Source organism: Halovibrio salipaludis, from assembly GCF_002286965.1.
Classification (GTDB): Bacteria; Pseudomonadota; Gammaproteobacteria; order Pseudomonadales; family Oleiphilaceae; genus Halospina; species Halospina salipaludis.
On the sequence record NZ_NSKD01000003.1, the window covers coordinates 456,955 to 513,190 of the forward strand.

Annotated in this window: 54 protein-coding genes (1 of these 54 cut by a window edge); 20 read left to right on the forward strand and 34 right to left on the reverse strand. The window is 63.2% G+C overall.

The features are described from left to right. Positions 1-1,202, reverse strand: the 5' portion of a protein-coding gene (locus CK501_RS09870) for a CTP synthase (RefSeq protein WP_095617540.1). Its footprint begins 427 nt before the window's first position; 1,202 of the gene's 1,629 nt are visible here — the first part of the coding sequence; the start codon lies at positions 1,200-1,202; its stop codon lies beyond the left edge, outside the window. A gap of 244 nt (positions 1,203-1,446) precedes the next feature. Here CK501_RS09870 and CK501_RS09875 point away from each other — a divergent pair, with 244 nt between their 5' ends. Further along, positions 1,447-2,406 (forward strand): SO_0444 family Cu/Zn efflux transporter, encoded by a 960-nt coding sequence (locus tag CK501_RS09875; protein WP_233128882.1) that lies wholly within the window; start codon positions 1,447-1,449, stop codon positions 2,404-2,406. Then, positions 2,399-2,596: a hypothetical protein gene (locus tag CK501_RS09880; RefSeq protein ID WP_095617541.1), complete on the forward strand. Its 198-nt coding sequence runs from the start codon at positions 2,399-2,401 to the stop codon at positions 2,594-2,596. Before CK501_RS09875 ends, CK501_RS09880 begins: the two co-directional genes overlap by 8 nt. Here the strand turns inward: CK501_RS09880 and CK501_RS09885 are convergent. Both CK501_RS09885 and CK501_RS09890 read right to left on the reverse strand, forming a co-directional pair. Then, positions 2,589-4,247 (reverse strand): FAD-binding dehydrogenase, encoded by a 1,659-nt coding sequence (locus tag CK501_RS09885; protein ID WP_095617542.1) that lies wholly within the window; start codon positions 4,245-4,247, stop codon positions 2,589-2,591. The two genes, CK501_RS09880 and CK501_RS09885, sit on opposite strands and share 8 nt — an antisense overlap. Before the next feature lie 80 nt (positions 4,248-4,327). Then, positions 4,328-6,151 (reverse strand): monovalent cation:proton antiporter-2 (CPA2) family protein, encoded by a 1,824-nt coding sequence (locus CK501_RS09890; protein WP_158223092.1) that lies wholly within the window; start codon positions 6,149-6,151, stop codon positions 4,328-4,330. 168 nt (positions 6,152-6,319) lie between these two features. Here CK501_RS09890 and CK501_RS09895 point away from each other — a divergent pair, with 168 nt between their 5' ends. From CK501_RS09895 to CK501_RS09915, 5 genes are all read left to right on the forward strand, one after another. Next, entirely contained in the window at positions 6,320-7,315 is a 996-nt protein-coding gene (locus CK501_RS09895; protein ID WP_095617544.1) for an LLM class flavin-dependent oxidoreductase, read from the forward strand. Positions 7,316-7,480: 165 nt separating this feature from the next. Continuing rightward, positions 7,481-8,143 carry an AbiTii domain-containing protein gene (locus CK501_RS09900; RefSeq protein ID WP_095617545.1) on the forward strand — a complete coding sequence of 221 codons (663 nt, stop codon included), beginning with the start codon at positions 7,481-7,483 and terminating at the stop codon, positions 8,141-8,143. A 188-nt stretch (positions 8,144-8,331) separates the two neighbouring features. Then, positions 8,332-9,336 (forward strand): hypothetical protein, encoded by a 1,005-nt coding sequence (locus CK501_RS09905; RefSeq protein WP_095617546.1) that lies wholly within the window; start codon positions 8,332-8,334, stop codon positions 9,334-9,336. A gap of 3 nt (positions 9,337-9,339) precedes the next feature. After that, positions 9,340-9,693 (forward strand): hypothetical protein, encoded by a 354-nt coding sequence (locus CK501_RS09910; RefSeq protein WP_095617547.1) that lies wholly within the window; start codon positions 9,340-9,342, stop codon positions 9,691-9,693. Next, positions 9,690-10,043, forward strand: a complete 354-nt coding sequence (locus CK501_RS09915; RefSeq protein WP_095617548.1) for a hypothetical protein — start codon at positions 9,690-9,692, stop codon at positions 10,041-10,043. Before CK501_RS09910 ends, CK501_RS09915 begins: the two co-directional genes overlap by 4 nt. An 80-nt stretch (positions 10,044-10,123) precedes the next feature. Here CK501_RS09915 and CK501_RS09920 read toward each other — a convergent pair whose 3' ends face one another. Beyond that, entirely contained in the window at positions 10,124-10,660 is a 537-nt protein-coding gene (locus tag CK501_RS09920) for a YgjV family protein (RefSeq protein WP_095617549.1), read from the reverse strand. Positions 10,661-10,730: 70 nt separating this feature from the next. On the opposite strand from CK501_RS09920, the gene CK501_RS09925 reads away from it, so the two are divergent. Next, positions 10,731-11,597 carry a DUF72 domain-containing protein gene (locus CK501_RS09925; protein WP_233128883.1) on the forward strand — a complete coding sequence of 289 codons (867 nt, stop codon included), beginning with the start codon at positions 10,731-10,733 and terminating at the stop codon, positions 11,595-11,597. Here the strand turns inward: CK501_RS09925 and CK501_RS09930 are convergent. Both CK501_RS09930 and CK501_RS09935 read right to left on the reverse strand, forming a co-directional pair. Beyond that, complete coding sequence (locus tag CK501_RS09930; protein ID WP_095617550.1) at positions 11,594-12,262, reverse strand: hypothetical protein; 669 nt, start codon at positions 12,260-12,262, stop codon at positions 11,594-11,596. The two genes, CK501_RS09925 and CK501_RS09930, sit on opposite strands and share 4 nt — an antisense overlap. Positions 12,263-12,265: 3 nt before the next feature. Beyond that, entirely contained in the window at positions 12,266-13,192 is a 927-nt protein-coding gene (locus CK501_RS09935) for an aldo/keto reductase (protein ID WP_095617551.1), read from the reverse strand. A gap of 180 nt (positions 13,193-13,372) precedes the next feature. On the opposite strand from CK501_RS09935, the gene CK501_RS09940 reads away from it, so the two are divergent. Then, positions 13,373-13,966: a GNAT family N-acetyltransferase gene (locus tag CK501_RS09940; protein ID WP_095617552.1), complete on the forward strand. Its 594-nt coding sequence runs from the start codon at positions 13,373-13,375 to the stop codon at positions 13,964-13,966. Here CK501_RS09940 and CK501_RS09945 read toward each other — a convergent pair whose 3' ends face one another. Together CK501_RS09945 and CK501_RS09950 are read right to left on the reverse strand one after the other, a co-directional pair. Then, positions 13,967-15,145, reverse strand: a complete 1,179-nt coding sequence (locus CK501_RS09945) for a fatty acid desaturase family protein (RefSeq protein WP_095617553.1) — start codon at positions 15,143-15,145, stop codon at positions 13,967-13,969. A 35-nt stretch (positions 15,146-15,180) separates the two neighbouring features. Then, entirely contained in the window at positions 15,181-16,335 is a 1,155-nt protein-coding gene (locus CK501_RS09950) for a ferredoxin reductase (RefSeq protein ID WP_095617629.1), read from the reverse strand. Between the two features lie 173 nt (positions 16,336-16,508). On the opposite strand from CK501_RS09950, the gene CK501_RS09955 reads away from it, so the two are divergent. Further along, positions 16,509-17,132, forward strand: coding sequence for a TetR family transcriptional regulator (locus CK501_RS09955; RefSeq protein ID WP_095617554.1), 624 nt, complete (start codon positions 16,509-16,511; stop codon positions 17,130-17,132). A 20-nt stretch (positions 17,133-17,152) separates the two neighbouring features. On the opposite strand, the gene CK501_RS09960 is transcribed toward CK501_RS09955, so the two are convergent. The 5 genes from CK501_RS09960 to CK501_RS09980 all read right to left on the reverse strand — a co-directional run bounded on the left by CK501_RS09960 (position 17,153) and on the right by CK501_RS09980 (position 22,184). Beyond that, positions 17,153-18,256, reverse strand: a complete 1,104-nt coding sequence (locus CK501_RS09960) for a histone deacetylase family protein (RefSeq protein ID WP_095617555.1) — start codon at positions 18,254-18,256, stop codon at positions 17,153-17,155. Positions 18,257-18,357: 101 nt separating this feature from the next. After that, positions 18,358-19,254: a metal ABC transporter permease gene (locus tag CK501_RS09965; RefSeq protein WP_095617556.1), complete on the reverse strand. Its 897-nt coding sequence runs from the start codon at positions 19,252-19,254 to the stop codon at positions 18,358-18,360. Beyond that, positions 19,251-20,387: a metal ABC transporter permease gene (locus CK501_RS09970; protein WP_095617557.1), complete on the reverse strand. Its 1,137-nt coding sequence runs from the start codon at positions 20,385-20,387 to the stop codon at positions 19,251-19,253. Before CK501_RS09970 ends, CK501_RS09965 begins: the two co-directional genes overlap by 4 nt. Continuing rightward, positions 20,387-21,187: a metal ABC transporter ATP-binding protein gene (locus CK501_RS09975; RefSeq protein WP_095617558.1), complete on the reverse strand. Its 801-nt coding sequence runs from the start codon at positions 21,185-21,187 to the stop codon at positions 20,387-20,389. The genes CK501_RS09970 and CK501_RS09975 overlap by 1 nt, the downstream gene beginning before the upstream one ends. A 13-nt stretch (positions 21,188-21,200) precedes the next feature. Further along, positions 21,201-22,184: a metal ABC transporter solute-binding protein, Zn/Mn family gene (locus CK501_RS09980; RefSeq protein WP_095617559.1), complete on the reverse strand. Its 984-nt coding sequence runs from the start codon at positions 22,182-22,184 to the stop codon at positions 21,201-21,203. Positions 22,185-22,323: 139 nt separating this feature from the next. On the opposite strand from CK501_RS09980, the gene mntR reads away from it, so the two are divergent. Beyond that, positions 22,324-22,803 (forward strand): manganese-binding transcriptional regulator MntR, encoded by a 480-nt coding sequence (mntR, locus tag CK501_RS09985; protein WP_095617560.1) that lies wholly within the window; start codon positions 22,324-22,326, stop codon positions 22,801-22,803. A gap of 208 nt (positions 22,804-23,011) precedes the next feature. After that, positions 23,012-24,238, forward strand: coding sequence for a DEAD/DEAH box helicase (locus CK501_RS09990; RefSeq protein WP_095617561.1), 1,227 nt, complete (start codon positions 23,012-23,014; stop codon positions 24,236-24,238). A gap of 70 nt (positions 24,239-24,308) precedes the next feature. On the opposite strand, the gene CK501_RS17160 is transcribed toward CK501_RS09990, so the two are convergent. Next, positions 24,309-24,626, reverse strand: a complete 318-nt coding sequence (locus tag CK501_RS17160) for a hypothetical protein (protein WP_332888975.1) — start codon at positions 24,624-24,626, stop codon at positions 24,309-24,311. Here CK501_RS17160 and CK501_RS10000 point away from each other — a divergent pair. Beyond that, positions 24,615-25,415, forward strand: coding sequence for an SDR family oxidoreductase (locus CK501_RS10000; protein ID WP_095617563.1), 801 nt, complete (start codon positions 24,615-24,617; stop codon positions 25,413-25,415). The two genes, CK501_RS17160 and CK501_RS10000, sit on opposite strands and share 12 nt — an antisense overlap. A gap of 50 nt (positions 25,416-25,465) precedes the next feature. Here the strand turns inward: CK501_RS10000 and CK501_RS10005 are convergent, their stop codons facing one another. Beyond that, a complete protein-coding gene (locus tag CK501_RS10005; RefSeq protein ID WP_095617564.1) occupies positions 25,466-26,455 on the reverse strand; it encodes a cytochrome-c peroxidase in 990 nt (329 codons plus the stop codon). Between the two features lie 83 nt (positions 26,456-26,538). Between CK501_RS10005 and msrP the strand changes: the two genes are divergently transcribed. From msrP to CK501_RS10020, 3 genes are read left to right on the forward strand one after another with little or no spacing between them, the layout of a single operon-like run. Then, positions 26,539-27,468: a protein-methionine-sulfoxide reductase catalytic subunit MsrP gene (gene msrP, locus CK501_RS10010; RefSeq protein ID WP_095617565.1), complete on the forward strand. Its 930-nt coding sequence runs from the start codon at positions 26,539-26,541 to the stop codon at positions 27,466-27,468. Further along, on the forward strand, positions 27,468-28,073 hold the full coding sequence (locus CK501_RS10015; RefSeq protein ID WP_095617566.1) for a ferric reductase-like transmembrane domain-containing protein: 606 nt from the start codon (positions 27,468-27,470) through the stop codon (positions 28,071-28,073). The genes msrP and CK501_RS10015 overlap by 1 nt, the downstream gene beginning before the upstream one ends. Continuing rightward, positions 28,070-28,582, forward strand: a complete 513-nt coding sequence (locus CK501_RS10020; protein ID WP_095617567.1) for a SixA phosphatase family protein — start codon at positions 28,070-28,072, stop codon at positions 28,580-28,582. The genes CK501_RS10015 and CK501_RS10020 overlap by 4 nt, the downstream gene beginning before the upstream one ends. On the opposite strand, the gene CK501_RS10025 is transcribed toward CK501_RS10020, so the two are convergent. The 6 genes from CK501_RS10025 to smrA all read right to left on the reverse strand — a co-directional run bounded on the left by CK501_RS10025 (position 28,575) and on the right by smrA (position 35,438). Next, on the reverse strand, positions 28,575-30,050 hold the full coding sequence (locus tag CK501_RS10025) for a DUF4397 domain-containing protein (RefSeq protein WP_095617568.1): 1,476 nt from the start codon (positions 30,048-30,050) through the stop codon (positions 28,575-28,577). The two genes, CK501_RS10020 and CK501_RS10025, sit on opposite strands and share 8 nt — an antisense overlap. 91 nt (positions 30,051-30,141) lie before the next feature. Beyond that, positions 30,142-31,167 (reverse strand): DUF3080 family protein, encoded by a 1,026-nt coding sequence (locus CK501_RS10030; protein WP_158223094.1) that lies wholly within the window; start codon positions 31,165-31,167, stop codon positions 30,142-30,144. Next, positions 31,157-32,149, reverse strand: a complete 993-nt coding sequence (locus CK501_RS10035) for an XdhC family protein (protein ID WP_095617570.1) — start codon at positions 32,147-32,149, stop codon at positions 31,157-31,159. The genes CK501_RS10030 and CK501_RS10035 overlap by 11 nt, the downstream gene beginning before the upstream one ends. Further along, a complete protein-coding gene (locus CK501_RS10040; protein ID WP_095617571.1) occupies positions 32,142-34,367 on the reverse strand; it encodes a xanthine dehydrogenase family protein molybdopterin-binding subunit in 2,226 nt (741 codons plus the stop codon). The genes CK501_RS10035 and CK501_RS10040 overlap by 8 nt, the downstream gene beginning before the upstream one ends. Then, positions 34,364-34,834 (reverse strand): (2Fe-2S)-binding protein, encoded by a 471-nt coding sequence (locus CK501_RS10045; protein WP_198949462.1) that lies wholly within the window; start codon positions 34,832-34,834, stop codon positions 34,364-34,366. Before CK501_RS10045 ends, CK501_RS10040 begins: the two co-directional genes overlap by 4 nt. Before the next feature lie 25 nt (positions 34,835-34,859). Further along, positions 34,860-35,438, reverse strand: coding sequence for a DNA endonuclease SmrA (gene smrA, locus CK501_RS10050; RefSeq protein WP_095617572.1), 579 nt, complete (start codon positions 35,436-35,438; stop codon positions 34,860-34,862). 184 nt (positions 35,439-35,622) lie between these two features. Between smrA and CK501_RS10055 the strand changes: the two genes are divergently transcribed. Continuing rightward, the gene (locus tag CK501_RS10055; RefSeq protein WP_095617573.1) at positions 35,623-37,272 is read left to right on the forward strand and encodes a response regulator; all 1,650 of its coding nucleotides are present in this window, start codon (positions 35,623-35,625) and stop codon (positions 37,270-37,272) included. Further along, on the forward strand, positions 37,269-37,952 hold the full coding sequence (locus CK501_RS10060; protein ID WP_095617574.1) for a sensor histidine kinase: 684 nt from the start codon (positions 37,269-37,271) through the stop codon (positions 37,950-37,952). The genes CK501_RS10055 and CK501_RS10060 overlap by 4 nt, the downstream gene beginning before the upstream one ends. A gap of 71 nt (positions 37,953-38,023) precedes the next feature. On the opposite strand, the gene CK501_RS10065 is transcribed toward CK501_RS10060, so the two are convergent. The 12 genes from CK501_RS10065 to CK501_RS10120 all read right to left on the reverse strand — a co-directional run bounded on the left by CK501_RS10065 (position 38,024) and on the right by CK501_RS10120 (position 52,014). Further along, a complete protein-coding gene (locus tag CK501_RS10065; RefSeq protein ID WP_198949463.1) occupies positions 38,024-39,421 on the reverse strand; it encodes an OmpP1/FadL family transporter in 1,398 nt (465 codons plus the stop codon). 193 nt (positions 39,422-39,614) lie between these two features. Beyond that, positions 39,615-40,202: a NapC/NirT family cytochrome c gene (locus CK501_RS10070; RefSeq protein WP_095617576.1), complete on the reverse strand. Its 588-nt coding sequence runs from the start codon at positions 40,200-40,202 to the stop codon at positions 39,615-39,617. Then, positions 40,199-40,690: a nitrate reductase cytochrome c-type subunit gene (locus CK501_RS10075; RefSeq protein ID WP_095617577.1), complete on the reverse strand. Its 492-nt coding sequence runs from the start codon at positions 40,688-40,690 to the stop codon at positions 40,199-40,201. Before CK501_RS10075 ends, CK501_RS10070 begins: the two co-directional genes overlap by 4 nt. Positions 40,691-40,714: 24 nt before the next feature. Next, a complete protein-coding gene (gene napA / locus CK501_RS10080; protein WP_095617578.1) occupies positions 40,715-43,219 on the reverse strand; it encodes a nitrate reductase catalytic subunit NapA in 2,505 nt (834 codons plus the stop codon). Beyond that, positions 43,216-43,494: a chaperone NapD gene (locus tag CK501_RS10085; protein ID WP_095617579.1), complete on the reverse strand. Its 279-nt coding sequence runs from the start codon at positions 43,492-43,494 to the stop codon at positions 43,216-43,218. The genes napA and CK501_RS10085 overlap by 4 nt, the downstream gene beginning before the upstream one ends. A 13-nt stretch (positions 43,495-43,507) precedes the next feature. Continuing rightward, positions 43,508-43,684: a nitrate reductase gene (locus CK501_RS10090; RefSeq protein WP_077530727.1), complete on the reverse strand. Its 177-nt coding sequence runs from the start codon at positions 43,682-43,684 to the stop codon at positions 43,508-43,510. Positions 43,685-43,775: 91 nt separating this feature from the next. Beyond that, positions 43,776-43,973 carry a hypothetical protein gene (locus CK501_RS10095; protein WP_095617580.1) on the reverse strand — a complete coding sequence of 66 codons (198 nt, stop codon included), beginning with the start codon at positions 43,971-43,973 and terminating at the stop codon, positions 43,776-43,778. 2 nt (positions 43,974-43,975) lie between these two features. Continuing rightward, positions 43,976-47,731, reverse strand: a complete 3,756-nt coding sequence (locus tag CK501_RS10100) for a translocation/assembly module TamB domain-containing protein (protein ID WP_095617581.1) — start codon at positions 47,729-47,731, stop codon at positions 43,976-43,978. A gap of 2 nt (positions 47,732-47,733) precedes the next feature. Continuing rightward, positions 47,734-49,458: an autotransporter assembly complex protein TamA gene (locus CK501_RS10105; RefSeq protein WP_198949464.1), complete on the reverse strand. Its 1,725-nt coding sequence runs from the start codon at positions 49,456-49,458 to the stop codon at positions 47,734-47,736. A gap of 56 nt (positions 49,459-49,514) precedes the next feature. Next, on the reverse strand, positions 49,515-50,165 hold the full coding sequence (gene trhA / locus CK501_RS10110; RefSeq protein WP_095617583.1) for a PAQR family membrane homeostasis protein TrhA: 651 nt from the start codon (positions 50,163-50,165) through the stop codon (positions 49,515-49,517). Between the two features lie 57 nt (positions 50,166-50,222). After that, positions 50,223-51,626 (reverse strand): WS/DGAT/MGAT family O-acyltransferase, encoded by a 1,404-nt coding sequence (locus tag CK501_RS10115; RefSeq protein ID WP_095617584.1) that lies wholly within the window; start codon positions 51,624-51,626, stop codon positions 50,223-50,225. Positions 51,627-51,747: 121 nt separating this feature from the next. Beyond that, positions 51,748-52,014: a hypothetical protein gene (locus CK501_RS10120; protein ID WP_095617585.1), complete on the reverse strand. Its 267-nt coding sequence runs from the start codon at positions 52,012-52,014 to the stop codon at positions 51,748-51,750. Positions 52,015-52,146: 132 nt separating this feature from the next. On the opposite strand from CK501_RS10120, the gene CK501_RS10125 reads away from it, so the two are divergent. Further along, positions 52,147-53,208 carry an ion transporter gene (locus tag CK501_RS10125; protein ID WP_198949465.1) on the forward strand — a complete coding sequence of 354 codons (1,062 nt, stop codon included), beginning with the start codon at positions 52,147-52,149 and terminating at the stop codon, positions 53,206-53,208. Beyond that, a complete protein-coding gene (locus tag CK501_RS10130; protein WP_095617586.1) occupies positions 53,205-54,674 on the forward strand; it encodes an amidase family protein in 1,470 nt (489 codons plus the stop codon). Before CK501_RS10125 ends, CK501_RS10130 begins: the two co-directional genes overlap by 4 nt. A gap of 49 nt (positions 54,675-54,723) precedes the next feature. Here CK501_RS10130 and CK501_RS10135 read toward each other — a convergent pair whose 3' ends face one another. Next, positions 54,724-56,061 carry an acetyl-CoA C-acetyltransferase gene (locus CK501_RS10135; protein ID WP_095617587.1) on the reverse strand — a complete coding sequence of 446 codons (1,338 nt, stop codon included), beginning with the start codon at positions 56,059-56,061 and terminating at the stop codon, positions 54,724-54,726. Between the last annotated feature and the right edge of the window lie 175 nt (positions 56,062-56,236).

Consider the following 56,236-nt stretch of genomic DNA (forward strand, 5'->3'; position numbering starts at 1 on the left):
GTGCTGTGGGCCCCGGAAAGCCCGGCGATGTTGCGGGCGTATTCGATAACGGCCACCTGCATCCCCAGGCAGATGCCCAGGTAGGGAATGCCGTTCTCACGCGCGTAGCGCACGGCGCTGATCTTGCCTTCCACCCCCCGCTCGCCGAAGCCACCGGGTACCACGATGCCGTCAACGTCTTCCAGCGCCGCCTCGCCCTCGCGTTCCAGGTCCTCGGAATCGACGTACTTCATCTTAACGTCGGTCCTGGTGTGCAGCCCGGCGTGGCTCAGTGCCTCAATCAGGGACTTGTAGGCATCCAGCAGCTCCATGTACTTGCCGACCATGGCGATGGTCACTGTCTTGTCGGGATTCTGCTCCCACTCAAACACCTGGTCCCATTCGGACAGGTCCGCCGGACCCACGTTTAGGTTAAAGCGTTCAACGATCAGCTGGTCCAGATCCATCTCGTGGAGCATGCGCGGCACACGGTAGATGCTGGGCGCATCGCACAGCGGGATGACGGCCCGCTCCTCGACGTTGGTGAAGAGCGCGATCTTGCGCTGCGAGCTGGCGTCCACCTCATGCTCGGAGCGGCACAACAGAATGTCCGGCTGCAGGCCGATGGAACGCATCTCCTTAACGGAGTGCTGGGTCGGCTTGGTCTTCACCTCGCCGGCAGTGGAGATGTAGGGCACCAGCGTCAGATGCATGAAGAGCGCACGCTGGGGCCCGACTTCGACACGCAGCTGGCGCGTGGCCTCCAGGAAGGGCTGGGATTCAATGTCACCGACGGTACCGCCAACCTCCACCAGGGCAACATCCACGTCACCGGCGCCCTCGACAATGCGGCGCTTGATCTCATCCGTGATGTGCGGGATCACCTGCACCGTCCCGCCCAGGTAGTCGCCACGGCGTTCCTTGCGGATGACTTCCTCGTAGACCCGGCCACTGGTGAAGTTGTTGCGCTTGCTCATGGTGGTGCGGATGAAGCGCTCGTAGTGCCCCAGGTCCAGATCCGTCTCGGCGCCATCCTCGGTGACGAAGACCTCGCCGTGCTGGAACGGGCTCATGGTGCCGGGATCCACATTGATGTAGGGATCGAGCTTGAGGATGGTGACCCTGAGGCCACGTGCCTCGAGGATGGCGGCCAGTGATGCTGATGCAATGCCCTTGCCGAGCGAGGACACAACCCCGCCGGTGACAAATATATAGCGCGTCATGCGAATCCCGTATTCTGCCCGATTGCCAGTTGTGAGGAGGAGGGAGGCGTCGCCTCAAGATGGGATGACAGGCTACCAGAAAGGGGGTCGAGCCTCAATTTGCAAAAGGCGCTACACCATAACGGCATGCCGACCTCTATACTGTGGGTATGAAGGAACTTGTGTTCGCGATTGTTGAGATGACGCTGCTCGCCGCTCCCTGGCTGCTGTTGGGCCTGCTGGTGGCGGGGCTGGTGCCGGCCTGGTGCCCCGGGCGCGCATCCGGCAGTGGCTCAGCGGCGACGGCATCCGGCCCATCATGCGGGGTGCTGTTCTGGGTGTTCCCCTGCCCATGTGCTCCTGTGGCGCCATTCCGACCGCGCTGGCGCTCTACCGGGGTGGCGCCGGGCGCGGCCCGACCACCTCCTTCCTGGTGGGTACGCCGGGCGCGGGCGTTGATTCACTCTCACTCACCTTTGTGCTGATGGGTCCCTTCATGATGGTGGCCAGGGCGCTGGGCGCAGTTATCGCAGCGATCAGTACCGGCCTGCTTACCGCCCTGAGCCACGGCGGTGCAACCGCCGCGGAACCCGCGGAGGCAGCCTGCAACTCCGGTTGCTGCTCCTCCGGCTGTGACGGCGGCGATGTTATGGCGGACGCCGATGAAACAGCCCCGGGGCTGCGCCACGGCCTGCGCTACGCGTTCACCGAGATGCTCGACGACATCAGCGTCTGGATTGCCATTGGCCTGGCCGTGGCCGGCCTTTTGATCACGCTGACGCCGCCCCAGGGGCTGGCGGTGCTGGGCAGCGGCATCGGCCCCATGCTGCTGATGGCGCTGATCGGCGTCCCCCTTTACCTGTGTGCCGCCGCAACTACCCCGATTGCGGCAGCCCTGATGCTGGAAGGGCTATCCCCCGGCACCGCACTGGTTCTGATGCTCGCCGGCCCTGTAACCAGCCTGGCCACGCTCAGCATTTTCCAGCGAGAAATGGGCACCGGGGCACTGCTCCTCTACCTCACCGGCATCGTGGTGAGCACCGTTGCAGCGGGGCTGGCGACCGACGCCGTCATTGCCGGCTTTAACCTGGACATCCAGGGCTCGGTCCAGGGGGTTCAGGAATGGATTCCCGCCTGGCTGGAATGGAGCGCTCTCGCCCTTCTGGTGATAATGGCCGTGCCCTGGCTCCGGCGCACTCTCATCAGGGAAACCCACGATGACTGAACCTGAAGAAACAGACGCCGTACCGGCGCAACAGGATGAAGCGGAGCAGCGACACGAGCCGCGGCGCTACCAGGTAAGCGCCAATCGCGGTCGGGCCCGCCACCGCCTGCGCTATGTTGAGAGCGGTGGTGCAACCGAGGAACAGAGTGAGGGGGAGTGCGGCCTGTGCCGCGACCTCCCGGTCAGATGACGGCTTTCGCCGCGGCCCGCCCCGCATTACGGCCCGAGAACAGGCAACCACCCAGGAAGGTGCCTTCCAGCGCACGGTAACCGTGCATGCCGCCGCCACCGAAGCCGGCCGCCTCCCCCACTGCATAGAGGCCGGGGATACGTTCACCCTGTTCGTTGAGAACCTGGGCCTCCAGGTCCGTTTCCAGGCCGCCCAGTGTCTTGCGCGTCAGGATATTCAACCGCACCGCGATCAGGGGGCCGTGGGCCGGGTCCAGCATCCGGTGCGGCTTGGCCGTGCGCACCATCTTGTCACCGGAGAATTTCCGGGCATTGTGCATGGCCATGACCTGGAAATCCTTGGTGAAGGGGTTAGTCAGCTGCCGGTCGCGCGCCTCGATCTGGCGGCGGATGTCGGCCGGGTCCAGCAGGTGGTCGCCACTGAGTTCGTTCATCCCCTTAACCAGATCCTCGATATTGTCCCGGACCACGAAGTCCACCCCGTTCTCCTTGAAGGCCTCAACAGGGCCAGTACCTTTCCTGCCGAAGGGCCGCTTCAGGGTCTGTGCCCAGCTCTTGCCGGTAATGTCCGGGTTCTGCTCGGAACCTGAAAGGGCAAACTCACGTTTGATGATGCTCTGGTCCAGGATGAACCAGCTGTAGTCGTAGCCGGTGGACTGGATGTACTCCAGTTGCCCCAGGGTATCCGAGCCTGGATACAGGGGCGCGGGGAAACGCCGGCCGGTGGCATCGAACCAGAGGGAGGACGGACCGGGAAGGATGCGGATGCCGTGGTTCGGCCAGATGGAATTCCAGTTCTGGATGCCCTCAACGTAGTGCCACATCCGATCCGGGTTGATCACGCGCGCGCCGGCAGCCTCGGTGATATCGATCATGCGCCCGTCCACATGGGCCGGCACCCCACTGACCATACGCTGGGGCGGGCGCCCGAGCCGTTCCGGCCAGTTGCGGCGCACCATCTCGTGATTACCGCCAATACCCCCTGAGGCCACGATCACGGCCTGGGCACGGAACTCGAAATCGCCCTTCTCTTCCCGGTTGGTCTCCACGCCCCGCTCGGCCCGGTCATCAGCCAGCACACTGCCACGCACACCATCCACATGGTCGCCAGTGGTCAGCAGCTCGTCCACACGATGACGCCAGCAGAACCGGATCAGCCCCCGGGCCTCCGCTTCCCTGGCCCGCCTTTCAAAGGGCTCAACAATACCGGGGCCTGTCCCCCAGGTGATGTGGAACCGGGGTACGGAATTGCCGTGACCGCAGGCGTCATAACCACCCCGCTCGGCCCAGCCCAGCACCGGAAAGACGCGATGGCCCATCTCGCGCAGCCAGGCGCGCTTCTCACCCGCGGCGAAGTTCACGTACGCCTCGGCAACACGGCGTGGCCAGTAGTCCTCATCCCGGTCAAAACCGGCGGTACCCAGCCAGTCCTGCCAGGCCAGTTCCGGGGAGTCCTTGATGCCCATGCGCCGCTGTTCCGGCGAATCCACGAACAGCAGCCCACCCAGGGACCAGTATGCCTGGCCGCCCAGATTCTGTTCGGACTCCTGCTCCACAATCAGAACACGCCGGCCCGCATCGGCCAGCTCCGTTGCCGCCACCAGCCCCGCGAGACCGGCACCGACTACAATGACATCCGCATCCTGAGCCATAGCACCCTCGTTGTTGTCTTTATTGTTGTGCAAAACTGAACGAAAGCAGCGACAGATTCAAGACACGTCGACAGCCGGGATCAGCTGCTCGAGTGCTGCAGACTGTCCGGATCAATGGATTCCGCCTCGTCGGACTGGAACAGCCCCTCCAGCTCGTCGATGATCTCCTGGTCGCTGGGGTTGCGGCTGCCCTTCTCCTGATGGATGGCGTAGTACTTGCGCAGCTCCTCCTCGTCGTGATCCCGGAAGACCTGCACGGCTTCACGGGCCTCGTCCTCGTCCCAGCCGAAGATCTGCAGCAGCTGCTCGCCCATGTGCATGCTGCCCGAAAGCGTCTCCCGGGTAATCACACGGCAGCCAAGATCCATCAGGCGCCAGGCGTGCTGGCGGTTGCGCGCGCGGGCGTAGACCGGAACCGTCGGGAAGTTGCGCCGCACATGGTCGACGATCCGCATGGAGTACTCCGCATTCTCCACGGCCACGATGATCGCCTGTGCATCCCGTGCCCCCGCGGTTGTGAGCAGGTCCACGCGTGCCGGGTCGCCGTAGTAGATGCGGTGCCCGTAGCGGCGGATGAAATCCACCTGCAGCGGGTTGGCATCCAGCGCGGAGAACGGGATCTCGGCGCTGTGCAGCAGTCGGCCCACCATCTGGCCAAAGCCACCGAAGCCGCAGATCAGCACCTTGGGCTTTTCCTCATCCTCTCCCACCGAATCATAGGGCCGATCGTCGATCTCCGAGGTGGCCAGCATCGGATCCAGAATCCGACGATTGAAAAGGAAGGTGAAGGGCGTGGCGGCCATGGTGAGGATCACCACCGCGAACAATACGTCGGTCACGGACTCGCTCATGACCCCGTAGGTCATCGCCATGGAAAACAGCACGAACGCCAGCTCACCACCCTGGGGCATGAGTGCGGCGAGCGCTCTGCTGCCCTTGTCATCGAGCCCACCAAGCCGCCCGACAGCATAGAGAACGGTGATCTTGAGCAGCAGCACCCCGCCAGTGATACCGAACACCAGCCCGGGCATATCCGCCAGCATGTGCAGATCGGCCGACATGCCCACGGACATGAAGAAAAGCCCCATCAGCAGCCCCTTGAACGGCTCGATGGAGAGATGGATCTCATGCCGGTATTCGGAGTCCGCCAGCAGTACGCCGGCCAGAAAGGCCCCCAGTTCCATGGGCATACCGGCCATCTTCAGGATCTGGGACACCCCGAGCACCACCAGCAACGCGGTGGCGGTGAAAGTCTCGCGGGCACCGATGCGCGCCACCGTGCGGAAGACCGGCCGGAGCAGGTAGTGGCCACCCACGATCACCGCCACGAGCACCACAAGGGTGCTGGCAATGGCCCGGGCGATTTCCTGGGGATCCATGGCGGTGGTGCTGCCCTCGCCCATCAGCGGGATCGCCGCCAGCAGCGGCAGCAGCGCGATGTACTTGAACAGCAGCATGGCAAAGGCGCTGCGGCCATGAAGCGAGGACAGCTCGTTATGCTCGGACAGCACCTGCATGGCAAAGGCCGTAGAGGAGAAGGCCAGACCCAGCGCGATGATCAGCGATGTCTGCCAGTCCAGACCGAAACCGGCCCAGGCCACTACGCCCATCGGGATGGCACACACGAGCACGCCAGCCATCCCCTGACCGAAGATGTTCTTGCGCATCACCCAGAGTCGCTGCGGTGCCAGCTCCAGCCCCACGAGAAACAGCAGCAGCACCACCCCGATCTTGGAGAAGCGCAGCATGCTCTCGACATCGTCGATCACGCTGAAAAGCGACGGGCCCATGATGACACCGGCAACCAGGTACCCGAGCACAGCTCCGAACCCCAGCCACTGGAAAATGGGAACGGCAATCACCGCCGCCAGCAGGAACAGGGTTACTTCCAGCAGGAAATCCAATGCACGCACTCCTTAAAGCCGGTTCGATCGGGGCTCACTCGGGCCACGCTGGAAACAGGGGCATACTACAGACGCTGAAGGCCGTTGCGAAGCCCGCCGGCAACCCCGTATTGCCGGCAACGGTGCCGGCTCGCTACTGTGTGACCTGAACCCGCATCAGGAGCGACCATGACGCGCTATTCCCTGCTCGATCTAGCCCCCGTGAATGAAGGCAGCACGCCGCGGCAGGCACTGCTCAACGCCGCCGACCTGGCCCGGCATGCCGAATCCCTTGGGTACAGCCGGTTCTGGATGGCGGAGCACCACAACATGACCGGTATCGCCAGCGCGGCAACACCGGTAGCGCTGGGCCACATCGCCGCCAATACCAGCAGCATCCGAGTGGGCGCCGCCGGGATGATGCTCCCCAACCACGCGCCGCTGGTAGTGGCGGAACAGTTCGGCACCCTGGAGAGCCTCTACCCCGGGCGTGTGGACCTCGGCCTGGGCCGCGCCCCGGGTACCGATCAGGAGACCCTGCGCGCTCTCCGGCGTGATCACCACTCCGCGGCCAACCGCTTCCCGCAGGAAGTACAGGAGCTGCTGCATTTCCTGGAACCGGTGCAGCCGGGCCAGCGTGTTCAGGCCGTTCCAGGCGCCGGTACCCGGGTGCCCGTCTGGATCCTCGGCTCCAGCCTTTTCGGAGCCCAGCTGGCGGCGGCGCTGGGGCTGCCCTATGCCTTTGCCTCCCACTTCGCACCGGACATGCTGGACGAAGCCATCCGGGTCTACCGCGAGCAGTTCCAGCCATCGGAACGCCTGGCCAGGCCCTATGTAGCGGCTGCCGCCAACGTCTTCGCCGCGGATACGGACATGGAAGGCCGCAGGCTCATGACTTCCATGGAACAGCAGTTCATCGCCCTGCGGCGGGGGACCCCCGGACCACTCCAGCCCCCCGTGGATGACCCGGACAGCCTGGGCAGCCGGGCCGAACTCGGCACCGCCCGTCACGCCCTCAAAGAGTCCGCAGTCGGTTCACCGGAGACGGTGGAACGCTGGCTGAAGGCCTTCCTGGAACGCACCGGCGCGGACGAGCTGATCCTCACCGGCCAGATCCACGATCACGAGGCCCGCAAGCACTCATTCGGGATCGCGGCCGACGCGCTCGGGAACCTCTCCGCCTGAGCGCCCGACGCATCGGTGACACAGTGTTACCGATGCTCAACATCTGTTCAGTTGCACCTTTCTCCCCGATAACCTAGCTTGAAGACTGTGACATTCATCAAGCTCGATGACGCTGTCAGAGGTCTGCTTTAAAACAACAAACAGGGAACCAGAAGGAGAGGCACCATGGGAGCACCGGTCGATGCACTGGAACAGCGCGTAAGGGACCCTCAGGACCCGCTCGAGGAGGTCCTGCCCGCCTCGATCACTCTGTCGCTGATGCTCCGCAATCGCAGGATGGGAAGCTGGCTCCAGAACGAGTTTGCCGGTTACAGCGAGGACGCGGATCTGCCTGACTACCGGCAGAATCTCCCCGGCCACCTCATGACACGGTCGCCCCAGTACGGCTGGATTCCCGCCCCCGTCAGCGAGGAACAGAACCGCAGGGAAGCGCATATGGATCTGAGGGACGGTGTCCGCAGCCTGGAGAAAACCTGCCTCCGTTACCGCAAGGACAGCTACATTCAGCACGCCCTCTCCGCGGAGGCGATGCGTGAACTGCAGACCCGGGTTAACCTGACCACCGACCTGGCACTCACCATCAACCGCGAGACCTACTCCGACCTGCTGCGCCTGGTCCGTTCAACGATCTACCTCTGGACCCTGGACCTCATCGAGGCGGGCTTCAGTGGCGAGCACAACTCCTTCAGCACGGCCGAACGGGAACAGGCAGCCACCATGGACGACCCCGAGCATTACTGGCGACGCGCGATGGACGAACATGCCAACCTCCCGGTACCGGGATTACGCCAGGCCGGTGTACTGGAGCGCTTCTTCGGCAGCGCTTAAAGCGGGAGCGCGCCAGGTGGTGTACAGCAAGGTGAAACGGACAGCCTCATAGCGCCCCAATAGCGGTTGAAATTCCCCGGCCCGGTTGGAATAATTCCTGCTGTCAGCCCGCAGGGACGTAACAGGGACAGGCTCAATGAGAGCCGGCGGGCACTGGAAGGACGGAAAACGCCAAGGAGGCTCCCCGCATGCCGGAATTCTATTTCCCCTCGAAACCCGAAAATGCCACTCAACTGTGTGGCTCCGATCCTGGTCTCCGTCAGCTGTTTGGAGACTGTAACGGGCTCCATGGTAACGACACCCTGAAACCTGGTTTTGCCTACGATCTATCGCTGGACGGTCGCCACTCAAGCCGCGCCGTTTCCCGCATCCTGAACAGGCCTTCACCCCAGCAGAGGGCCAACCTCGCCGAATGCACGGCCCAGTTCGGCCAGGACACAGTTGCCTTGGCCCGTTTCCACGAGAAGTTCCTGGATGGTGTTGATCTGTGGGAGTTGGGTAAGGAAGCCAATAGCCTGCTGGGCTCCAGTGCAGCTGTGGCAGTTGGTCGCGCCGAGAGTTTCAAGGGTGCGTTAAGGGACTATCAGAAAGCCCTGATTGCCCTCAATAAGTTCACTCGCTCCGGGGTAAAAGACACCGCTCGCAAGGCGAAATTGCGTAACAACCTCAATAAGGCCTACGAACAGCTGAATACCAAATTCCGGCAGGAATTGAATACTCTCATCCCGGAAAGTCACCGAGGCAAGAACAAGGGATCGGCACTAACAAGCGCGGAACGTGGTGAGACGCTGGCAGAGCGTCCTCGAGGAAGGCGGATTCATATTTTCGATATGGACCAAGGTAAGGCTGTAAGCAAACTATCCGGAGCGATGAACTACGCCGGTAGAGGCGTTGCCGTAGTCGATGGCGGTTTGCGTATCAATGAGGTCCGGCAGAAATACCAGGATGGAGAGGATTGGCAGCGCGAGATTGCTGTGCAATCAGGAGGTATGCTCGGCACCGGTGTGACAGGCACAGCGACCACTCGCTTGGTTATGGGAATGAGTCGGGTGGTTATGATCGGCTCTCCTTGGGGGTGGGCCTTTCTAATTGGCTCATCAATCGTTACCAGCGCAATACTCTCCAACCAGATGGACAAAGGTATCCAACGATTCATAGGCAGACAGTGGGATGCCCTTTTTGGAGATGATTGATTCATGGATTACGGATTCTGGCTTTCGTTGATTGCCGTTATTGCCCTTTTGGTTGCAGGTATATCCTGGTTGTTCTTCCTGACGCTCTCTATATGGCGAATCGAGAAGTGCATCCTGGAGACCGGTCAATCCAGGCCCTGCCCTTGGGATGGCTTGGGCCTGCGCGCCATGTGGTATGCATGGGCTATTGGGCTCCCCTCGAAATCCTTCAGTGACCTTGAGCGGTGGATGCTTGACCCGAACGACCTGGCGCCCTATACCAAGCCATTTGACAGGGTTCTTGCCAACATACTTCTTGTATCAAGCTACACGTTACTGGCTTGCGTTATTATCGACTGGATTCTTGGTGTTGCGTGACGGGTGAACTCTGGCTTTCGCTCGTCGCTGTCGCCTCAATGATGCTCGGAGCGTTGTCGTGGCTGCTGTTCCTGATCTTTTCTGTATGGCGGATAGAGGAAGCGATCACGAGTAGCGGTCAGCCCAGACCGTGCCGCTGGGATGGTGTGGGCATGCGAACTGTCTGGTACGGCTGGATCATCGTTTTCAATACGAATACTTTCAGCGCGCTGGAACGCAGCATGCTGGAACCCAATGAGATTCTTCCTCGCTTCAAGGTATGGGATAAAGTACTGGGGTGGGTATTCATGCTCTCATTGCATACGATGCTGGCCTGCTTGATCGCCGACATGGTTATTGGTTGGCTCTGACTTGAGGTTCACGGCTCTTTGGGATCAGTTCCAAATCAAGCTGACAAACGGACCAGCGATTGGCGGGCACTATTGACTGTTCAGGGCAACTCCACTTCCGGATAACGCCGCCGCATCCGCTGCAGGCGCAGGATAGTCACAAAATTGGTGGCCACCACAAGAGCCTCCGCGAGCGTTGCGCCCACCGAGCCGATGGCGATGTTATTGCCCATCCAGGCCAGGCCAGCGCCGGCCAGAAAGAGCCGCATGGGAATGCCCCGGAGCATGAACATGCCCACGGTGCCCAGCACCATCGCCGTCATGGGGAACAGGTCGATCCAGCTCTGCCAGGTGAGCACCGCTGCCACGCCACTGACCGCCAGCATGCCCAGCATCACGGCGACATTGCCCTGAAAGCGCTGTGCCAGACGGATGCGCAGGATCACCAGCACCGTCAGTGCCGCGGCGGTCCAGCTCTGGAAAAGCGCGTACTGGAGGGCGAAGGCCACGTTGGCGCCAATAAGCAGCAGCATCAGGCGATCATCCCGGGTGCTGGCAAACCCGGCGATGCAGAAGCCCAGCGAGATCAGCGCCACGAGTTGCCCGGCGATTTCAAGCGCTGTCATGTCCGCCAGCATAAGGGCCTCCACAGCCTCAAACCGTCAGTATAGAAGCCAGAGTACCCCGCGTCCCTCCGTGATGGCCGCGATGTTCTGGTTTACCCTGTGCGCCATGACCCACTACGCCCTCGGCTGCCCACAGTGGCAGGATCCCAGCTGGAACACCCTGCTCCCACCGGGAGCAACGCCGCTTGCGCGCTACAGCCGGGTGTTCGGCTGCGTCGAGGGCAATACCACTTTCTACGCCACACCCACCCGGGAACAATGTGCCCAATGGCGCTCCCAGGTGCCTGACGACTTCCGGTTCCTGTTCAAGTTTCCGCGTGAAATCAGCCATGACCGGCTGCTCACCGGCTCAGAGACTGCGGTCCGGGCGTTCCTGGCGACCCTTGAACCGCTTGCAGACGTGTTGGGCCCCTTTCTGCTCCAGCTGCCGCCGAACTTCGGCCCGGAGCAGCTGGATAACCTCTGGCGCTTCGTGGACGCTCTCCCCGCGCCCCTGACCTGCGCGGTCGAGGTCCGGCATCCCGCCTTCTTCGAAAAAGGGGATGCCGAGAAGGCGCTGAACCGGGGCCTGCGCGAGCGCAACCTGGCCCGGGTGTGCTTTGATACCCGGGCGCTGTTTGCAGCCACACCGGAATCCGAGGCAACACGGGAAGCCCAGAGCCGCAAACCCCGGCTTCCCATCCACCTGCTGCCGGTGGAGGCCCCACCAGTGGTCCGCTACATCGGCCATCCAGACCTTGAGAGCAATCGTCCTTTCCTGGCGCCCTGGGCGGAACGGGTGAGCGAATGGATTGCGGAGGGGCGGCATCCATATGTATTCATGCACATGCCGGACAATGGCGATGCCCCGGCACTGGCCGCACTCTGGCATGAACTGCTGAGGGAGCGGGTGCCAGAGCTGGCGGACCTCGCGATCAACACGGAACCGCCGCAGATCGGGTTGTTCTAGGACGGTTCCCCGCCTCGGGACCAGGGGCTGGCACCCGTGGCAACCCCGAGAGTGGCAATAGCCAGGGGAGCAACGACCGCTCCCGGCAGCCAGCCACTGACCCACCAGATCACACTGCTGTAGACCAGCCAGAGCACGGGGATCACCCCCGTCACCCAGCTGATGGGGCGTGCCATGAGCGGCATGCCCAGCGTTACCAGGGCCGTGGGTGTTGGCGCCGTGCCGGCAACCTCGAACGCCGCCCAGCTGCGCCCCGTCAATGGGCCGGCCACCGGCAGTACAACGATGCCTGCCAGCACCAGAACGACTCCCAGCTTCGCCCGCAACCCGCCGCTGAACCGCCAGCCACCTCCAAGGCCCACCAGGAGTACCAGCACCGCCTGAACCATAAAGGCCCACCCCATGAGGCTGGCTGCCCAGTTCAGAGGTGTATGCAGCAGAAACTGGAACTGAACGGCGGACCAGCACCAGCACGCCGCCAGCGCCAGCCCCGCCGTGGGGCTGCCGCCCCGATAGAGCCGCCAGAGCGCGAAAAGCATGAGCAGGAGGAACAGGCCCTGCCATGGCCACACCTGCTCATTGAGGCGCTCGAACAGGCGGGCCCACACCTCAGGGGTGACCGGCACGAAGTCCCGCAGTGCGTAGGTATCAAGCGACCCCAGCATGGGCTAGGCCGCCGCCAGTGTTTCAATCATGCGCTGGCGTTGCGCGGCATCCGGCATGGCGCCCCGCCCGGCTGCCATGTTCTCGCGCACATGCTCGACGCTGGTCGTGGCGGGAATGGCGCAGGTGACCGCCGGGTGCGAGACAATGAACTTAAGCAGAAAGTCCGCCCAGGTACGGCAGTCGATTTCGCCCGCCCAGTCCGGAAGAGGCGCTCCCCGATCCTTCAGGCCCTTGATCAGGGAGCCGCCCTGGTAGGGCCGGTTGGCGATGACGGCAATGCCTTTTTCCCGGGCCAGCGGCAGTATCCGGTCCTCGGCCCAGCGATCACGGATATTGTAGGTCAGCTGGATGAAGTCCAGCTCGTGGCGCTCCATGATCCGCTCGAACTGGTCCAGGCGGCGCCCGTGCGAGGTGGTAATACCAATCGCTCCCACCTCCCCCGCCTCCTTCATGGCCATGAGGGTTTCAAGGTGGGCCTCCCAGGCCAGCAGGTTGTGCACCTGCAGCAGATCGAACCGTTCGAGACCCCAGCTGGCCGCCGACTCCGCCGCCTGCTTCCGCGTGGCACCGCCATCCCGGGTCCATACCTTGTCCGCGGCAAACAGCGAATCCGGGTATCCCAGCTTTTCGAGCCCATGGCCGAGCACCGACTGGGCCGATCCGTACATGGGCGAGGAATCAATCAGCCCGCCGCCCTCCTCGAAGAACGCCGCCAGCACCTGGGTGCGTGCCTGGCGGAGCTCCGGGTCTTCCCCCACATTGAAGGTGCGCCAGGTGCCCATGCCGATCACCGGAATGGAACCGCCCCCGCCTGGCAGGGCTGCGCGATTCAATGCCTTCCCGGCTGCCGCCGCCAGGCCCGGCCATGCAGCAACCGCCAGCGCGGCGCCCAGGCCGCCAAGCACCCTGCGCCTGGAGTATTCCGCCATGCTGCCCTCCGCTTTTGATGACCTCTGTTTTTCATACGTCACGCCAATCCGGTTCGTTTTGCAAGTACTACCCCGCTGCCTCCGGCTGATCCCGGATTGTCACTCCCCTGCCCCTGTACTCTAATGAGGGCGATCTGAAGAACGTTTTAGCCAACATCCGCTTCCGGGAGGCAACAGCGAATGACAGTAACGCTTGAACGTGTCAGCGGTGAAACAATCCGGCCCTGGGTCAGCGAAGTCGCCAGGCTCAGGATCCAGGTTTTCCGTGAATGGCCCTACCTGTACGACGGCGACATGGATTACGAGCAGCAATACCTGGAAACCTACATCCAGTCGCCGCGCAGTGTCTTCGTCCTGGCCCGCGACGGGGATCGCGTTGTGGGTGCCGCCACGGGTCTGCCGCTGGAAGACGAAGAGGACGCCTTCATTCAGCCGTTCATTGACCAGGGCTACAACCCGTCGGAGATCTTCTATTTCGGGGAATCGGTGCTGCTGCCGGAATACCGGGGGCAGGGCATCGGTGTACGCTTCTTCGGGGAACGTGAAGCCCACGCCAGTGAACTGGGCGGGTTCCGCTACTGCTGCTTCTGTGCGGTGGAGCGGCCAGCGGATCATCCGTTACGACCGGCTGACTACCAGCCACTGGATGATTTCTGGAAAAAGCGGGGGTATGAGCCCGTGCCGGAGCTGCGGACCCATTACCCCTGGAAGGACATCGACCAGGCCGAGGAGACGGCCAAGCCGATGAATTTCTGGATGGGCGAGCTGCGCTGATCAGGCAGCCGCGGAAAGCGTGCTGCTGACGCGGTTGCGCAGGCGGCTGACCAGCGAGGTGCTGTTGCCCCGATTCTCCAGCTTGGGCTCGCCCCCATCCTCGTTGAACTCCGGGAACAGCCGCTCACGCATCCGGTCCGGCAGCGAGAAGGCGGCCACACGCTTGAGCACGGTCGCGTACTGGCGCGGGAAGCTGTCCGCGTTGTAGTGCAGACCGTACTTCTCGCAGATGGCCTGGACCTGCGGCGCGATTTCGCGGTAGCGATACGCCGGGATGTCCGGGAACACGTGGTGCTCGATCTGGTGACTCAGGTGCCCGCTCAGGGTGTAGACCCAGTTCGGACCGGTAAAGTTACTGGAACCGGTCAGCTGGCGCAGGTACCAGTGGCCACTGCTCTCGTTCTCGCACTCTTCCTCGGTGAAGCTTTCCGCGTCTTCGGTGAAGTGGCCGCAGAAGATCACGCTGGAGGCCCAGAGGTTGCGGATCAGGTTCGCGCCGAAGTTGCCCGCGATCACGACCGGAGCCACCGGGAACGTCAGCGCCGGGTAGAACACGTAGTCCTTGAACGTCTGGCGGCCGCCCTTGCGAGCCACGTCCTTCAACAGGTCCGCCTTCTCTCGCAGGGTCACCTCACCACTGCGCAGCTTCTCGAACTCCAGTTCGTGAACGCCCACGCCCCACTGGAAGAAGATACTCAGGTTGATGAAGTTGATGAACTGCAGCAGGTGCATCGGCTTCCAGGGCGTCTCGTCTTCCAGGCGCAGCACCGCGTAACCATAGTCCCGGTCCTTGCCGATGACGTTGGTGTAGGTGTGGTGCTCGTAGTTGTGGGTCCGCTTCCACGAATCCGCGGTGCAGATGGTGTCCCACTCGTAGGTCTGGGAGTTGAGCTCCGGGTCGTTCATCCAGTCGTACTGGCCGTGCATCACGTTGTGACCGATCTCCATGTTTTCCAGGATCTTGGCGATCCCCAGGGAGGTCATGCCGGCCAGGAAGAACGGCGGGATGAAGCCGAGGGGCATCAGCGCCCGGCCACCAAACTCCAGCGTCCGGTGCAGGCGGATGATGCCGCGGATGTAGTCGGCGTCCTTCTGGCCCAGATCCGCCATCTGTTCATTACGGATGGCGTCCAGGTCCTGTGCAAGATTTTCGAGCTGTTCTTCGCTGAGCTTCTGCATGGTGATTCTCCTTGCAGTGTCGATTCGATGTTGGGTTACAGTTCCAGCTCTACGGCCCCCTGGGGCACCGAGATACAGAGCTGGACCGTTTCTTCGCCATGGCCCGAGGGCTGGCCGGTCTGCTGATTGACGACGATGCCGCTTTTCTTGCGGCAGGCGCACTGGTGACAGATACCCATCCGGCAGCCGTAGCGCGGGTTCAGGCCGGCCGCCTCGGCTTCCTCAAGCAGGCGGCGGTCGCCAGCGCTCTCCACCGTGATGTCGCTGCGGCTGAAATGGACTGTGCCGCCAGCGTCCTCGGTCACGACCACGCCCGGGCCAACCGCAAACAGCGTGCTGCTGATCTGCTCATCCGGCACACCGGCGTCCGCCAGCAGATTCTGGGCGTGTTTCATGAGCCCGGGCGGACCACACAGAAAGCAATCCCGCTCCGTGAGCCCTTCAACCGCTTGCAGATGATGCGGGCCGAGATGGTCCGGATTCTGCGGATCCTGCTCCGCCGCCACGATGCGCAGCTCCAGGTTCGGCAGGCGCTCGGCAAGCGCTTCCAGCTTGCGGCCCCCGATGATGTCCGCGTCGGTACGCACGAAATACAGCAGCGTGACCGGGTTGCGCAGGTGGCGATCCGCCATGGCTTCCAGCTGGCTCAGCACCGGGGTGATGCCGCTGCCGCCGGTGACAAACAGCATCGGATGACCGGGCTCGGGGGTGTGATCCTCACCATAAGCACGGCTGATCCCGATCACATCGCCGGGTTCGAAGTGTTCGAGCAGCCAGGGCGTGATCTCGCCATCCGCCACTTTCTTGATGGTGACGGTGATGGTGCCGTCCTGTTCCCAGTGCGACGGTGAACAGGAGAGGCTGAAGGGCCGGCTGTACCAGCGACCGTCCTTTTCCACTTCCAGATTCAGGTGCTGGCCGGCCCGGAAACCACCCCAGCGCCGTGCCGGGCGCAGAGTCAGGGTCTTGCTGTCATGGGTTTCCGATTCAATCGCCTCGACCCGCGCCGGGATGTAACGCTGCGCCCAGAGCGGGTTGATGCTCTCGAGCAGCGGATCGAAGTACATGGCCGGGTTCTCCCGGTTGAACAGCTGCTGCCCGAGCCAGCGCCAGGTGTCACGCCCCGGCCCGACCCGTGCCAGAACGCCCCTGTAGGAGCGGCCCTGGCCGCGATCAACACCCTTTTCCATGTTCATTGACTCCTGCATGACAGGCCTCGTGTGTACGGTTGTTCACATCTTGTGCACGAATGTACACACAGGGCTTCGGGGTGTCAACAGGTGATCTGAGCCGGATCACACGTTTCGATTCCTACGACAGGTCGGTACACTCTCGGGATCACCCCGAACGCGTCCGTAAAGGTATGACGACACAGAAACGACGCCGCCCCGGCGAGACCCGGGACATGCTCATGGAGGCCGCGCTGACCCTGGTGGGCCGAGGCCGTCACTTCGCCAGCCTGGGCATCCGGGAAGTCACCCGGCAGGCCGAGGTGGTTCCCACATCCTTCTACCGTCACTTCCGCAACATGGACGATCTGGGACTGACGCTGGTGGATGAGCTGGGCGTGGTTCTGCGCGGGATGATGCGGGAGGCGCGTGCCAATGTGCTGCATGCAGACAAGCTCATGGACGAATCGGTGGCCATCTTCGTGAACCACGTCCAGTCCAATCGCAACTTCTTCACCTTCATGGCACAGGGGCTGGCGGGGGAAAGTCAGGCGATCCAGCAGGGCATCCGCAACGAGATGCAGTTCTTCGCCAGCGAGCTGGCCAACGATCTGCGAAACCTGCGCCTGCTGACCCACCTCAGTGATGAGGATCTGGACATGGCCTGTGAGCTGGTGGTGCGCACGGTGGCATTCAGCCTGACCGACATCCTCAGCATTTCACCCGAGGACGAGGAAGAGCTGACCCGGATCAGGCGCCAGACCACCCGCTTCCTGCGGATGATCTTCATTGGCGCGGATCACTGGCAGAGCAGCTGACCCATGTCGGTGGCCATGGCTTATTCCTGATCCGGATCCAGGAATGCATTCCGGTGAAAGCGGGCCGCAGCCTCGACTTCTGCCACGCCGGCAGCGCCGGGTTCCGGGAAGCGCTCTCCAGCCAGTGTCCGCAGTACGGTATGCACTCCGTGGGACAGAGACTCCAGGTTGTAGCCCCCCTCCAGCACGAACACCAGCCGCCCGTCGCAATGGCGTTCCGCCACGGACTGGATGATCTCCGTCATCACCGACATGCCCTCATAGGATACATTCAGCGCCAGGTCATACCAGTGGGTGTCAAAGCCGGCCGAGACCAGGATGATGTCCGGGCGGAAAGCATCCGCAGCCGGCGCCACGATCTCGCGCATGGCCTTGAGGTAGGCGACATCCCCTGAGCCTCCGGGCAGCGGCACATTCACGGTCGATCCCTCGGCCATGCCCACGCCCACCTCCTCCATCAGACCGGAACCGGGGTAAAACGGCGCCGCACGGTGGATATCAATGAACATCACGTCGGGATCCGCCCAGAAGATATCCTGGGTGCCATTACCGTGGTGGGCATCCCAGTCCAGAATCATCACCCGCTCGCAGCCAAGCTCGCTGCGTGCATGCGCCGCGGCCACCGCCACATTGTTGAACAGGCAGAACCCGCGCGCCCGTACCGGCTCCGCATGGTGGCCGGGCGGGCGGACCAGCGCAAAGGCATGGCGATAGCGCCCCTCAATAACGGACTCAACCGCCGCCAGTGCGGTACCGGCGGCAACCTCGGCCGCCAGCACACTGCCCGTGGAAACCGCCGTGGTGTCCACGTCCAGCCAGGCGTTCTTGTCGCGAAGATCCTCGATGAAATCGAGATAGTGGGTGGTATGGACCCGCCCCAGCTCTTCCCGGGTGGCTGGCCGGCCAGTCTCCGTGGTAAGGCCAGGAATCGGCTGGGCTGACAGCAGATCCATCACCGCCCGCAGGCGCCCCGGGTGTTCCGGGTACTTCCACTGGGCGTTGAGACCCGCGAGAATCTCGCGGATGCGCCGGTCAAGGCGACCAGGCAGGAAAGGAACGTCCACATTCGGCTCATGCGCCAGCATGCGGTCATCGTGAAAAAGCGCTATGGTGCCGTTCGGCATTATCGCCTCCGTGTGCTCGCGGCGCCACAGTCCTGCCGCGTTCCTCTACTATACGCCGCCGGCGAACGCAGGCAAGTACCAGAGACTTCTGGCGAATCAGCTCAGCCGGAGTATTTCACGCGCCGGTTCCGCCAGTGTCCCAGCACCCCGTAGCGTGGGCTCAGGAGGAAGGCCAGGAGCAGAAAGACCCCCGTCATGGAGGCCATGGTGCCGCCAATGGAAACATCCAGCCTGACCGCCAGCGGGTAGCCACAGAGCGTCGACGCCACGCCCACCAGCACCGCCAGGAGCAGCATCAGTGAGAGCCGGTCGGTCAGCAGGTAAGCCGTCGCGGGCGGCACGATCACGAAGGCGATGAACAGTACCGCGCCCACGGCATCAAATGCCGCCACGGCCGTCACACTGGTCAGCCCCAACAGAAGATAGAACATGAGCGTCGGCGCCAGCCCCAGTGCCGCGGCCAGCTGCCAGTCAAAGGACGCCAGCTTGAGCTCCTTGTAGCAGGCAAGCACGAAGCCCAGGTTGACCAGCGTCGCTACCGACATCCAGACCACCGCCTGGGGCACTTCAAACCCCGCCAGCGGCATGGTATCCAGCCAGACGAAACCGATCTCACCCAGCAGTACCGTGTGGCTGTCGATATGAATATCCCGGGCATAGAGGTTGAGCAGCAGCACGCCGGCTGCAAAAAGCGCCGGAAACACCAGACCAATGGCCGCGTCACGCTTGACCCGGCGCGTGCGCGCCACCATTTCGGTCAGGAAGACGGTCAGCACACCGGTCAGCGCTGCGCCGGCGATCTGGAGGGGGCCGGACTGGGCATGCGTCAGCAGCCAGACCACGACAATGCCGAACACAATGGAGTGACTGATCGCATCGGATAGCATGCTCTGGCGCTGCAGAACCAGAAACGTCCCGAGAAGGGCCCCGGAGGTCGCCACGAGGGCCCCGGTCAGCAGGATCATGGCCATGGGATCACCGAGAAACGCCTGCATCATACCCCCGCCTGGTTCCAGTCCATGCGCTCCAGCTCCTGCCGGGCCTCATTGTGGCCTGCGTCCGTCAATGCCCAGTGGGGCCCCTCCTGACGCATATGGCTGGCGGGCACAACAAATCCCCGCGCCTGCAGGCGCCTGAGAATATGGCCGGTGGCCACACCATAGAAGCTGTCCAGCATGCTCCGTTCCACCGGGTAATAGGGATCCTCGTGATGCTCCGCCAGCTTATGCAGCGTCACCAGCATCTGGCGCTGGCCGATGGAGCGCTGTTCCCGCCAGAGCTTCAACCAGCTCCAGAGCACGCCCCGCCCGGGAGCAAGCAGCAATGACAGCGTTACCAGTGCGGAGGCGACCAGCACCACCACCGGGCCCGTGGCAAGATTGGGCACACCGGCACTCAACAGCACGCCCACCACACCGGAAACCACCCCCATGAACATCGCGAGGAACACCATGTGCTCCAGCCGCGACACCCACTGGCGCGCCGCCACCGGCGGCGCAATCACCATGGCCGTCATCAGGACCACCCCCACCATCTGAAGCCCCACCACAACCGCCAGGGCAATCATGGCCGTCAGCAGCGTCTCGAGAACCCCGACCCGCAATCCGATGGAGCCCGCAAACAGCGGATCAAAGGTCACCAGTTTGAGCTGCTTCCACATCAGGGCGACCAGTGCCATGGCGGCAAGGGTCACCCCGCCCATGAACCACAGGTCGGACGGGCGTGTAGCCGCTGCCTGCCCGAACAGAAAGGAATCCAGTCCTCCCTGGGAGGCACTGGCGTGGCCCTGGATGTAGGTCAGAAGTACCACGCCCACCGCGAATGAAACGCTCAGGGCCGCCCCCAGGCCTGCATCCATCTTGATCCGGCTGTAGCGCGTGACCACCTGCACGAACAGAGCCGCGATCACGGCGGTGACAAGCGCTCCGGCCATGATCCAGCCCAGATGACGGGTGCCGGCAATCAGGAACCCGATACAGACGCCGGGCAATGCCGCATGCGCCAGCGTGTCGCCCAGCAGGCTCTGCTGGCGCAGGACGGCAAAGGAACCCAGAAGCCCGCTGACCATCCCCAGCAACACCGCGCCCAGCGTGACGGTCTGGACCGTATGGTTGCCGAGCAGCTCCAGCATCAGTTCACAACCTCCCGCGGTACCGCATCCGGTGTCTCGCCAGAGGAATCCGGATCCAGGAGGGCGATACGGCCGCCGTAGGCCTTACGCAGGTTCTCACCGGTATACACCTCAGGGATCGGACCCTGGGCTACAACCCGAACATTCAGGATCACCAGCCAGTCGAAGTAGTCGCGCACGGTCTGAAGGTCATGATGCACCACGATGATGGTCTTGCCCTGATCCCGGAGCTCCTGCAGAAGTGCCACGACCGCCTTCTCGGTCGTGGCATCCACGCCGGCCATCGGCTCGTCCAGGAACAGCACATCCGCGTCCTGCACCATCGCCCGTGCCAGAAAGACCCGTTGCTGCTGACCGCCGGAAAGCTGGTTGATCTGCCGGTTAGCGAACGCCTCCATGCCAACAGCTGAAAGCGCATCCATGGCGCGCCTGCGCTCCCGCTTCCCGGGCCAGCGGAACCAGCCCAGATGGCCATAACGCCCCATCATGACCACATCGACAACGGTGGTTGGAAAGTCCCAGTCCACGGCGGATCGCTGGGGCACATAGGCCACGCGCTTCAGTGCCTGACGCGGTGGGTAACCATGGATGCAGATATGGCCGGCTGTGGGTTTCACCAGACCGAGTACCGTCTTGATCAGCGTACTCTTACCGGCGCCGTTGGGCCCGATGACCGCCGCCATCACCCCCGGGGGAATATTCACATCAATGTCCCAGAGAACCGGCTTGCCCTCATAGGCAACGGTCAGGTCCTCTATATGCAGTGCCAGGTCCGGTTCGTGGCGCTTCTCCCGTTTCATGGCGACTCCAGTTTCATTCTGCTGCGTTGCTGCGCCCGCTGCCCGCAAAGGACGGCAGGCTCCCGGGCCAGGGCTCAACTGAGCCACCAAGGGATTCAACAATGGCCCGGGTATTGTGCCGGATCATACCGATGTACGTCCCTTCCGGCGTACCACGGGCTCCCATGGCATCGGAATAGAGCTCTCCGCCGATTGTCAGGTCGTGCCCCCGGTCCCGGGCGCCGTCGACCACGGTTTCCACTGTCCGGCGGCTGATGGTGCTCTCCACGAAGATAGCGGGCACATTACGGCTGACGATCCTGTCCACGACAGAGCGGATATCGGCGATCGCCGCCTCACTGTCGGTACTGATTCCCTGAATACCGACCACCTCAATATCGTACCCCAGACCGAAATAGCGGAAAGCGTCGTGTGCGGTGACGAGGATGCGCTGCTGTTCCGGAACACTGGCCGCGCTGGCACTCACCCACTCATCCAGCGTCAGCAGCTGCTGCTGGTAGTTCGCGGCACGCGAGCGTATGCCGGCTTCACAGTCGGGGGCAACCCTGACCAGGACATCCGCCACCGTGGGCACGATCCGCGCCCAGAGCGAAGCATCCATCCAGAGGTGTGGATCCACTGCATACCCCCCGGCCCCCTTGATCAGATCGTCGTCTTTCATCGACTCAGGCCCCACCGCCACAGTGGGCCTGCTTTGAGCCATTCTGGCGAGAACCTTACCGAGCTGACCTTCCAGGTTGAAGCCGTTGTAGAGAATCGCGTCCGAGTTGCGCAACAGCGGGATATCGCTGGGGCGCGCTTCATAGAGATGAGGGTCAATCCCCGGCCCCATCAGGGGTTCCACGCTGAGGCACTCCCCCGCAACGTTGGCAGCCACGTCCGCGATCATCCCCGTGGTGGTCACAACATCAGCGGCGCGCGCGCCGGACGCGGCCATCACGAGAACCGCCGAGAAGCTGACGGCAACAAGCCATCGTCGAGCTGCCTGCGTCACCATTCCCTGAGCTCCTTTACCCGGTTGCGTACTGTCTTGTAGTTTACAAAAACTTTTGACACTGCCGCAAACTTTTTTAGCCAAGGCTAAACTGTGCAGCATGGCTGTTGTGGAGGCCCGGGTAGTTGGTTAGACTGGCCCCATGCCAACCTACTCCGACAACGGCCCTGACCCGTCCGAACAGGACACGAACCTGCCGCCCCCCGAGCAGCACGCGCGCCAGTATGCCGCCGTGAGAGACGCTCATGAAACCGAGCTGATCGAGGATTACGTGGAGCTCATCGGCGATCTACTGGATCATGCCGGCGAGGCGAGGGCCACGGACATCGCGGCCCGCATGGGCGTTCGCCAGGCCACTGTTGCCCGTATGATAAGGCGGCTTAACGATCAGGGGCTGGTCACCAACGAGCCCTACCGCTCGATCTTTCTTACCGAACGCGGCCGCGCCATGGCCGAGGAATCCCGCAAGCGCCACGGCGTGGTCCTCCAGTTTCTGCGAAGCCTGGGGGTGGATGACGCCACAGCCCGTATTGATGCCGAAGGTATGGAGCATCACGTCAGCGAGACCACCCTTGGAATCATGCACGCGTTCACCCGCAGCCAGAATAAGGCTGGCGACTGAGCAGCAGCCATGATAGGGTACCGCCCTGCGTTGTTCCCTCCGCCTTCCCCGGTCGTTCAGACGACCCCAGTTTCGCCGGTTGGTCTCCGCACGCTTATCGCGGACTGCATATTGCCAGGGCCATTCCCGACAAGCCGACAATCTGCCCTCCCCTGTTTACAGGGCATCGGGCAACACCCGCTCTGGCGTATTGAACAGGAAAGACTGAATGTCCTTTGACTCCCTCGGCCTGCGGGCTGAACTGAACCGTTCCATCAAGGAACAGGGTTATGACCAGGCCACACAGATCCAGCAGCAGGCCATTCCGGCCGCGCTTGCTGGCCGCGACCTGATGGCCAGTGCCCAGACCGGCACCGGCAAGACCGCCGCTTTCACACTGCCGCTGCTGCAGAAGCTTTCCGAAGGCAAGTCACAGGGCGGCCGGCCGCGTGCCCTGGTGCTCACACCCACCCGTGAGCTCGCCGCCCAGGTGGAAGACAGCGTGCGCACCTATGGCCGTCATCTGCCCCTGCGTTCCGTCGCGATCTACGGTGGCGCCGGCATTGGCCCGCAGATCCGTCAGCTCAAGAGCGGCATGGATATCCTCGTGGCCACACCCGGTCGCCTGATGGATCACATGGAACGCGGCACAGTGAACCTGTCCGACATTGAAGTGCTGGTTCTGGACGAAGCGGACCGGATGCTGGACATGGGCTTCCTGCCGGCGATCGAGAAAATCGCCCGCACACTGCCGGATGCCCGCCAGACCATGCTGTTCTCCGCCACCTTCTCCGCGCCCATCCAGAAGCTGGCGCAGAAGTTCATGAACGAACCGGAACTGATCCAGACCGGCGAACGCAATGGCACCGCCGAAAGGGTCGACCAGAGCGCCTATATGGTCGACGGTGGCCGCAAGCGGGAACTGCTGACGCACCTGATCGGCACCCAGAACTGGCGTTCGGTTCTGGTCTTCACCCGCACCAAGCGCGGCGCGGACCAACTGGCCAAGCAGCTTGAGACCGACGGTATCCGCTCCGCCGCAATCCATGGTGACAAGAGCCAGGGTGCCCGCAACAAGGCCCTGAGAGAATTCAAGCACGAGAACGTTCGCGCCCTCATCGCCACAGACGTGGCGGCCCGTGGCATTGACATCGACCGGCTGGAATACGTGGTCAACTACGACCTGCCGGACAACCCGGACGACTACGTGCACCGGATCGGCCGTACCGGCCGTGGTGGCGAAAGCGGCTCCGCCGTGTCCTTCGTCAGTGGTCAGGAAAAGGGCCAGTTCAACAGCATCCGCAAGGTGGTCAGCCGGGAGATCCCCGCAGGCGTGGAAGCCGGTTTCGAGCCGGTCCAGAAGAGCGGGCCCGCACCCAAGCGTGGCGGTGGTGGACGCCCCGGTGGCGGTGGACGCCCCGGCGCCGGCCGTAACGGCCCGCCGCGCCGCCGTTAACCCGGGATCCCTCCCGATGTAGGAGCGCGCCTTGCGCGCGATTGGAAAGAATCGCGAGCGGAGCGCGCTCCTACAGGGTGACGCCTACGGCCACGTAGGCGCCATACCCCATCAACAGAACCACCCCCTCCAGGCGACTCAATCGCCGTCCGCTGACCAGGAACAGCGTCAGCAGCACCGCCGCACCCAGCATGATCCACTGATCGAACCACGCCATACGTGATGCCAGTGGCAATGGCTGCACCAGTGCGGACACCCCCAGAATGCCCAGGATATGAGACTCCCGTATACAGGCCGGAACGTCACGTAGCAACCCGTCCGGGACTGATCCATACTGCTCCTGTACTGGAAACCAACAACCGACCAGGAGCAACGCATGTTCACGCATCAGGTGGTCTGGATCACCGGGGCCTCATCCGGAATCGGCGAATCACTGGCCCTGGCGTTCGCCGGCCAGCAGGCGCGGCTGGTGCTCTCCGCCAGGCGCGAGGAGGAGCTGGAACGCGTGGCCCGGCGCTGTGAAAGTGAAACCGGCCTTTCCCGCAGCTCCATCATGGTGCTGCCACTGGATGTCGCCGAACTGGAAACAGCCTTCGGCAAAACCAGCCAGGTTCTGGAACACTTCGGCCAGATCGACCTGCTGATCAACAACGCCGGCGTGTCCCAGCGTTCGCTCTGCCAGGAAACGGATCTCGCCGTCTACCAGCGGCTGATGGATGTGGATGTCATGGGCCAGATCGCCCTGACCAAGGCCGTTCTGCCCCACATGCTGGAACGCGGCCGGGGCCATATCGCGGTCACCTCCAGTGTGGCCGGCAAGGTCGGCGTGCGTCTGCGCACCGGCTACTGTGCAGCCAAGCACGCGGTCATGGGCTTTTTTGATGCACTGCGGGCCGAAGTCGAAGACGAAGGCATCCAGGTTTCCACCATCGTGCCGGGATTCGTGGCGACCGCCGTAGCGGAGAACTCACTGGCGGCGGACGGCAGCGCCTTTGGTCAGGCCGACGAGGACAACGCCGGCGGCATGGATTCCGACAAGGCCGCGGAAGTGATCATCAATGGCCTGGGCCGGGGCAAGCGCGAAATCCCGGTGGGCGAAGGCAAGGAAATGATGGCGCTGTGGCTCAAACGGGTTTCACCGGAACTGGTCTTCCGGATGACCAAGAACCGCAAGTAACAACAGCTCACCAAAAAGGCCGGAGCGGACTCCGCTCCGGCAATGCCTTCTCACGGAAGGGCGGGGAAGCTGACTTCGGGCATTTCACCAGTCAGCGTGTGCAGGAAGGCTTCGATCTGTTCCACCTTCTCATCTGACAGTTCACGGTCCAGCATCTGGTCCGCCATCAGCTCAATCGCCTTGTCCAGCTCCTCGACGCTGCCGTTGTTGAAGTAGGGATAGGTCACGGCAACGTTGCGCAGCGTGGGTGTCTTGAACTTGAACTTATCCGACTCATTGCCAGTCACCACAAAGCGCCCCTCATCCGTGGACCCAGGCACCTCAAAACGGTGGTAATTACTGTCCGTCAGCGCCGGGCCACGATGGCAGGCGATGCACCCGGTATCAACGAACGCCTTCATGCCCTCTTTCTCCTTTTCATTCAGAGCCTGAAGGTCACCCCTCAGATAACGGTCAAACCGGGAATTGGGCGTGTTCAGGGTGCGTTCAAACGAGGCAATGGCCTTGGCCACGTTCTCCTTGTTGATCGGCTCCTCGCCACTGAACGCTTCACTGAAAAGCGTGCGGTAGACATCGAAGCTCTCAAGCCGATCAATGGCCTCATCAAGATCCATGGCCATCTCCACATCCGCCTCGATGGGGCCCAGCGCCTGCTCTTCCAGATCCTCGGCCCGGCCATCCCAGAACTGGGCGTCCAGGAACCCGGCGTTCAGGACCGTGGGCGTATTGCGCTTACCCACCTGCCCCTGGTGCCCCGTGGCCCGCGGAATCCGGTCCGTCCAGCCAAGCGCCGGGTTGTGGCAGGTAGCGCAACTGATCACGCCACTGGATGAGATCCGGGGCTCAAAGAAGAGCATCTTGCCCAACTCCACCTTCTCCGGCGTCAGGGAGTTGTCCTCCGGGATCGGGGGCAGTGCCGGCAGCGGCTCAAAGCGATCACGGTAGTCACCGTAACCATCACTGGCCACTGCAGGCCCTGTCAGCGTCATGCAGCCCAGCAGAGCTGCAAGAGCGAGAATGCGTCCTGTTTTCTTTTGCATGATCCCTCCGGATCTGTCACTTTGACTATGGTTTCATTCAAACCCGGAACCCCCAGGATTAACCATGATTTAAGTCAACATTCATGTACCGCTATCCGCGTCCACCCAGTTCCGAAATAACGCCCAGGCACGTGTTTGAGCAGCGTCGCTCACTGATGAAAGGCATGGCCGCCGGAATGGCCCTCGGCAGCCTCGGCTCAAGCCCGGCGCTTATGGCCCGTGAACTTGGCAGCGTCACGGACACGGATTTCGGGCAGGACCTCTCACCCACGCCCCTGGAAGCCATACGCGGTTACAGCAACTTCTACGAGTTCGGCACCGCCAAGGAGGACCCGCGCCAACACGCCCACCAGCTCCGGACTGATCCCTGGTCCGTGCGCGTGGAAGGCCTGGTCGATAAGCCCGGCACCTTTGCCCTTGAGGACCTGATCAGCCGCTTCCAGCTCGAGGAGCGCATCTACCGCCTGCGGTGCGTGGAAGCCTGGTCCATGGTCATTCCCTGGATCGGCTTTGAACTGCGCCAGCTGCTCAAGGCCGTGCAGCCCACATCCGAAGCACGGTTTGTGGTTTTCGAGACACTCCATGATCCGGAACAGATGCCCGGGCAGAAAAAGGACCTGCTCGACTGGCCCTATCGCGAGGGCCTGAGGCTGGATGAGGCCATGCACCCGCTGACCCTCATGGCAGTGGGCCTCTATGGTGACACTCTTCCGAAGGAAAACGGGGCACCCATACGCCTGGTGGTGCCCTGGAAGTACGGCTTCAAGAGCATCAAATCCGTGGTCCGCATCCGGCTCCAGAAGGAGCAGCCAACCAGCAGCTGGCAGGCTGTTCAGCCGGAGGAATACGGCTTCTACGCCAACGTGAACCCGAACGTGAAGCACCCGCGCTGGCACCAGGCCACAGAGCGCCGGGTCGGGGAAACGGGGCGGCGTAAAACACTGATGTTCAACGGCTACGAATCGGAAGTAGCGGACCTCTACAAGGGGATGGACCTGGAGAAGCACTTCTGATGCCACAACTGACTGGCATCCTGAGGCTGACGGGACTGATAGCGGGAACGGTGCCACTGGTGGCACTGGCCTGGGCCTGGGAGAGCGGGCAGCTGGGCTTTATGGCCTCAGAGGCACTGATCCACTGGCTGGGCAACCTCGGACTGGGCGCCCTGCTTCTGACCCTGACCCTTTCGCCGCTGAGCCGGCTGACCGGCAGCCACCTGCCCTTGGCTCTGCGCCGCCAGGCCGGACTCTGGGCCTTCGTCTATCTGGCACTGCACGCGCTGGCCTGGAGCTTTCTCGACATGGGCGGCGATGCCACGTTGATCCGCTCGGAACTGGCTGAGCAGCGCCACCTGCAGCTCGGGCTCCTGTGTCTGGTACTGCTGATGCCCCTGGCTCTGACTTCGTTCCGGCAGGCGCGCGAATGGATGGGCCTGTTACACTGGCTGCGTCTGCACAGGCTGGTCTATGCCGCTGCCATCGGCGGCGTCATCCATCAGGCCATGGTGCAGAAGGTGCTTGAATGGCCCACTTTCCTCAGCGCATCGGTTCTGGCGGTTCTCCTGGTCTACAGGGTCGCCGGCGCGCTGAGGAGCCGTCCGGGGAGTCCTGAGACATGAGCAAGGAACGGGTACTGACGCTGATACGCCACGCCAAGTCCGGCTGGGACGACCCCAGCCTGAGCGATTTTGACCGCCCCCTTAACGAACGGGGCGAACGGGACGCACCGGAAATGGCACGACGGCTGGCGGCACGCGGGGAATACCCGGACCACTTCATTGCCAGCAGTGCGCGGCGCGCCCGGGAGACAGCGCTTGTGCTTGCACAGGGCACGGGTTTTCCGGAGGCGGACATCCGCTTTGAACGCAGCCTCTATCTGGCGGATACCCAGCGACTGTTAAGCACCATCCGGAATCTGCCGGATCGGGCACGGGAGGTCTGGCTGGTGGGCCACAACCCGGACCTGACGGATCTGGCCAACCTGCTCGCCGGCCCGCACACCGATAACCTCCCTACCTGTGCGGTCTTCCGGATGGCGTTTGACGCTGGATCCTGGCGGGACGTCCGGGAAGGTTCGGGGCGCCTGCTGGTCCACGACACCCCGAAGAAGCCCTGGCAGGCTACCTGACCCGGCTGACCTGGATCAGGCCAGACTCACTGCTACCCTGCGGCCGAGCAACTACCAGCTCATAGAGTCCCTGCGTCTTCAGTGACACGGAATCGTCACACAGCAGCCGGTTTCCTGGATCACCGGGCTCCGTTACGACCAGCTGGTAATCACCCGCCTGTACGGGCAGCATCGAACTGCTGTTGCCATAGGAAAGGTTGCTTACAACCGGCTCGGGCACCACACCATTACCTGATAACGGGCTCTCACACCCGCTTCCTTCCACAAGATAAACGTCCACGGGCTCTGCTTGCCCATCATTTTCGGGATCTTTGAACCAAGTGTTCAGAATGCGGGCCCTGGCATTCGTCGCGACAGGACGGGCGTCATTGATCAGTAAGCTGGCCTGCGTGGATTCATCTGAACTGGAAGGAGGCAGGGCTCGCAGCACAACGGTACCTGCCTTCGCCCTGGCAAGACTCAAACCATAGGAGCCGCTGGCGTCCGACTCCTGGGAATCAATCGCCAGCGTATAACTCCCCGCTTCAACACCCTCATACCCCTCAGGAGCCTTGCTGCCCAGAGGGTCAACAGTGTCTGTGGCGATAGGGCCCTCAGCGCTTGCCACCTCCACGCTTTCTGTTGATGCATTCACGAACTCAAACCCGGCATCCTGTTGCATATCCGGAACCCGCCGGCTCTGCTCCCCATCAACCTCAATCAGCGACAGGTCACCCTCTCCCTGAACACCGGTGGCAGGTGTCACCGCCAGCAACAGATCATCCCCGGTATCCCAGCCAAGAACGCGGTCGCTGTCATAGATCACGTTGCTGCCACCGGCAGGGGTGATCTGGACCCGGTAGACACCCGACTCAACCCGCAGGGCCTCACTGGCGTTACCGTACGGCAGGGTCACATCCGGGCTGCCGGAGGTATCACCGCCCAGATACAGATCAACCGCCTCGAAATCCGGCGCAAGGTGGGCCACCCGGAAGCGGACATCCCTGAGCGGTTCATCACCGTCCGAATCGCCGTCACCGTCACCTTCCTCTTCCCCGTTTTCCTCGTCCTCCTCCTCGGGCTCGAAGGGCTCATCATCCTGTTCAAGCAGGATGGCGCGGGCATCGCTGTCCTCCAGGGATCCCGCCAGAAGCAGATCATGGCGCATGCCTTCGGTCAGGTTGCCCTCAAGGTTATCCAGAAGGGGTTCCGGTGCCTCCCTGCCGGTATAGCCTGCCGCCTCAAAACGGTAGTGATTCGCCGGCAGGCTGAAGGTGGCGACCCTCCCGTAATCCAGCGTCTCTGTTTGAACCTCACCATCCGCTTCCAGGCGCAGGGCGGGCGCGTCGGTCACGGCATGGAGCACACGTACGTCCACGTCATCTCCGGCGACGGTATCATTGAAGGTTTCGTCTCTCTGGCTCTCAAAGCAGCCGCTGAGCCCCAGCGTCACGGCCACGAGCAGTGCGGCCCTGGCAGGCGATTCCATGGTGTTCGTCCTGTTCCATGAAGGTTCAGGGGCGGTTTTAACAGGATCGGGGAAGCGGCAAAAGCGACCGGCTCACACTACGGGCACGGGCTCAGTCACAGCGTTCGAGCAGGCGGTTCCAGGCGCCGGCGTGGCGGGCCACCGCCTGGTCGAGGTCGTGCCAGACACTGCCTGAGTGCCGGGTACGGAGGTTGCGGCTGATGAAGGGCGTCATGGCATCCGGAGGCGGCGCGCCGGTGGCCTCGACCAGCGCTTCCAGAGCCCGTGCCATGCGGCGACCGTATCCCCGCACCTGCTGGATACGGGGTACCAGGCCATCCAGATAATGCTTACGGTAGAACGCCACCGCCCCCGCATCCATGGGGCAGCCCTGCGCTGAAGCCAGGACACGGTCCAGAATACCGGCACTATCGCCAAGACGGGCCTGCAGGGCCTCAGCACTGCGCAGCAGCTGCCCGAAGCGCGGCTCCCTGCGCCATTGGCGGTAGTGATCCGTCATGGCCGCCAGCTCCTCAGGCACCCTGCCCGGCTGTGCGGACGCCAGCATGGCGGCGACCCCGTGGAGGCTCTCAATGAGTTGATCCAGCGACTTTTCCGGCACAGGCGCCGGCACGTGGCCACCGGAACGGCTGACCAGCCGGGCCATCTCATCGCTGCCCCAGACGCCATTCCACAGTGCCAGCGGCAGTGATTCCGCCCGTGCGTCACGCGCCTTCTTCAGGGCCTCGGTGCGGGCGTCGCTGTCGATCCTGGGCAGACACTCATCCACGGCGGCCAGAAAGCGCAGGTGGTATTCCATGCGCGTGCCCGGATGCGCCACACGCCCGAGAACACTGGTCCGTTCACCGATCACCACCTGCAGTTCACAGCCGTAGAGAGACAGGAAATCCACCAGCCCCATGTCCAGTTCCGGCAGTTCCAGCCGACGTTCACGGGGGCGCGGCAGGGGCTCGACCGTGGGGATGCGGGAAGGTTCGGGCGCCACACCGAAAGCCCCGGCAAGGGCGTCAACATAGGCCTCCGCCCGGGCACCATTCTCCCCACCCGACCAGCAGCCCGCCAGGACCAGGGGCAAGAGGACCGGCAGGAGAACGCGGGCCAGCGGCCTAAACGTCATACCGGCTGACCCGGTGGAGCAGCCGGTAGCGCTCGGCCAGGACCTGCGCCATGGTCGCCACGGCGATCTCCGGGGGCGCCTTGCTGCCGATGCTGAAGCCAATGGGCGCATGGATACGCCCCATGCGGGAATCAGTGACGCCCAGCTCGTACAGGCGCTCCCGCCGCTGGGCGGCGGTGCGCTGTGATCCCATGGCGCCGATGTAGAAGGCATTGGTCTCCAGGGCAGCCAGCAGACCCATGTCGTCAATGCGTGGGTCATGACCAAGTGCCAGGATCGCGCAGTGCGCGTCATTGAAGTCGCGCTGGATGAGATCGTCCGGCAGGCAGGCGTGGCACTCGATGCCCGGTTCCTCCCAGCCCTCCAGAAACAGTGGGCGTGGTTCGCAGAGCGCGACACTGAACCCATTCATCAGGGCCATGCGCCCGACGTAGCGGGCCACTTCCCCGGCCCCGATCATCAGCATGCGCGAGCTTGGACCAATGGTGTGCAGGAACTCCTGTTCATGCTCTTCAACGCGCTCAGGCACCGAGGCACCGGCGAACTGCCAGTCGCCGCTGGCCCAGTCCACGCGTCGCGTCACCGCCCGGCGCTCGGACAGGTCATCCAGCACCCGGGCGATCGGGCCGGCATGGCGATCCGGCTCCAGAACCTCCACCACCAGCCGCATGCGGCCGCCGCAGGGCAGCCGCCAGCGCTCCTGTTCCTCTTCGGTGACGCCATGATCCACCAGCCTGGGGGCCGTGGACAGGGGCTCTCCCCCTTCCACTACCTCCCGGATCAGGGATTCCTCCAGGCAGCCCCCAGAGACCGAGCCCGACCACTCACCGGCGGCGTTGACCGCCAGCATGGAGCCCGGTGGGCGCGGCGAGGATCCCCAGGTGCGCAGAACCGTGCACAGCCAGGCCCTCTCACCGCGGGCCAGCCAGCGGCTGACATGCTCTATGACCGAAGAAGCCGGATCCTGACTCGCTTCAGGCATCGGCGCTCCCTGCCCGGAAGGGGGTACGGCGCTGGCGCTCACCCGTGAGTGCAAACAGAGCGTTGCCCAAGGCCGGGATCGCCGGCGGTGTTCCGGGTTCACCCACACCCTGCGGATCTTCCCCGTTCTCCACCAGGATAATGCTGAGTTCCGGTGTCTCGTCGTGGCGCATCAGCGTGTAGTCGTGGAAGTTGCTCTGTTTCAGGCGGCCGCTGTCATCCCAGTCCACCTCGCCATAGAGGGCTGCCGTGAGGCCGAACAGAATGCCGCCTTCCATCTGCATCCGCACAATATCCGGATTAACCATGCGGCCACAGTCCGCAGCACAGGTCACCCGGTGAACACGGATGGCGCCGTCTTCAATACTGGCTTCCACCACCTGCGCCACGAAAGTGCCGAAGCTGCGGTGCAGGGCCACGCCCCGCGCCCTGGCCTCGGGCAGCGACCCGCCCCAACCCGCGGCTTCCGCCGCCCGTTCCAGCACCGCGCGGTGCCGGGGACTGTCTTCCAGATGACGCAGGCGGAACGCCACCGGATCCTCACCGGCCCTGTGGGCCAGCTCATCCATGAAGGTCTCCACCGCGAAGCCGTTGTGGGAATGGCCAACGGAACGCCAGTAGCTGACCGGCACGCCGGCATCGGCGTGGGTATGGCGCACCCGGAGGTCCGGGACGGCGTAGGGCACATCCACAGCGCCCTCAATGGCGGAATGGTCCTTGGGGGTAAGGAAGGTGTCCTCGGTCATCCGCCCCACCGAAGCCAGGGTGTTGTAGAACATGCGTGGCGCCCAGGGGTACTGGGCGGCGGCCGCGTTGCGGGCGAACCAGTCGAAGATGAGCGGGCCGGTGATCTGGTGATCCCAGGCCGTAACGCGCCCGTCAGCCAGGGCGCCGCGGAAGCGGTGCAGCATCGCCGGACGGAAAACGTCATGCCGGATGTCGTCCTCCCGGGACCACACCAGCTTGACGGGCTCCTGTCTCTGGCTGGCGATCTCCGCCACCTCTTCCACGTACTCCTGGGTCAGGCGCCGACCGAAACCACCGCCCAGGAAGGTGGTATGCACCCTGATCTCACCAGGGGAATAGCCACTGGTGCGTGCCGCCGCGATCCGTGCCAGATCGGGCCCCTGGGTCGGAGCCCAGACCTCCAGCCCCCGGTCCGTGACCATGGCAGTGGCGTTCTGGGGCTCCATGGTGGCATGGGCCAGGAAGGGCGCCTCGTATTCAGCCTCCAGCACCCCATCCGCGTTCTCAAGCACACCGGCGGCATCCCCGTCACTGCGCTCGGTATCACCGGCGCTGTCATCCGCCGCCTGACGGTACTGGCGGAAAACCGACTCCTGGGTGACCTTCACCGCATCGGACTCGTCCCACTCAATGCTCAGCTCACCCCGCGCCTTCATGGCCTGCCAGTAGCTTTCCGCCACCACGGCAACGCCACGCTCAATGGCCAGCACATCGATCACACCGGGAAGCTCCCGTGCCCTGGCATCATCAAAGGCGACAAGACGCGCGCCGATGGCCGGTGGCCGTGCCACCACGGCGTAGCGCATCCCCTCCAGCTCCACATCGATACCGAAGCGGGCCTGGCCCGTAACCTTGGCCAGGGCATCCAGGCGGCGGTTATGTTTACCAATGTAGCGGAAGTCTTCCGGGCGACGCAGCGTGACCTCTTCGGGCATGCTCTGGCGTGCCGCCAGTGCCAGAAGGTCCTTGTAGGCCATCCGCTGGGTACCGGCCGGGTGCAGCACATGGCCGTCTTCGGTGGTCAGTGACGCAACCGGCTCCTGCCAGACCTCCGCAGCCGAGGCCAGAAGAACCGCCCGCACCCGGGCACCGGCCTCGCGCACCCGCTCCCAGCTGGTACGCACACTGGAGCTGCCACCCGTTACCTGAAGGCCGTACTGGGGGTTGATGTAGGCATCGCCCACCGGCGCGAAAACCACCTCAATGTTCTCCGGGGCCACATCCAGCTCTTCCGCCACCAGGGTGGTAATGCCGGTCACTGTCCCCTGCCCCATCTCCACACGGTCCAGGGTGAACGCCACCCCACCGTCAGGATCAATCTCAAGCCAGGCGTTGGGCGCCCAGGCCCCGACACGGGTTGGTTCCCTTTCATCCGGGGCAGTGGCGCAGCCGGGCAGCACCATGCCCAGTACCAGAGCGCCGGAGCCAGCAGCACCCAGGCGGAACAGTTCACGTCGGGATACTCCACTCATGAGGCACCCCCATCCGCAACGGAGCGGATGGCGGCATGGATCCGGGGATAGGTGCCACAGCGACAGAGATTGGCGGCCATGAATTCACTGATCCGCTCATCATCCGGGTTCGTCTCCTGGTCAAGCAGCGCCGCAGCGCTCATGATCTGGCCGGACTGGCAGTAACCGCACTGGGGCACATTATGCTCAAGCCATGCCGCCTGCACCGGGTGCAGGCTGTCTTCGCTGGCAAGACCTTCAATGGTGGTAACCGACACCTCGCCACCGGCTACCCTGGCAACCGGCGTAATGCAGCTGCGCTGCGCACTGCCATCAATATGCACGGTACACGCCCCGCACTGGCCAATTCCGCACCCGAACTTGGTGCCCTTAAGCCCCATCCAGTCACGCAGCACCCACAGCAGGGGCGTATCCTCCGGGGCATCCACCGACTGTTCGGCGCCATTCACCCTGATCGTTATTGTCATTGTTCACTCCTGTAACAGTGGCCCTTCAACCACTGAACCGCTCTCGGTTGCGTTCCCGCTCTTCCGGACTCTTGCGCAGCATCACGTAGACCGCTCCCGTGCCGCCCTGTTTCGGCTGCGCGGAGTGGAACGCCATTACATCCTCGAGCTGCGGCAGCCACTGGTTGACGTAGCTCTTGATGGTAGCGATACGGTCCGGATTGCGCTCCCCCTTACCATGCTTGATCAGCACCGAGCGCACACCACGGCGCAGGCATTCGCGGATGAAGTTGAACACCTCCTGGCGGGCTTCATCCACAGTCATCCGATGCAGGTCCAGCTGTGCCTCAATGGGGTACTGCCCCAGGCGTACCTTCTTGAAAACGCCATGCTGGATACCGTCGCGCTTGAAACTCAGCTCATCCTGGGGGCCCAGCCACGCCACATCCGTGGCGGTCAGAGGGTTACGGTCCCGGGTTTTCTCGAGCACGGCGGCCCGCTGGCGCTCCAGCTGCCCCGGGGTAACCTGACGCCCCCCATCAAGATCCGCACGATCCGGCTTGCGGATCGGCTCAACGTCCCCCATGGCCTCAAGGAACTGAAGGCGCTCATCCTTCGTGGTCATAGCAGCCCCTCAACTGGAAACAGGCTTCGCCGCTACTCTACCACCCGCCCTGAAAGCAGGGAAACGCCGCCAATGGCGTTATTTTATGTCACGGGGGTGCATGATCTGTTGAGGGATGGATGGGGGTCGACTAGTTTGAACAACACCCCCAAGTGTTGCCACCACTGATACGGGCACAGAGCCGATGGATGAGAACGAGCGCTACAACCTTTACCGGAAGCTGCGGTTTCTGATCACGGATGACTTTGAGAACTTCCGAAAGTCCATGCGTCAGATGCTCAGCAGCTTTGGCGCCGAAAAGATCGACATGGCGGCCAACGGCAACGAAACCATTGCCAAGTGCAGCAAGGACCATTACGACGTCCTGATCTGTGACTTCAACCTGGGCTCTGGGAAGACCGGCCAGCAGGTGCTGGAGGCGCTGCGCCACAACAGGCTGCTGCGCCATACATCACTGTTTGTGCTGGTGACCGCGGAAACCTCACGGGAGATCGTGATGGGCGCCCGGGAATACCACCCCGATACCTACATCATCAAACCCATTACCCAGGCCGTGCTGCAGAAACGCATGGATGCCCTGATGGCCCAGCGCCACGCCCTCTACCCCATCAACCATGCCCTCGACCAGCAGGACCTGCCGGAAGCCATCAGCCAGGCGGAGCAGCTCCTGCAGACGAAGACCCGCTACCGTAACCGGATCATGCAGATCCTCGGTGACCTCTACCTGCAGCGCGGCACGCCAGATCCCGCACGCGGCATCTACGAACAGGTGCTGGAAGGCCGCGAGCTGGCCTGGGCCCGCATGGGCATGGGGCGGGCCGCACTGGCCCGCAACGCCCTGGACGAAGCCATCAGCCATTTCGAGACACTGATCGACAGCAACCCGGACTACATCGAGGCCTACGATGCCCTGGCGGACGCACTGCAGCGCAAGGGCAACAGCCGCAGGGCCCAGGAGGTCGTGCAAAAGGCGGTTGAGATCTCGCCCCTGGCCATCCTGCGCCAGAAACAGCTTGCCGGCATCGCCGCCAGTAACCAGGACATGGACACCGCCGCCGATGCCTGGCGCGCCACCGTTAAGCTCAGCGACAACTCCATCCACGACAATCCCGAAAACTACCTTGGCCTGGGCCGCTCCCTGTCCGAACTCAGCGACGGCAACACCTCCAGCGAAGGCAAACAACTGGCGGACGAGGCCCTCAAGACGCTGCATAACATGGAGCGCCGCTTCAAGGACGATGAAAGCGCGAAAACCCGGAAACAGCTGGTAGCCGCCCGGGTCTACGCCGGCCAGGGCCGGATGAACGAAAGCCGCAAGGCGCTGGACAGCATCAGTGACCAGCTGGATCCGGAGACCCTGAGCCCGGAGGAGACCCTGGATTACGCCCGCGCGCTCTACACCCAGCAGGAGGATGGGGCTGCCCAGCGGGTTCTCAACCAGCTGGCCGAACGCTGTCAGGATGACCCGAAAATCATGAAGGCCATCGAGGAACTGATGGATGAGCCCGTCAGCTTCCACAAGAAGAACCAGGCCCGGGCGCTTAACAAGGAAGGCATCAAGGCCTTTGAGAGCGGCGAGCTGGGTCAGGCCGCGGATTCCTTCAGCCAGACTCTGGAGCTGGTGCCCCAGCATCCGGCCCTGAACCTCAACCTGGTCCAGGTGCTGCTCAAGAATGCGGAAAAGGAAGGAAAAGGGTCAGACCCGAACATGCTGCGCCGCTGTGAGCGGTGCCTTGATCAGCTCAGCCACCTGCCGCCCCAGCACAAGCAGTACAAACGCTACCAGTTCCTGAAAAAGAAAATTGCGGATCTCAAATCCGGGAGCAACACATGAGCAATGATCTCGACTTTTCCACGGTGCTCGCCTCAACCGTCCATGACATGAAGAATTCCCTGGGGATGCTGTTGAATTCACTGGATGAGGTGCGTGACTCAGTCGGCGAGGAGGTTCGTGGTGCCCGCCCCTTCACCACCCTCGAGTATGAGGCCCAGCGGGTGCATGGCGACCTGGTCCAGCTGCTGAGTCTCTACCGGCTGTCCGAGGAAAAGCTTTCCGCGACCGTGGAGGAGCAGCTGGTCCACGACTTTCTTGATGAGCAGCAGGCCCATCACCGGCGCCTGCTGGAAGGGCTGGGCATCACACTGGAGGTCCACACCGAGCCGGATGCGGAGGAAGGCTATTTTGATCCCCAGCTCGTCAGTGGCGTCCTGACCAATGTGATCAACAACGCCATCCGCTACGCCGGCAGCCAACTCCAGCTGAACGCCCGTGCCGAAGACGGCTGGCTGGTACTGAGCGTGGAGGACGATGGGCCGGGCTACCCGGAACACATGCTGGCGGTGGATTTTTCCGGCACCGAGCGCATCGACTTCAGCACCGGCAGCACCAACCTCGGGCTCTATTTCGCCGAACGCATGGCCGGGATGCACACCGCCGGCGAACGTCAGGGCTTCACCCGCCTGCGCAATGGCGGTGATCTGGGAGGCAGTGTATTCGAGCTGTGGCTGCCGTAACCCCGTAAAGGGTTTCAGCTACTTAGGCTTGCGGGGAGGCGGCTCCATCCCTGGAGCCGAGGGGATGGAGTTCAGAATGAGCGACTGAGTTCCACGGAAGCGCTCCATGCGCTCAGGTCGTAAGAGCCAGTGTAACTGGCATTCCCATCTTCAGTCGTGGGCTGAGCATGGGTGTATTCCCGCTCGTTGACCTTCGCGTCACCATCAAAGATGAGCGTGCCAACGGCCGCATCCACGGTCCAGTCGGTATTGGCCGGCGCAAACTGGGCACCCAGAGTCAGCCAGTGGCGGTCCTGGGAGGGAATGCGTGCTGTCGTGTAGCTGTCCACAGGTGATTCGTCCCAGGCGTAGCCCGCTTTGAGCTTCCACTGCGGGTCCGCCTGCCAGGTGGCACCGAGGTTGTACTGCCAGGTGTCCTGCCACTTCTCGGTGATATGGGTGATCGGATTACCAACCTGGCCTTGGGCTCTGAGTGCGCTGGAAACTTCACCTGTACCACCCTCACCGGAGTAAATGTCGAGCTCCTCAAAGTCGCTCCAGCGTGCCCAAGTGGCGCCAAACAGCAGGGTAACGTCATCATTAAGCTGATGCCGTGCACCGAAGGTTACGCTCGGCGGGATATCGAGAGGAACCTCCGCCTCCTCTTTAAGAGTTGTGAGTCCGTTTTGAGTCGGGAAATCACTGATGGTGATGTCACCTTCTAAAGAAGAGCCTGTGCCTGTCTCAGCGGTCAGGCCAAACTGTGTCCTGTCTGAGAGTTCATACAGGGCACCGATGCGGAGCGTGTATTCAATGGTGTCACCTTCAACGTTCGAATAGGTCGGCGCTGCTGCGAGTTGTTGTCTTTCTTGAGCGCTAATTGCCCCTTTTTGCTCCAGTTTATACAGCGCTCCCGAAGTATCTGCGAACTTGGACAACTTGCCGTCCAGATACATGATATTCACGCCGACACCCAGAGACAGCCCATTGCCGGAATCCACTGCAATGGAAGGCGTGAGGGCGATACCGGTGAGTTCCGTTTCATCCGCAAAGTAGCGACCGGTAAAGTCATCATCGTAGTCTGCCGCCAGACCATAGGGCGCATGCAGACCAACACCCACAGCGACATTCTCCGACATCTCATGGGTCAGGAAAGCGCTGGGGAGATAGGCGGGATCAGCAATATCACCACCGGTCGTACCACTAACAGGCTGACCGAGCTGATTGGTTGCGGATGCACTATCGGCTTCAGCATCGATATCCAGAACCGCAGCACCGAAGGAGAGATTGGTACCGGAAAGCTGGGTCATACCCGCTGGGTTGAAGATCACCGTCGAGGCGTTCTGCGGGTTGGCAGCGGCGCCGGCATTGGCGGTGCCCATGGCGCTCGCGCTCTGCTCGTTCAGGGAGAAGCCACCCGCCATGGCCATACCGGGAATCATTGCAGCGGTAAGAACAACTGCGCCTTTTGCATCAAAGACTGTACGCATCATTACCTCTTTGTTGTGTCTGTCGGCGCGGATTCTAATGCGGTTTCAGCTCACATCACAAATTACAGTCACCAATCAGTGGCCGGCCGGCCATAGCAGAGCGGTTTCTCCACCCGGATCCGGGATATGCCCCCCGGGTGCACGAAGCGCGACTGACGCCCAGAATGCCCGCTTCCATGCCGGACGTTCGGGTTCAACGGTTATGAACCCCGGACATATCCGGAAGCTCGTGGGCTATGCCCTTGTGGCAGTCAATGCAGGTTGCCTCATCGCCGGCCAGGGCGGTGGAGTGGGCTTCCGCAGCGCGGGGGCTCTGGCGGGTGAAGTCCATGGAATCGAATTCATGGCAGTTGCGGCATTCCAGTGAGTCGTTTGCCTCCAGGCGTGCCCACTCGCGTTCCGCCAGCTCCCGACGTTTGGCCTCGAACTTCTCGGGCGTATTGATGGTGCCGAAGAGCCAGCCCCAGACCTCCTTCGAGGCTTCCATCTTGCGCGCCACCTTGTCCGTCCACTCGTGGGGCACATGGCAGTCCGAACAGGTCGCCCGCACGCCGGAGCTGTTGCTGTAGTGGACAGTGCCCTTGAGCTCCTCAAAAACATTGTCCCTCATCTCATGGCAGGAAACGCAGAACTGTTCAGTGTTGGTGGCCTCCATCGCGGTGTTGAAACCGCCCCAGAAGATGATGCCGGCAATGAATCCCCCCAGAACCAGTACGCCCAGGCTGATGGTGGCCGCTGGCCGCCACAGCAGGCGCCAGTAGTAGCACAGCCATTGTTTCATTCCGCGCCTCCCTGGCCATCACCGTCCTCGGCCAGCCGACGCAGCACCTCATCAACCGTCTCAAAACGGTTCTCCACCAGCGGCTCAGCGTCAGTCTGCGGCACATGGCACTGGGTGCAGAAGTAACGGTCAGGGGACACCGCCGCCAGCACCTGCTTGTTGCGGTCCATGAAGTGGGTGATGCTGACCATCGGGGCGCCGCTTTCCGGTGAGGCGCTGCGGCTGTGGCAGTCCAGGCACTGGTTGAAGCGTTTATCCAGCTGGTAGCCGTCAATACTGTGCGGGATCACCGGCGGCTGCTCCGGGTAATTGCGTTCCTCGCGCCCCTTGCGGTCGGTGACACCGGCAATGGGCGGAGCGGCAGGCGTCGCGCTGTAGCCGGCACCACGCAGACCATCCGGCCTGGGCGCGTCCGTCTTCTCCGCGGCCACGCCCATGGCCAGAACAGTGAGCACCAGTAGGGTGACGGTCGTGATGAAGCTTTTCATAATGGGCCTCCCTTTGCCGGTGCCTTAAGCCAGGTTCACGAGTTCCAGGCGAACCGCGCACTTCTTGAAGTCGGTCTGCTTGGAGATGGGATCGGTGGCGTCCAGCGTGACCTTGTTGATCAGCTTGCCCGCGTCGAAGAAGGGCACGAAGATCAGCCCCCTGGGTGGATTCACGCGGCCCCGTGTCTCGACCCGGGCGCGGATGGAGCCCCGCCGGCTGACCACGCGCACCTCGCTGCCACGGCGCATGCCCTGCTCCCGGGCATCGTCGAAGTTCATGTAGACCAGAGCATCCGGCACGGCCTGGTGCAGCTCCGGTACCCGGCGCGTCATGGACCCGGTGTGCCAGTGCTCCAGAACCCGGCCGGTGCACAGCCACATGGGGTATTCATCGTCCGGGCTCTCGGCCGGCGGCTCATCGGGCACCGCGAAGATACGGGCGCGGTTGTCCTCGTTACCGTAGAACTGCCAGCCGGTGCCCTCCTCCACGTAGGGATCCAGTCCCTCGCGGTAGCGCCAGCGGGTCTCCTCGCCGTCAATCACCGGCCAGCGCAGGCCACGCACCTCGTGGTAGGTGTCGAAGGGCGCCAGGTCCTTACCCTTGTCCTCACCGAAGTTCCGGTATTCCTCGAAGATGCCCTTCTGGATGTAGAACCCGAAATCCTGGGACTCATGGTTCGGGTAGCCCTCCCGCATCTGATCCAGCGGGTAGGCATCGACATTGCCGTTGGCAAAGAGCACATCGAACAGGGTCTTATCCCGAAGCTCCGGTGCTTTCTGCAGCTGCTCCTCCGGCCAGACCTCATCCACCCGGATGCGCTTTGAAAGCGCCACCGTCTGCCACAGGTCCGAGCGGGACTCGCCCGGCGCGTTCACCAACTGGTAGAAGAACTGGGTCCGGCGTTCGGAGTTGCCGAAAGCCCCCTCCTTCTCAACCCAGGAGGCGGTGGGCAGGATCAGGTCCGCGCACTGGGCGGACACCGTGGGGTACATGTCGGAGACAATGATGAAGGACTCCGGGTTGCGCCATCCGGGGTAAGTCTCCTGGGCTGAGTTCGGGCCGGCCTGGATGTTGTTGGTCACCTGGGTCCAGTAGACCTTGAGGTTACCGTCGCGCAGCTGGCGGCTCTGCTCCACCGCATGGAACCCCACCTTTGAGGGAATGGTTCCTTCCGGCAGTTTCCAGATCTTCTCCGCCTTCTTCCGGTGGTCGGCGTTGGCCACCACCATGTCCGCCGGCAGCCGATGCGCGAATGTGCCCACCTCCCTGGCAGTGCCACAGGCGGAAGGCTGGCCCGTCAGCGAGAACGGGCTGTTGCCCGGGGTGCTGATCTTGCCGGTAAGAAGATGCAGGTTATAGATCAGGTTGTTCACCCACACGCCCCGGGTGTGCTGGTTCACGCCCATGGTCCAGAAGGTCATCACCTTGCGGTCAGGGTCCGCATAGAGCTCGGCCAGGCGCTTGAGCTGGCTTTCCCGCACGCCGGATTCACGGGCAGCGCGTTCGAGGGTAAACTCACTGACGTGCTCGCGGAATGCCTCGAAGCTCATGTCCGACCAGCTGTTGGGGTTGTCCGCGTTCTCGGCGTCCTGCTGGCGCGGATCCTCAGGGCGCAGGCCGTAGCCGATATCGGTCACGTTCCGGACGAACTTCGTGTGGTTGTTGACGAAATCCTCGTTCACATTGCCGGACTGGATAATGTGGTTGGCGATGTAGTTGAGGATGACAATATCCGCATGGGGATGCATGACCATGCCGTTGTCCGCCAGATCAAAGGAGCGGTGCTCAAACGTGGAGAGCACGGCGACCTCGGTATCCGGGAAGGACAGGCGCCGGTCCGTGACCCGGGTCCAGAGCACCGGGTGCATCTCCGCCATGTTGGAGCCCCAGACAACAAAGGCATCCGCCTCTTCGATGTCGTCATACACACCCATGGGCTCGTCCGCTCCGAAGGTGCGCATGAACCCGCCCACCGCCGAGGCCATGCAGTGCCGGGCGTTGGGATCGATATTGTTGGTGCGGAAGCCGGCCTTCATCAGCTTGGAGGCGGCGTACCCTTCCCAGATGGTCCACTGGCCGGAGCCGAACATGGCCACGCTGTCCGGGCCATGCTCACGGATGGCTGTCTTGAACTTCTCGGCCATGACGTCCAGCGCCTCGTCCCAGGATACCGGCTCGAACTGGCCTTCCTTGTGGTACTGGCCGTCGCGCTTACGCAGCATGGGCTGTTCCAGCCGGTCCTTCCCGTACAGGATCTTGGAGAGGAAGTAGCCCTTCACACAGTTGAGCCCCCGGTTCACTTCGGACTGGTTGTCACCGTGGGTGGCGACGATCTGCCCGTCCCGGGTGCCGACCATGACGCTGCAGCCCACGCCGCAGAAGCGGCAGGCGGCCTTGTCCCATCGCAGCGAGGTCAGCTCCTGGTTGGTGATCAGGTTGCTGGCGCCGGCCGGAATGGCCATCCCCGCCGTGGCAGCAGCGGCCCCGGCGGCATTGGCCTTGGCGAATTCCCGACGTGTCATGGTCATGGCTGGATTTCCTCCGGTTGATCCGCTTCCTGGGCATTGAGGATTTCGTGGTAGATGAGATTGACGGTGAACACGCCGGGGCGATCCCGGCAGGCATCCATCAGGTCAAGAATCGGCTGGCGGCCCTCGCTTTCGGTGATCAGCACCAGCTTGCCGGCCGGGTCCGTGCCGCGGACTTCCGCCTCAGGGTGGGCCCCGGCCCACTGGCTCAGGTCTTCCAGGGACTCCGGGGCCACCTGAACGAGCAGGCTCGCGATATGGATCTCGTCTGTCATGGCGGGGTTCCCACTAGCCTGCCGGAGGGCCGGGCGGGCCCATCAGCTCCTGGAACATCCAGACGCCAAAGCCATAGCCGCCAACGACCATGAAGGTCACCAGTGGGAACAGAAAAACGATCAGGAAAAGGAAGAGCCCGATCTCGTGTTTCCTGCGGTCTTCTTCAGGCACCTGAGCCGGGTCCGTCATAAGGGCCTCGTTTGTTATTGCCGCATCGTGAGTCCATCTAATCACCATTGGCTATCAAGGCCATTGCGAAAAATCAATATTCAGAAAGACGCTACACGAGATTGCGACGCAGCAGCAGTTTGACCAGTCGGATCTGGGGGGTGTCGGTGGGGTAGCTCTGCAGATACTGATCCCGGAAACGGATCATTGTTTCCCGGTTGTGGATGAAGTGCGGGTCTATTCCGGTCAGGCGCCGGATCACCCGGCGCTCCCGGGGCGTGAGCCGGATCTGGTCACCGTGGACAAGCATGCTCAGTCTCCCGGTTTGCCAAAGTCTGTCCGATAGAATAGATCGAGCGAGCTGGCAAGACCACTGGCCGCTTCAAGATAGAGGCTGCGCGTCAGGTCATAGCGCAGGGCCATGCGGCTGACAGGCTGGAACAGACCCACACCGTAGCGCAGACTGAGCCTTTCGGTCAGGTAGCCTGAGGCCACTACACTCGCCTCCTCGCCCCGTCCCTCGGTCTCAAGCTGCAGGTCCTCGATCCCGACACGTTCGCCGATCTCACGGGTGAGCGGCGCGGTGCGGGCCAGCCCGAGATTGATCGCAGCCCGCTCCATGGCGTAGCTGTCGCCCTCGCTCTCCAGTGGCCGGCCCAGGGTCAGATACGCCAGCGCCTGCTGCTGGCTCATCGGGGGTTCGGAGAAGATCTCGGAGCGCGGTTCATCGGCAGGGCCGGTGAGGCGTATGCCGGCCGTGACATCGTCCACGATCCGCACCGCCTCAATGTCCAGGAAGGGCCGGTCAATGGGCCCGGAGAACAGGAGCGTGGCGCGGCGGATGCGCAGATCCTGGCCGTAGAGCTCATAGCGGCCATTGCGCAGGTTCAGGTTCCCATTGGCCACCATATCGTCCGCGAGATTCAGGCGACCCTCGAGATTCCCGGTCACACCAAAGCCGTTGAAATCCACACGTTCCTCACCAATCAGCACATCCAGATCCAGGGCGAGGGGTATGGGGCCGGGGCCGGGTTCCTCACCCTTAACCACGGCATCACTGGAGACCCCGACTGCCGACTCCGGCAGGGATTCAATCACCACGCTGCCGGAGGGCACGCGTACCTGACCGGAGACGCCCACACCCTCCGTGCCGTAACGCAGCATCAGGTCCGGGAAGACGGTCAGCTCTGCATAGGGCGGCACACTCACCGGCAGCGACTCCGCCACCAGGGACAGCTCCGCACTTGGCCCATCGTTCCAGCTGGCTGAACCTTCGATCCGGCCCTGCCCCTGCTCACCGCTGCGCCAGTTCCCCTCGATCCTGGCCTGCGTACCACTGATGCGGGCTGTTGCATCCAGTTCGGACAGGGGGAGCGGGAGCCGGGGGTCCCGGAGTTCCCCACCCGACAGCTTCACCTCTCCCTGCACGGAGGGTGATGCCACGGGCCCGCTGAAAGCCAGCGCGCCCGCCAGCCGCCCTTCCACGGTGTCCAGATCCAGGAAGGGACGGATCAGGGCCAGGTCCAGCGCCTCAAGATTGAGCTGGCCGTCCACTGGCATGCCCTTCTCCAGCGGCCTGAGGGCCGTATCCAGATCAAGCTGCCCGATCTCCGGTCCGGCGAGATCCGCGGTTACCCGGGTACGCTCGGGCTCAAGATCCGCGGCAACCCGCAGTCGACTGTACTCAAACGGCAGCCACTGCCAGGCCTGCTCGCCCTCCTGCTCATCCACCTGGGCGTCGAGGTTGTCCGGATCCACTTCACGGCGCAATTCAACCTGACCGCTGCCGGCATCAATCCACGCCCGTCCGCGCGGCCCCTGTTCATCCAGTTCCAGCGTGGCATGGGCATCCAGGGTGTCTTCCCAGCGCAAGGTCGGTGGCAGAAAGGGCCGGAAGGCCCGGGTGGGCAGATCCGCAATACCCAGCTTCAGCGAGGGCGCCGGATTGAGTCGCTGATCACCGGTGCAGAGACGGGCGCCGCCCCACCGCCAGCAGTGAGACCCGAGATGAGCCTCGCCATCCCGCGCGAGCGTCAGCCGGGCCGGGGTCGCCATCAGCCAGTGCTGGCCCGGAATCGCAATACCACCGCCGTTGAAGGTGGCCTCCCAGCCTTCACGCCCCCAGGCGCCCAGTGCGCTCAGGCGCAGACTCCCCTCGCGGTGCCGCAGGGACAGGCCCAGTTCATGAGCAGCCAGGGACCCATCAACACGGAGCTGGCCGGACTCCAGCCGCTGTTCCCGGGCTTCCAGCTCCGAGAAATCCACCCGGGCCCGGGCCGCGCCGTCATCGGCCAGATCCGCCTCACCCTGCAGCCGCCTGAGCTCGATGCCGTGCTCCTCAAGCACCAGGTCCCCGGCGCTGAAGGTCATGCTGCCCTTCGCATCGCCAAGCAGATGACGACCACTGGCGCGCCCCTCAAGCTGCCCTTCAAGACCGGACCAGAACTGGGCCAGTACCGGCAGGTTCCATTCCAGCTCCGCCTGCAGCTGCTCCGTCTGGCGGGCGGAGCCATTGATTCCATTGTCACCAAAACGCAGCTCCAGCGCCGGGACCTCCCAGTGTTCCCCCTTAAGACGGATGCCTGTTTTCAGCCACAGTGCCTGGCCCCGGAGGCTGCCCGCCAGTTCCAGCGAGCCGTCCCCATCTGGCCCGTCATCCGCCATCCGGCCACTGCTTGTGAGGCGACCACGGAGAACCCCATCCAGTTCGGGCAGACGCCGCCCCGGCAGCAGATTCTCCAGTGCCAGGTCCGTGCGCCACTCGAGGCCCTCGGACCAGCCTACCCCCAGATTACCGGCGGCACGCCCCAGCGCACTGGCCAGACCCAGCCCCTCCAGGCGGGCCCGAGCGAAGTCGCCTTCAACCGGTGTCCGCAGCCACACGGGCCCTTCCCGGGTGAAAAGCTGGGCATCCAGGCGCCCTTTGTACTCACCGTCCTCAAGCGCGAAATCCAGACCGGCATCGCTCACGGCCACCGGCACCGCGGGCAGATCCGGGACCAGCCGTTGCCAGGGAAAGTAGTGCCAGTCCAGAGAACCACTGGCGTTCAGGCCGTCAGTCCAGCTCACCCGGCCCCCGTTGAGCACCAGCGAACGCGCCCGGCCCCGGCCATCCGAGATGGCGAGTTGCGAGATGCGTGCCTGCCCGGTGGTGGTATGCCCTTCCAGGGACACATCAAGCCCGGGTTGGGTGGCCAGTACCGCATTGCCCGCCACGGACCAGCCTTCATCCAGATCACCGCTGGCATCAAGCACCAGATCCGAGAGTGCGTAGTGCGATGGCAGATCCGGTGTTGCCGCAAAATGCTCGGCGGTCAGTCGGGCTTCGGCCGGGACCCCGGGCTCCAGGGGATTCACCCGCCCCTGCAGGCGCGCCTGCCAGGGGCGGCTCATACGGGCCATCACATACAGCGCGCTGACCGTTCCGCCCAGCTCCGCCGTCAGATTCAGTTCTCCGGGGAAATCCGTACCCGTGTCGTAACCCAGCTCCAGCGCCATATTCACCGGCCAGTCTCCCCTCATTTCAAGGGAGCCTCCCGCACTGGCCTGGAGGCCCTCCCGGGTCACCTGCAATGAATCCAGCTGGAGGGTACCGCTGCTGAAGGTGGCCCTGGACTCAATCGCCTCGAGGATCAGCGTGTCGTTCCAGCTGATGCGCCCCACATCCAGGTCCGTGATGGATACGGAAAGCGGCAGCCGGATGGCGGGCAGTTCAATGGCGTCACCGGAGGCTTCCGAGGCCTCGCCCTCGGGAAGGGAGAGCGCCACCCGGCCGGCATGGAGACGGTCCACGCAGAGTTCCAGTGTGAACAGGCACCCGGGGGACCAGGCGAGCTCCATTTCCTCCAGCCGGGCCTCTGTTCCCTGGCCATCGTCATAGACAACGCGCTCCGCTCGCCAGGCACTGCCCAGCGAGCCCTCGTAGCCTGCGACTTCCAGGCCGGGGACCTGCTGGATGGCCCAGCGGCCCCCGCTCTCGGTGAACAGCAGCCAACCCGCCACCGCCATCACAGCGAGCAGGGCCACCACCGGCAACAGGACAATTCCCAGCAGAACACGACGGCGCATCGTCAAAGCTCCGGCCCCATGGAAAAGTGAAGGCGGAAGTTCTCGGGCTCATCCAGAGCCCGCGCAATGTCCAGGCGGATGGGCCCCACTGGTGACACCCAACGGATGCCCACGCCCACGCCGGTTTTCAGTGCATCCCCCAGATCATCAAAGGCATTGCCCTCATCCACGAAGGTCGCCAGGCGCCAGCTGTTCGACAGCGGGTACTGGTATTCCACGCTGCCGGTGAGCAGGAAACGCCCGCCAACGTTGTCGCCGTCCTCATCCGTCGGCCCCAGCGTCCGGTAACCGTAACCACGCACACTCTGGTCACCACCGGCGAAGAAACGCAGGAAGGGAGGCACCTGATCAAAGTCGTTGGTTCCAACGCCCCCGGCGCGCACCCTTGTAAGGAAACGGTGCCCGTTACCCACGGTGATCAGCCCCCGGGCCGAGGCGACCAGATGGATCACATCAATATCCGAGAGCATATCGCGCTGGCCGCCGGAACTCTCAAACTGGAAACGATAGCCCCTGGAAGGATCCACCGGTGAATCGCGATGGAGATAGCTGTAACTCAGCCCCGGGAGCACCAGGACGGTGCGCTGTTCAGGATCATCACCCACGCGGAAGCGGGTCTCCTCGCGCCGCAGGGAAACCACCTGCTGCCACCCGGAATCCAGCTCACTCTGCCACTGGGACCCCAGACTGATCCGGCGGGAACGCGTGTCCTCGATGTCTTCATTCTGGTAGGAGCCGGTGAAGCGCAGTGAATCCGTCATGGGCGGGTTGAGCGGCAGCTCATAGTAGGCACCGACATTCTGGCGCGGCTGCGAAACCTCGAATTCCATCCCGCGGCGGTCACCCTGGGGGTTCACATAGTGCTGGTCCCAGGTGGCCCGGAGGCGGGGGCCCACGTCGGTGCTGAAGCCCACCCCCGTTCCCAGTGAATGCCGTGTGCGTTCATCCAGGGTGACGTCCACCGGAATCTCACGGTTCTCGGCTGCCCCCGGATCAGCGTCCACCAGAACCTCACTGAAATAGCCAGCGCTTCTCAGGTCCTGGGTCAGCTCGATCACACGATCCGAATGATAGGGCGTTCCCGGCTCAAACCGCACGAAACGATTGAGAAGCACCTGATCAAAATAGCTGTCCTCGGGGAAATGGACGTCTCCCAGGCTGTATCGTGGGCCACTGTCGTACAGCAGCCGGATTTCAGCCTCGCGCTCATCCGGGCGCACCCGCAGTTCCCGGGTAACGAACTCACCGTCGAAGAACCCGTGTGTCTGGGCACGCCCCCGCAGGAAGCGCTTCACCTGTTCATAGCGCCCATGATTCAGGACATCACCGACCTCCGGGCGCAACCGCCCTGGCACCTCGAAAGCCGCCAGGTCGGCACCTTCGCCACGCACGTCAATGCGCACACTGGTCAGGCGCACCGGCTCGCCGGGTGCCACCTCAAGACGCAGAACGGGCGGATCGCCCTCCACCACCCTGTAGCGGATGTCACCGTCGTAATACCCCAGTGCCCGCATGGCCTCCGCGGCACTGTCCCGCGCATGGGCGGCGAAACGGCGCAGGGAGGCGGCATTCCGGTCCCCGAGAGCACCCACATGGGCACGGATGTTGGACTGGAGGGCATCGTTTTCCGGCTGGACAATAACTTCAAGTTCCGCCGCACGGACGCCGGCCACGGCCAGGATCAACAGCGGGAAAAGCAGAAGCCGGAGAGCTTTCGGGGTCATCATCAGCGCATGATATCAGCCCCGAAGCGCACAGCCACGGGCTCAGCGCAGTAAATTCGTCAGCTCTGCCAGGCGGTCAGAAAGCCGTTATAGACGGCGAAGTAATGCAGTGCGCCCCCGGCCAGGACAAACAGGTGCCAGATGGCATGATTGTAGGGAATCTGATTCAGCAGGTAGAAGATCACCCCAACCGTGTAGGAGAACCCACCTGCAACCAGTAGAGCCAGCTCGGTTACCCCCAGGATCGCGGGCAGTTCCGTAGCGGCCACGACCACGAGCCATCCCATCACCAGGAAGGTGGCCACCTCCAGCGCTTTGTAGCGATGGCCGAATACCAGCTTGAACACAATGCCGACCACGGCCAGTCCCCAGATAATGGCGAACAGGGTCCATCCCAGGGTCCCGCGCATATTCACCAGCAGAAACGGCGTGTAGGTGCCGGCTATCAGCAGGAAGATGGCGCAGTGATCGAACATCTTGAAGGCCCGGCGCAGTGTTGGCCGGCGCGCACTGTGGTACAGAGTGGAGGCCAGGAAGAGCACGACCATGCTGATGCCGTAAACAGTGGCACTGGTAATGGACCAGACATCGCCATGGACGGCAGCCATCACCACCAGAAACACGGTTCCCGCAAGTGCCAGTACCGTGCCCATGCCATGGGTCAGTGCGTTCCAGATTTCTTCGATGGGGTGGAAATCAACGTTGGTCATGGCCTGAGAATACAGTGAACATCTGTGCACTGTAAAGGACACCCGTCACGCTCTGATTCAGCTCTGCGCTGCCACCCGTGCCTCGAGTTCATCCAGCGCCTCACCCGTGTATACCGCAAGCCGCTGCATGCTCGGCAGGGTATCCCGGCAACCGGTATAGCCGAAGTTGAGCGAGCCGGCGTAGCTCAGACAGGTGATGTTGAGCGCACCACCATGGGTCACCAGAGAGACCGGGTACATCGCCTCCATGCGGGCGCCCTCGTAGTACAGGGGTTCACTCGGCCCGGGGACGTTCGAGATGGTGACGTTGAACACCGGCCGCATGCGCCCACCCAACCCGGAGACCAACTGCAGGATGTAGGGCGACATCAGCATCATGGTGTACTGGTTCAGGACCTGCCGTGGCAGACTCTGGAGATGCTCCTTCGCTTTCTGGGTGGACTCCTTGATCTGCTCCAGCCGCGCCATGGCATCAGGCTCATCGGTCGCCAGGCTGGCGATCATGAAGCTGATCGCCGTACCGGTGCCCTCGTCATCGGCAGGCCGAACATTAACCGGGATCCCCGCCGTCAGCGGCTCTTCCGGAAGGGCATCCTGCTCCAGCAGGAAGCGGCGCAGGGCGGTGCCACAGATCTGCAGTACCACATCGTTCAGCGACGCATCCGTCTTGCGGCAGATGGTCTTGAGACGATCAAACTCATAGAGCTGGGTGGCAAAACGGCGCTGGCCGGTAATACGGTTATTGAGGATGGACTGCGGCCCCACGAAGGGCGCGGTCAGCTTGCTGTCCTTGCGCCGCCAGGCGGCGCTGGCAAGGCGCCCCACGGCCGCCGCCAGCTGCGGGCTCGAGCCGGCCTGGATGCGCAGCGCCTCAAGCGCCTGCTCGAAGGCCCCCTGAACGGAGGTGACCCCCTGCCCTGCCTGGGAACGGCGCTGGCTGGGCTCCACTGCCCAGGGCGGCGGCATGTTGGTACGAGCTGGATCCGTGGTCAGGATCTTCTGCATCAGGCGCACACCACTGATGCCATCAATCATGGAGTGGTGCATCTTGGTGTAGAGCGCAAACCGGTTGCCCTCAAGCCCCTCGATGATATGGCACTCCCAGAGCGGGCGATCGAAATCCAGCGGGTGCGAATGCAGCCGCGATACCAGCACCCCCAGCTCACGTTCGCTGCCGGGCTTCGGCAGGGCCGAATGGCGCACATGGTAGTCCAGGTCCAGATCCTGGTCCTCAACCCAGGCCGGCACCAGGCTGCGCCCCAAGCGGCTGCCACTGAACAGCTTATACTTCCAGGGCGCCTGGATCTCACCCGCATTCTTCATGCGCTCAACCATGTCCCGCAGGAACGTCTCCGGCGCTCCCTCCGGCAGCGAGAAGATCTGCATGGTGCCCACATGCATGGGCGTGTCTTCGGACTCGACCTTGAGCCAGGACGAGTCCAGCACACTCATTCGCTTCATCGGGAGCCTTCTCCTTGCATTAACACCGGGATGGTTGCATTCGCGAAGCGGTATTCTACCTGAAACATTCTGTTACAGAAGGCCCCCTGTAGGACTTTGGTCTGATTTAACACCCCGACAGTCAGACACCACCCTGCTTGGTCGGCGGCTCCTGATCCGGATCAGGCGAATACCCCAGCCTGTTCAGCGCGGCCAGCACCTGGTCCAGGAGCGGGGTGCTGTCGCCCGGCATGTTCTCGTCATCCGCCACCGTCAGCTCACGCGCGTCGTACTCCCAGCGGCGCAGGATCCGGATGCGGTCATCAGTGCTCAGTTCCCCGGCGGTTACAACCTCGTCCGGCGTAGTGAACACGGCTGCAGGGTCAACCAGTGCTTTTTTCAGGTCCATGATTCACCTCCTCTCTCCGTCCATCCAGCGTAGCACCAATGGGGTCACGCTGCCGGCCAGGTCGCCGGACCAATGCGTGACAGGCTCACCTTTGCTATAAAGGCCCCTCCAGGCACGTCATAAGGATGCAGTGTGCTCAACATCAACCTCCGCAACCTCCGCACCAGCCACCAGACGCTCTGGTTCGCACTGGATATGCTGATGCTGGTGCTGCTGGTCATCAATCTTGTCTGGCTCCTTTTTGATTCCCTGTACGCGGTGGTTGTTCTGAGAGACCTCCTCACTCAACAGATGCCGGCCTTCACCGCTTTCTACAACCCCATACATCGCCACTTCCTGTTCTACGACCTGATGTTCATCGGAATTTTCCTGAGCGAGTTCGCGGTGCGTTGGGTCCACGCGGCCTACCGCCGGGAGTACCAGCGCTGGTATTTCTATCCCATCGCCCACTGGTACGACCTGCTGGGCTGCATCCCCGCATCCGGGGCACGGGTGCTGCGTTTCCTGCGTGTTTTCAGCATTGTCTATCGCCTGCAGAAATACGGCGTCATCGATATCACCAACACCCGCCTCTTCGAGTTCCTGCGTTTCTACTACGACGCCTTCATGGAAGAGCTATCCGACCGCGTGGTCATCAAGGTGCTCAGCGGCACCCAGGAGGAAGTCAAGCGGGGCTCACCGCTGGTCCGTCGCGTCCAGGAAGAGGTGCTTCTGCCCCGGCGGGATCTGCTCGTGGACTTTCTCTCCGCCCGGATCACCCGCTACGCGCGGGAAGGCTATATGCCCAGGCAGCAGGAACTGCGCGCCTACCTCAATGCCCGGGTGATCTCGGCCATGAACCGCAACCGGGACCTGGGCCGTATCCGTGAACTGCCGGTATTCGGCAGCTGGGCCTCGGGCACCCTGGATCGCGCGGTGGGCGACATCACCGCCGAGGTGATTGAACAGATCCTCAATGATCTGAGTTCCCCCGACAATCACAACTTCGTGGAGGATCTGGTCGATGTGCTGCTCACACCCCACGAACGCGAGAATTCCGAAGCCAATACGGCCGTCATACAGGGCGTGATCGAGACGCTGGAACTGGTCAAGGACCAGGTGGCCGTCAAGCGGTGGCAGGAAGCGCTGGCGGAAAAGGATGAGCAGAAGGCAGCCGACAGAGCGACCCAACAGGAACAGAAGGCATCAACATGAGCGAATGGCTGGATCAACCGGCACGGGACCTGGCCGGTGCCCTGCGTACCGGCAGCATCACCAGCGAGACTGTTACCGCTGAACTGCTGGCCCGCATCGACGCGCGCAACGCGCCCATCAATGCCGTCATTCACCTGGACCGTGAACGGGCCCTGGATCAGGCCCGGGAACGCGACCGGCAACGGGAACAGGGCGAACACTGCGGCGCTCTGCACGGGCTGCCCATGACGGTGAAGGATGTCTGGGAGGTGGCCGGCATGCCGACCACCGCCGGCTCCTCCTCGCTGCAGGCGCACCGCCCCCGGCGCAATGCGGACGTCATCCAGCGGCTGGAGGAGGCCGGCGCCATCGTCATTGGAAAGACCAACGTGCCGCTGTTCGCCTCGGACCTCCAGACCTACAACCGCCTGTTTGGCGTAACCAACAACCCCCGGGACCTGGCACGGACTCCCGGGGGGTCGTCCGGCGGCGCCGCAGCCGCCCTTGCCGCGGGCATGACACCACTGGAGGTAGGCTCGGATGTGGGCGGCTCCATCCGCACGCCGGCCCACTTCAACGGCGTATTCGGGCACAAGCCCAGCCGCGACATAGTCTCCCTGCGCGGCCACATTCCCGGCCCTCCGGGGACCCTGACGCAGCCGGACCTGGCCGAAGGCGGCCCCATGGCGCGCACGGCGGACGACCTGGCCCTGCTGCTGGAGGTTATCGCCGGCCCCAGGCCCCACGAAGGTCCACAGTGGCAGCTGTCACTGCCGGAGCCCGCTTTCAGCCGCCTGGATCAGGTCAGGGTCGCCACCTGCTTCCATGACCCAGCCTCCCCGGTAGCCGATGCCCTTACCCGCCATTACGAGGATCTGGTAACACGGCTGGCGGATGCCGGCACCAGCGTGTCGCGGGCTGAGCATGAGTGGCTGGATCACCGCCAGCTGATGCCCCTCTATCACAACCTGCTGGGCAGCCTCCTGGGCACCGGCTTCCGGCCGAAACAGCGCCGCCAGCTCAGGCTGATGGGCTATCTGCTCCGGCTCTTCGGGCGCTGGATGCGGATGCCCCCTGGCCTGGAGCAGTACATCCTCGGCGTGAACCAGCCGGTCCTGAACTGGCTGCAGTATTCAGAACAGCGGGAAAAGGCCCGGGCGGCCCTTGTGCAGGATCTCTTCGGCGACGCCGACATACTGCTGACCCCGGTGACCCCTACCACGGCCATCCCCCACAACCGCAGCCAGCCCATGTTCCGCCGGAAGATCCTGGTGGATGGCAGGGAGCGGCCCTATACCGACCAGATGCACTGGATTGCCCTGGCTACCACTCTGGGGCTGCCGGCCACGTCGGCCCCGGTTGGCATGGATGAGAACGGTCTGCCGTTCAACATCCAGATCATCGGCGCGCCCGGCCAGGACCGGGCTACGATCGAATTCGCACGCCTGATGGAAGAACAGGGGCTGAGCGGGTTTCAGGCCCCGTAGGAGCGGCTACAGCCGCGATTATCAAGGTGAATCGCGGCCATGGCCGCTCCTACCCGCGCTCTACAATGGCCGTGACGCCCTGGCCGCCAGCGGCGCAGATGGAGATCAGCGCACGTCCGCTGCCCTTCTGCTCCAGCAGCTTGGCTGCAGTGGCCAGAATCCGGGCACCAGTGGCGGCAAAGGGATGGCCCGCCGCCAGGCTGCTGCCCTTAACATTGAGCCTGTCCCGGTCAATGCTGCCCAGTGGCTTCGAGAGGCCCAGCTTCTCCTTGCAGAAGGTCTGATCCTCCCAGGCCCTCAGGGTGCACAGCACCTGTGAAGCGAATGCCTCGTGGATCTCGTAGAAATCAAAGTCCTGCAGTGTGAGGCCAGCCTTGTCCAGCAGCCGCGGCACGGCATATGCCGGCGCCATCAGCAGGCCTTCCTTCTTGCCGACAAAATCCACGGCGCCTGTTTCAACATGGGTCAGATAGGCGCGCACCTTAAGGCCCCGCTGCTGCGCCCATTCCTCGCTGCCCAGCAGCACGGAGGACGCGCCATCGGTCAGCGCTGTGCTGTTGGCCGCCGTCATGGTGCCCTTTTCCTTATCGAAAACCGGCTTGAGCTGGGAGAGCTTCTCGAGTGAGGAGTCCGGACGCAGGATGTTGTCCCTCTCAAGCCCGGCCAGCGGCGTGATCAGGTCACTGAAGAAACCTTCCTCATAGGCCGCGGCCAGTTTCTGGTGGCTCTCAAGCGCCAGCTGGTCCTGCTCCTCACGGGGAATGCCCCACTCATGCGCGGTCACCTGCTGGTGCTCCCCCATGGACATGCCCGTACGCGGCTCGCTGTTCTCCGGGATCAGCGGCACCAGGTGCTTCGGGCGGAAGCGGGCGGCAATCTTGAGTCGTTCCGTGTTGGTCTTAGCCCGGTTGAGATCCAGCAGCAGCTCACGCAGGCCCTCACTCACGCCGATGGGGGCATCCGAGGTGGTGTCCGTGCCCCCCGCGATACCCGCATCCACCTGGCCCAGCGCAATCTTGTTGGCCACCAGGATGGCCGCTTCCAGACCCGTCCCACAGGCCTGCTGGATATCGTAGGCCGGGGTTTCGGGGGCCAGCCCGGAGCCCAGCACGGTCTCGCGGGTCAGGTTGAAGTCACGGGAATGCTTGATGACAGCACCGGCGACCACTTCCCCCAGGCGCTCCCCTTCCAGGCCGTAGCGATCCACCAGCCCACGGATGGCGGCCGTCAGCATGTCCTGGTTGGAAAGCTTGCTGTAGGCGGTATTGGACCGGGCGAATGGAATACGGTTGCCGCCGAGAATGGCGACCGGGCGCGGCAGCGTGGCAGCGGCCCCGTTACCCTTGCTCTGTCTGCTCTTACTGGAAGTCGATTTTGCTTGTGCCATGACGTTATATCCCTGTTGCTTTCAAGACGCGGAGAGAATCGGGTGCATACTGTGCGGATTACACACAAAGCCTCATTGGCTGAGGTGACGCTGCCGGGTGACAGCCGGTTCATTGCATTCAACGGGGTGAAAGCGCCCAATACAGCCACCTGAAAACGGCCGGGAAGCTCCCTGC

What these genes read in the sequence shown, in the direction of transcription:
- CK501_RS10120 (WP_095617585.1), bottom strand. Translation starts at nt 52,014, where the DNA reads ATGGACCTGAAAAAAGCACTGGTTGACCCTGCAGCCGTGTTCACTACG.
- CK501_RS09910 (WP_095617547.1), top strand. Translation starts at nt 9,340, where the DNA reads ATGGATTACGGATTCTGGCTTTCGTTGATTGCCGTTATTGCCCTTTTG.
- CK501_RS10060 (WP_095617574.1), top strand. Translation starts at nt 37,269, where the DNA reads ATGAGCAATGATCTCGACTTTTCCACGGTGCTCGCCTCAACCGTCCAT.
- CK501_RS09920 (WP_095617549.1), bottom strand. Translation starts at nt 10,660, where the DNA reads ATGCTGGCGGACATGACAGCGCTTGAAATCGCCGGGCAACTCGTGGCG.
- CK501_RS09880 (WP_095617541.1), top strand. Translation starts at nt 2,399, where the DNA reads ATGACTGAACCTGAAGAAACAGACGCCGTACCGGCGCAACAGGATGAA.
- CK501_RS10065 (WP_198949463.1), bottom strand. Translation starts at nt 39,421, where the DNA reads ATGCGTACAGTCTTTGATGCAAAAGGCGCAGTTGTTCTTACCGCTGCA.
- CK501_RS09975 (WP_095617558.1), bottom strand. Translation starts at nt 21,187, where the DNA reads ATGAAACGGGAGAAGCGCCACGAACCGGACCTGGCACTGCATATAGAG.
- CK501_RS10055 (WP_095617573.1), top strand. Translation starts at nt 35,623, where the DNA reads ATGGATGAGAACGAGCGCTACAACCTTTACCGGAAGCTGCGGTTTCTG.
- CK501_RS10100 (WP_095617581.1), bottom strand. Translation starts at nt 47,731, where the DNA reads ATGCGCCGTCGTGTTCTGCTGGGAATTGTCCTGTTGCCGGTGGTGGCC.
- CK501_RS10115 (WP_095617584.1), bottom strand. Translation starts at nt 51,626, where the DNA reads ATGAAGCGAATGAGTGTGCTGGACTCGTCCTGGCTCAAGGTCGAGTCC.
- CK501_RS09905 (WP_095617546.1), top strand. Translation starts at nt 8,332, where the DNA reads ATGCCGGAATTCTATTTCCCCTCGAAACCCGAAAATGCCACTCAACTG.
- CK501_RS10005 (WP_095617564.1), bottom strand. Translation starts at nt 26,455, where the DNA reads ATGCAAAAGAAAACAGGACGCATTCTCGCTCTTGCAGCTCTGCTGGGC.
- CK501_RS09900 (WP_095617545.1), top strand. Translation starts at nt 7,481, where the DNA reads ATGGGAGCACCGGTCGATGCACTGGAACAGCGCGTAAGGGACCCTCAG.
- CK501_RS10030 (WP_158223094.1), bottom strand. Translation starts at nt 31,167, where the DNA reads ATGACGTTTAGGCCGCTGGCCCGCGTTCTCCTGCCGGTCCTCTTGCCC.
- CK501_RS10045 (WP_198949462.1), bottom strand. Translation starts at nt 34,834, where the DNA reads ATGACAATAACGATCAGGGTGAATGGCGCCGAACAGTCGGTGGATGCC.
- CK501_RS10020 (WP_095617567.1), top strand. Translation starts at nt 28,070, where the DNA reads ATGAGCAAGGAACGGGTACTGACGCTGATACGCCACGCCAAGTCCGGC.
- CK501_RS17160 (WP_332888975.1), bottom strand. Translation starts at nt 24,626, where the DNA reads ATGCGTGAACATGCGTTGCTCCTGGTCGGTTGTTGGTTTCCAGTACAG.
- CK501_RS10075 (WP_095617577.1), bottom strand. Translation starts at nt 40,690, where the DNA reads ATGAAAAGCTTCATCACGACCGTCACCCTACTGGTGCTCACTGTTCTG.
- smrA (WP_095617572.1), bottom strand. Translation starts at nt 35,438, where the DNA reads ATGACCACGAAGGATGAGCGCCTTCAGTTCCTTGAGGCCATGGGGGAC.
- mntR (WP_095617560.1), top strand. Translation starts at nt 22,324, where the DNA reads ATGCCAACCTACTCCGACAACGGCCCTGACCCGTCCGAACAGGACACG.
- CK501_RS09925 (WP_233128883.1), top strand. Translation starts at nt 10,731, where the DNA reads ATGTTCTGGTTTACCCTGTGCGCCATGACCCACTACGCCCTCGGCTGC.
- CK501_RS10130 (WP_095617586.1), top strand. Translation starts at nt 53,205, where the DNA reads ATGAGCGAATGGCTGGATCAACCGGCACGGGACCTGGCCGGTGCCCTG.
- msrP (WP_095617565.1), top strand. Translation starts at nt 26,539, where the DNA reads ATGTACCGCTATCCGCGTCCACCCAGTTCCGAAATAACGCCCAGGCAC.
- trhA (WP_095617583.1), bottom strand. Translation starts at nt 50,165, where the DNA reads ATGACCAACGTTGATTTCCACCCCATCGAAGAAATCTGGAACGCACTG.
- CK501_RS09990 (WP_095617561.1), top strand. Translation starts at nt 23,012, where the DNA reads ATGTCCTTTGACTCCCTCGGCCTGCGGGCTGAACTGAACCGTTCCATC.
- CK501_RS09955 (WP_095617554.1), top strand. Translation starts at nt 16,509, where the DNA reads ATGACGACACAGAAACGACGCCGCCCCGGCGAGACCCGGGACATGCTC.
- CK501_RS10035 (WP_095617570.1), bottom strand. Translation starts at nt 32,149, where the DNA reads ATGCCTGAAGCGAGTCAGGATCCGGCTTCTTCGGTCATAGAGCATGTC.
- CK501_RS09970 (WP_095617557.1), bottom strand. Translation starts at nt 20,387, where the DNA reads ATGCTGGAGCTGCTCGGCAACCATACGGTCCAGACCGTCACGCTGGGC.
- CK501_RS09980 (WP_095617559.1), bottom strand. Translation starts at nt 22,184, where the DNA reads ATGGTGACGCAGGCAGCTCGACGATGGCTTGTTGCCGTCAGCTTCTCG.
- CK501_RS09895 (WP_095617544.1), top strand. Translation starts at nt 6,320, where the DNA reads ATGACGCGCTATTCCCTGCTCGATCTAGCCCCCGTGAATGAAGGCAGC.
- CK501_RS10135 (WP_095617587.1), bottom strand. Translation starts at nt 56,061, where the DNA reads ATGGCACAAGCAAAATCGACTTCCAGTAAGAGCAGACAGAGCAAGGGT.
- CK501_RS10040 (WP_095617571.1), bottom strand. Translation starts at nt 34,367, where the DNA reads ATGAGTGGAGTATCCCGACGTGAACTGTTCCGCCTGGGTGCTGCTGGC.
- CK501_RS09965 (WP_095617556.1), bottom strand. Translation starts at nt 19,254, where the DNA reads ATGATGCAGGCGTTTCTCGGTGATCCCATGGCCATGATCCTGCTGACC.
- CK501_RS09885 (WP_095617542.1), bottom strand. Translation starts at nt 4,247, where the DNA reads ATGGCTCAGGATGCGGATGTCATTGTAGTCGGTGCCGGTCTCGCGGGG.
- CK501_RS09935 (WP_095617551.1), bottom strand. Translation starts at nt 13,192, where the DNA reads ATGGCGGAATACTCCAGGCGCAGGGTGCTTGGCGGCCTGGGCGCCGCG.
- CK501_RS10095 (WP_095617580.1), bottom strand. Translation starts at nt 43,973, where the DNA reads ATGCTTGTCCACGGTGACCAGATCCGGCTCACGCCCCGGGAGCGCCGG.
- CK501_RS10085 (WP_095617579.1), bottom strand. Translation starts at nt 43,494, where the DNA reads ATGACAGACGAGATCCATATCGCGAGCCTGCTCGTTCAGGTGGCCCCG.
- CK501_RS10000 (WP_095617563.1), top strand. Translation starts at nt 24,615, where the DNA reads ATGTTCACGCATCAGGTGGTCTGGATCACCGGGGCCTCATCCGGAATC.
- CK501_RS10105 (WP_198949464.1), bottom strand. Translation starts at nt 49,458, where the DNA reads ATGATGACCCCGAAAGCTCTCCGGCTTCTGCTTTTCCCGCTGTTGATC.
- CK501_RS09950 (WP_095617629.1), bottom strand. Translation starts at nt 16,335, where the DNA reads ATGGAAAAGGGTGTTGATCGCGGCCAGGGCCGCTCCTACAGGGGCGTT.
- CK501_RS09945 (WP_095617553.1), bottom strand. Translation starts at nt 15,145, where the DNA reads ATGCAGAAGCTCAGCGAAGAACAGCTCGAAAATCTTGCACAGGACCTG.
- CK501_RS10025 (WP_095617568.1), bottom strand. Translation starts at nt 30,050, where the DNA reads ATGGAATCGCCTGCCAGGGCCGCACTGCTCGTGGCCGTGACGCTGGGG.
- CK501_RS10070 (WP_095617576.1), bottom strand. Translation starts at nt 40,202, where the DNA reads ATGAAACAATGGCTGTGCTACTACTGGCGCCTGCTGTGGCGGCCAGCG.
- napA (WP_095617578.1), bottom strand. Translation starts at nt 43,219, where the DNA reads ATGACCATGACACGTCGGGAATTCGCCAAGGCCAATGCCGCCGGGGCC.
- CK501_RS10015 (WP_095617566.1), top strand. Translation starts at nt 27,468, where the DNA reads ATGCCACAACTGACTGGCATCCTGAGGCTGACGGGACTGATAGCGGGA.
- CK501_RS09960 (WP_095617555.1), bottom strand. Translation starts at nt 18,256, where the DNA reads ATGCCGAACGGCACCATAGCGCTTTTTCACGATGACCGCATGCTGGCG.
- CK501_RS09930 (WP_095617550.1), bottom strand. Translation starts at nt 12,262, where the DNA reads ATGCTGGGGTCGCTTGATACCTACGCACTGCGGGACTTCGTGCCGGTC.
- CK501_RS09940 (WP_095617552.1), top strand. Translation starts at nt 13,373, where the DNA reads ATGACAGTAACGCTTGAACGTGTCAGCGGTGAAACAATCCGGCCCTGG.
- CK501_RS10090 (WP_077530727.1), bottom strand. Translation starts at nt 43,684, where the DNA reads ATGACGGACCCGGCTCAGGTGCCTGAAGAAGACCGCAGGAAACACGAG.